Origin of the sequence: uncultured Erythrobacter sp., assembly GCF_947502395.1 — a bacterium.
Taxonomy (GTDB): Bacteria; Pseudomonadota; Alphaproteobacteria; order Sphingomonadales; family Sphingomonadaceae; genus Erythrobacter.
The window spans coordinates 225083-282753 of sequence record NZ_CANMZM010000003.1; the positions used below are offsets into that span (position 1 = coordinate 225083).

General features: G+C 57.1%; 51 protein-coding genes, 1 tRNA gene, 1 pseudogene and 2 riboswitches (1 of these 55 cut by a window edge). Of the genes and pseudogenes, 31 read left to right on the forward strand and 22 right to left on the reverse strand.

The window, feature by feature from the left end:
• Positions 1-322, forward strand: partial view of an alpha/beta fold hydrolase gene (locus Q0778_RS12445; RefSeq protein ID WP_298336475.1) — the final stretch only. 491 nt of this gene lie to the left of the window's left edge; 322 of the gene's 813 nt are visible here — the last part of the coding sequence; its start codon lies beyond the left edge, outside the window; the stop codon is at positions 320-322.
• Positions 323-469: 147 nt separating this feature from the next.
• Here the strand turns inward: Q0778_RS12445 and Q0778_RS12450 are convergent.
• Positions 470-1092 (reverse strand): annotated as a pseudogene (locus Q0778_RS12450) (tyrosine-type recombinase/integrase).
• A gap of 845 nt (positions 1093-1937) precedes the next feature.
• Here Q0778_RS12450 and Q0778_RS12455 point away from each other — a divergent pair.
• Positions 1938-2219, forward strand: coding sequence for an AlpA family transcriptional regulator (locus Q0778_RS12455; RefSeq protein ID WP_298337655.1), 282 nt, complete (start codon positions 1938-1940; stop codon positions 2217-2219).
• A 467-nt stretch (positions 2220-2686) separates the two neighbouring features.
• Here the strand turns inward: Q0778_RS12455 and Q0778_RS12460 are convergent, their stop codons facing one another.
• Positions 2687-5278 (reverse strand): TonB-dependent receptor, encoded by a 2592-nt coding sequence (locus tag Q0778_RS12460; protein WP_298336477.1) that lies wholly within the window; start codon positions 5276-5278, stop codon positions 2687-2689.
• 308 nt (positions 5279-5586) lie between these two features.
• Here Q0778_RS12460 and Q0778_RS12465 point away from each other — a divergent pair, with 308 nt between their 5' ends.
• The 4 genes from Q0778_RS12465 to Q0778_RS12480 all read left to right on the forward strand — a co-directional run bounded on the left by Q0778_RS12465 (position 5587) and on the right by Q0778_RS12480 (position 12515).
• A complete protein-coding gene (locus Q0778_RS12465; protein WP_298336479.1) occupies positions 5587-7170 on the forward strand; it encodes a sodium:solute symporter in 1584 nt (527 codons plus the stop codon).
• Positions 7167-8804, forward strand: a complete 1638-nt coding sequence (locus tag Q0778_RS12470) for an alpha-glucosidase (protein WP_298336481.1) — start codon at positions 7167-7169, stop codon at positions 8802-8804. The genes Q0778_RS12465 and Q0778_RS12470 overlap by 4 nt, the downstream gene beginning before the upstream one ends.
• Positions 8805-8818: 14 nt before the next feature.
• Positions 8819-9841 carry a LacI family DNA-binding transcriptional regulator gene (locus Q0778_RS12475; protein WP_298301034.1) on the forward strand — a complete coding sequence of 341 codons (1023 nt, stop codon included), beginning with the start codon at positions 8819-8821 and terminating at the stop codon, positions 9839-9841.
• A gap of 394 nt (positions 9842-10235) precedes the next feature.
• Entirely contained in the window at positions 10236-12515 is a 2280-nt protein-coding gene (locus tag Q0778_RS12480; RefSeq protein ID WP_298336483.1) for an MMPL family transporter, read from the forward strand.
• A gap of 120 nt (positions 12516-12635) precedes the next feature.
• Here the strand turns inward: Q0778_RS12480 and Q0778_RS12485 are convergent, their stop codons facing one another.
• The gene (locus tag Q0778_RS12485) at positions 12636-12869 is read right to left on the reverse strand and encodes a hypothetical protein (RefSeq protein WP_298336485.1); all 234 of its coding nucleotides are present in this window, start codon (positions 12867-12869) and stop codon (positions 12636-12638) included.
• Between Q0778_RS12485 and Q0778_RS12490 the strand changes: the two genes are divergently transcribed.
• Genes Q0778_RS12490 through Q0778_RS12500 form a run of 3 tightly spaced genes read left to right on the forward strand, consistent with a single transcriptional unit; the run spans position 12861 to position 17688 of the window.
• Entirely contained in the window at positions 12861-15041 is a 2181-nt protein-coding gene (locus tag Q0778_RS12490) for a glycoside hydrolase family 3 C-terminal domain-containing protein (RefSeq protein WP_298336487.1), read from the forward strand. The two genes, Q0778_RS12485 and Q0778_RS12490, sit on opposite strands and share 9 nt — an antisense overlap.
• Positions 15038-15994 (forward strand): NAD(P)H-binding protein, encoded by a 957-nt coding sequence (locus Q0778_RS12495; protein WP_298336489.1) that lies wholly within the window; start codon positions 15038-15040, stop codon positions 15992-15994. Before Q0778_RS12490 ends, Q0778_RS12495 begins: the two co-directional genes overlap by 4 nt.
• Entirely contained in the window at positions 15991-17688 is a 1698-nt protein-coding gene (locus Q0778_RS12500; RefSeq protein WP_298336491.1) for a solute:sodium symporter family transporter, read from the forward strand. Before Q0778_RS12495 ends, Q0778_RS12500 begins: the two co-directional genes overlap by 4 nt.
• Here the strand turns inward: Q0778_RS12500 and Q0778_RS12505 are convergent.
• Genes Q0778_RS12505 through Q0778_RS12520 form a run of 4 tightly spaced genes read right to left on the reverse strand, consistent with a single transcriptional unit; the run spans position 17678 to position 22629 of the window.
• Positions 17678-18601 carry a TauD/TfdA family dioxygenase gene (locus tag Q0778_RS12505; protein WP_298301045.1) on the reverse strand — a complete coding sequence of 308 codons (924 nt, stop codon included), beginning with the start codon at positions 18599-18601 and terminating at the stop codon, positions 17678-17680. The genes Q0778_RS12500 and Q0778_RS12505 overlap by 11 nt on opposite strands.
• Complete coding sequence (locus tag Q0778_RS12510) at positions 18594-19550, reverse strand: aldo/keto reductase (protein ID WP_298336493.1); 957 nt, start codon at positions 19548-19550, stop codon at positions 18594-18596. The genes Q0778_RS12505 and Q0778_RS12510 overlap by 8 nt, the downstream gene beginning before the upstream one ends.
• Positions 19551-19553: 3 nt before the next feature.
• On the reverse strand, positions 19554-20627 hold the full coding sequence (locus Q0778_RS12515) for a Gfo/Idh/MocA family oxidoreductase (RefSeq protein ID WP_298336495.1): 1074 nt from the start codon (positions 20625-20627) through the stop codon (positions 19554-19556).
• Between the two features lie 22 nt (positions 20628-20649).
• Complete coding sequence (locus tag Q0778_RS12520; protein WP_366519547.1) at positions 20650-22629, reverse strand: beta-galactosidase; 1980 nt, start codon at positions 22627-22629, stop codon at positions 20650-20652.
• Between the two features lie 115 nt (positions 22630-22744).
• On the opposite strand from Q0778_RS12520, the gene Q0778_RS12525 reads away from it, so the two are divergent.
• From Q0778_RS12525 to gcvPB, 16 genes are all read left to right on the forward strand, one after another.
• Positions 22745-23752 (forward strand): metalloregulator ArsR/SmtB family transcription factor, encoded by a 1008-nt coding sequence (locus Q0778_RS12525; RefSeq protein ID WP_298336497.1) that lies wholly within the window; start codon positions 22745-22747, stop codon positions 23750-23752.
• Positions 23749-24687, forward strand: coding sequence for a methylenetetrahydrofolate reductase (gene metF, locus Q0778_RS12530; RefSeq protein WP_298336500.1), 939 nt, complete (start codon positions 23749-23751; stop codon positions 24685-24687). Before Q0778_RS12525 ends, metF begins: the two co-directional genes overlap by 4 nt.
• The gene (locus tag Q0778_RS12535) at positions 24684-25787 is read left to right on the forward strand and encodes a homocysteine S-methyltransferase family protein (RefSeq protein WP_298336502.1); all 1104 of its coding nucleotides are present in this window, start codon (positions 24684-24686) and stop codon (positions 25785-25787) included. Before metF ends, Q0778_RS12535 begins: the two co-directional genes overlap by 4 nt.
• A gap of 4 nt (positions 25788-25791) precedes the next feature.
• Positions 25792-26340 carry a GNAT family N-acetyltransferase gene (locus tag Q0778_RS12540; protein WP_298336504.1) on the forward strand — a complete coding sequence of 183 codons (549 nt, stop codon included), beginning with the start codon at positions 25792-25794 and terminating at the stop codon, positions 26338-26340.
• Positions 26337-29003 carry a methionine synthase gene (gene metH / locus Q0778_RS12545; RefSeq protein ID WP_298336506.1) on the forward strand — a complete coding sequence of 889 codons (2667 nt, stop codon included), beginning with the start codon at positions 26337-26339 and terminating at the stop codon, positions 29001-29003. Before Q0778_RS12540 ends, metH begins: the two co-directional genes overlap by 4 nt.
• Before the next feature lie 245 nt (positions 29004-29248).
• Complete coding sequence (locus tag Q0778_RS12550) at positions 29249-29671, forward strand: curli assembly protein CsgF (protein ID WP_298336508.1); 423 nt, start codon at positions 29249-29251, stop codon at positions 29669-29671.
• Positions 29672-29730: 59 nt separating this feature from the next.
• Complete coding sequence (locus Q0778_RS12555) at positions 29731-30639, forward strand: CsgG/HfaB family protein (protein WP_298301063.1); 909 nt, start codon at positions 29731-29733, stop codon at positions 30637-30639.
• A gap of 363 nt (positions 30640-31002) precedes the next feature.
• A complete protein-coding gene (locus Q0778_RS12560) occupies positions 31003-32604 on the forward strand; it encodes a hypothetical protein (RefSeq protein WP_298336510.1) in 1602 nt (533 codons plus the stop codon).
• Positions 32605-32812: 208 nt separating this feature from the next.
• On the forward strand, positions 32813-33433 hold the full coding sequence (locus Q0778_RS12565; RefSeq protein ID WP_298336512.1) for a hypothetical protein: 621 nt from the start codon (positions 32813-32815) through the stop codon (positions 33431-33433).
• Between the two features lie 9 nt (positions 33434-33442).
• Positions 33443-34201, forward strand: coding sequence for a hypothetical protein (locus tag Q0778_RS12570; protein WP_298301069.1), 759 nt, complete (start codon positions 33443-33445; stop codon positions 34199-34201).
• A gap of 12 nt (positions 34202-34213) precedes the next feature.
• Complete coding sequence (locus Q0778_RS12575) at positions 34214-34579, forward strand: hypothetical protein (protein WP_298301072.1); 366 nt, start codon at positions 34214-34216, stop codon at positions 34577-34579.
• A 141-nt stretch (positions 34580-34720) separates the two neighbouring features.
• Positions 34721-34831, forward strand: a riboswitch (glycine riboswitch).
• Positions 34832-34945, forward strand: a riboswitch (glycine riboswitch).
• Between the two features lie 50 nt (positions 34946-34995).
• On the forward strand, positions 34996-36147 hold the full coding sequence (gcvT, locus tag Q0778_RS12580) for a glycine cleavage system aminomethyltransferase GcvT (RefSeq protein ID WP_298336514.1): 1152 nt from the start codon (positions 34996-34998) through the stop codon (positions 36145-36147).
• Between the two features lie 3 nt (positions 36148-36150).
• On the forward strand, positions 36151-36522 hold the full coding sequence (gene gcvH, locus Q0778_RS12585) for a glycine cleavage system protein GcvH (protein ID WP_298336515.1): 372 nt from the start codon (positions 36151-36153) through the stop codon (positions 36520-36522).
• Between the two features lie 65 nt (positions 36523-36587).
• Positions 36588-36977 carry a hypothetical protein gene (locus Q0778_RS12590; RefSeq protein WP_298336516.1) on the forward strand — a complete coding sequence of 130 codons (390 nt, stop codon included), beginning with the start codon at positions 36588-36590 and terminating at the stop codon, positions 36975-36977.
• Between the two features lie 9 nt (positions 36978-36986).
• The gene (gene gcvPA / locus Q0778_RS12595) at positions 36987-38363 is read left to right on the forward strand and encodes an aminomethyl-transferring glycine dehydrogenase subunit GcvPA (protein ID WP_298336517.1); all 1377 of its coding nucleotides are present in this window, start codon (positions 36987-36989) and stop codon (positions 38361-38363) included.
• A complete protein-coding gene (gene gcvPB / locus Q0778_RS12600) occupies positions 38360-39943 on the forward strand; it encodes an aminomethyl-transferring glycine dehydrogenase subunit GcvPB (protein ID WP_298336519.1) in 1584 nt (527 codons plus the stop codon). The genes gcvPA and gcvPB overlap by 4 nt, the downstream gene beginning before the upstream one ends.
• Here gcvPB and Q0778_RS12605 read toward each other — a convergent pair whose 3' ends face one another.
• The gene (locus tag Q0778_RS12605) at positions 39944-41257 is read right to left on the reverse strand and encodes an oligosaccharide flippase family protein (protein ID WP_298301085.1); all 1314 of its coding nucleotides are present in this window, start codon (positions 41255-41257) and stop codon (positions 39944-39946) included.
• A 108-nt stretch (positions 41258-41365) separates the two neighbouring features.
• Here Q0778_RS12605 and Q0778_RS12610 point away from each other — a divergent pair, with 108 nt between their 5' ends.
• Positions 41366-42118, forward strand: coding sequence for a hypothetical protein (locus tag Q0778_RS12610; RefSeq protein WP_298336521.1), 753 nt, complete (start codon positions 41366-41368; stop codon positions 42116-42118).
• Positions 42119-42207: 89 nt separating this feature from the next.
• Here the strand turns inward: Q0778_RS12610 and mmsB are convergent, their stop codons facing one another.
• The 7 genes from mmsB to Q0778_RS12645 all read right to left on the reverse strand — a co-directional run bounded on the left by mmsB (position 42208) and on the right by Q0778_RS12645 (position 47196).
• Positions 42208-43080: a 3-hydroxyisobutyrate dehydrogenase gene (gene mmsB, locus Q0778_RS12615; protein WP_298336522.1), complete on the reverse strand. Its 873-nt coding sequence runs from the start codon at positions 43078-43080 to the stop codon at positions 42208-42210.
• 12 nt (positions 43081-43092) lie between these two features.
• Complete coding sequence (locus tag Q0778_RS12620) at positions 43093-43311, reverse strand: hypothetical protein (protein WP_298301092.1); 219 nt, start codon at positions 43309-43311, stop codon at positions 43093-43095.
• On the reverse strand, positions 43296-44090 hold the full coding sequence (locus Q0778_RS12625; RefSeq protein ID WP_298336523.1) for an enoyl-CoA hydratase-related protein: 795 nt from the start codon (positions 44088-44090) through the stop codon (positions 43296-43298). The genes Q0778_RS12620 and Q0778_RS12625 overlap by 16 nt, the downstream gene beginning before the upstream one ends.
• Positions 44091-44205: 115 nt before the next feature.
• A complete protein-coding gene (locus tag Q0778_RS12630; protein ID WP_298336524.1) occupies positions 44206-45276 on the reverse strand; it encodes an enoyl-CoA hydratase/isomerase family protein in 1071 nt (356 codons plus the stop codon).
• 5 nt (positions 45277-45281) lie between these two features.
• On the reverse strand, positions 45282-45674 hold the full coding sequence (locus tag Q0778_RS12635; protein ID WP_298336526.1) for a VOC family protein: 393 nt from the start codon (positions 45672-45674) through the stop codon (positions 45282-45284).
• A complete protein-coding gene (locus tag Q0778_RS12640) occupies positions 45671-46054 on the reverse strand; it encodes a hypothetical protein (RefSeq protein WP_298336528.1) in 384 nt (127 codons plus the stop codon). Before Q0778_RS12640 ends, Q0778_RS12635 begins: the two co-directional genes overlap by 4 nt.
• Entirely contained in the window at positions 46051-47196 is a 1146-nt protein-coding gene (locus Q0778_RS12645) for an acyl-CoA dehydrogenase family protein (protein WP_298336529.1), read from the reverse strand. Before Q0778_RS12645 ends, Q0778_RS12640 begins: the two co-directional genes overlap by 4 nt.
• Before the next feature lie 128 nt (positions 47197-47324).
• Here Q0778_RS12645 and Q0778_RS12650 point away from each other — a divergent pair, with 128 nt between their 5' ends.
• Positions 47325-47753: a hypothetical protein gene (locus tag Q0778_RS12650; RefSeq protein ID WP_298336532.1), complete on the forward strand. Its 429-nt coding sequence runs from the start codon at positions 47325-47327 to the stop codon at positions 47751-47753.
• A 62-nt stretch (positions 47754-47815) separates the two neighbouring features.
• On the forward strand, positions 47816-48823 hold the full coding sequence (locus Q0778_RS12655) for a kelch repeat-containing protein (protein WP_298336534.1): 1008 nt from the start codon (positions 47816-47818) through the stop codon (positions 48821-48823).
• Here the strand turns inward: Q0778_RS12655 and Q0778_RS12660 are convergent.
• Genes Q0778_RS12660 through Q0778_RS12680 form a run of 5 tightly spaced genes read right to left on the reverse strand, consistent with a single transcriptional unit; the run spans position 48809 to position 52825 of the window.
• Positions 48809-49339, reverse strand: a complete 531-nt coding sequence (locus tag Q0778_RS12660; RefSeq protein ID WP_298301106.1) for a DUF1254 domain-containing protein — start codon at positions 49337-49339, stop codon at positions 48809-48811. The two genes, Q0778_RS12655 and Q0778_RS12660, sit on opposite strands and share 15 nt — an antisense overlap.
• Positions 49336-49947: a DUF1214 domain-containing protein gene (locus Q0778_RS12665; protein WP_298336536.1), complete on the reverse strand. Its 612-nt coding sequence runs from the start codon at positions 49945-49947 to the stop codon at positions 49336-49338. Before Q0778_RS12665 ends, Q0778_RS12660 begins: the two co-directional genes overlap by 4 nt.
• A complete protein-coding gene (locus tag Q0778_RS12670; protein WP_298336538.1) occupies positions 49940-50344 on the reverse strand; it encodes a RidA family protein in 405 nt (134 codons plus the stop codon). The genes Q0778_RS12665 and Q0778_RS12670 overlap by 8 nt, the downstream gene beginning before the upstream one ends.
• A complete protein-coding gene (locus tag Q0778_RS12675) occupies positions 50341-51306 on the reverse strand; it encodes a polysaccharide deacetylase family protein (RefSeq protein ID WP_298336540.1) in 966 nt (321 codons plus the stop codon). The genes Q0778_RS12670 and Q0778_RS12675 overlap by 4 nt, the downstream gene beginning before the upstream one ends.
• 25 nt (positions 51307-51331) lie before the next feature.
• On the reverse strand, positions 51332-52825 hold the full coding sequence (locus Q0778_RS12680) for a CoA-acylating methylmalonate-semialdehyde dehydrogenase (RefSeq protein WP_298336542.1): 1494 nt from the start codon (positions 52823-52825) through the stop codon (positions 51332-51334).
• Between the two features lie 280 nt (positions 52826-53105).
• Between Q0778_RS12680 and Q0778_RS12685 the strand changes: the two genes are divergently transcribed.
• Positions 53106-54350, forward strand: coding sequence for a DsbA family protein (locus tag Q0778_RS12685; protein WP_298337660.1), 1245 nt, complete (start codon positions 53106-53108; stop codon positions 54348-54350).
• A gap of 190 nt (positions 54351-54540) precedes the next feature.
• On the opposite strand, the gene Q0778_RS12690 is transcribed toward Q0778_RS12685, so the two are convergent.
• Both Q0778_RS12690 and Q0778_RS12695 read right to left on the reverse strand, forming a co-directional pair.
• Positions 54541-55695 (reverse strand): YeeE/YedE family protein, encoded by a 1155-nt coding sequence (locus Q0778_RS12690; protein ID WP_298336544.1) that lies wholly within the window; start codon positions 55693-55695, stop codon positions 54541-54543.
• Between the two features lie 12 nt (positions 55696-55707).
• Positions 55708-56163, reverse strand: coding sequence for a rhodanese-like domain-containing protein (locus Q0778_RS12695; protein WP_298336546.1), 456 nt, complete (start codon positions 56161-56163; stop codon positions 55708-55710).
• Positions 56164-56307: 144 nt separating this feature from the next.
• Here Q0778_RS12695 and Q0778_RS12700 point away from each other — a divergent pair.
• Positions 56308-56381 (forward strand) — tRNA-Gly (locus Q0778_RS12700).
• A 22-nt stretch (positions 56382-56403) separates the two neighbouring features.
• The gene (gene argE, locus Q0778_RS12705) at positions 56404-57555 is read left to right on the forward strand and encodes an acetylornithine deacetylase (protein WP_298336548.1); all 1152 of its coding nucleotides are present in this window, start codon (positions 56404-56406) and stop codon (positions 57553-57555) included.
• Positions 57556-57671: the final 116 nt, after the last annotated feature.

Consider the following 57671-nt stretch of genomic DNA (forward strand, 5'->3'; position numbering starts at 1 on the left):
CTACCCCATCAGATCAGCAGCGCGACTGGCGCGCTTTGGACGAACGGCTACGGAACGATTTGTGGCAATGGTTGAACATGAAGTCGGGAAGCCGAGGGATGAGCTCAAGCTGTTGCCCAAAGCGAAAGGCACCAAGCTACGGCTTCATGTGATCCACGATAAGGATGATCCGCAGATCCCCCTTTCGCATGCGCACAGTCTGACTGAGAACTGGCCGGACGCTGCGTTGTTAGAGACGGCTGGTCATGGTCATAACCGCGTCCTTCGCAGTGCCGAGCTTGTAGCAATGATTGATCGTTTAACTGCACTCGGAGTTCGCTAGTAAAGCAACTCTTCGCCGTCGAGGTGATCGGCGTATTCGCGTCCAGAACCGCAGATCGAGATTCCTTGTTATCAATTCAGCTGCGCAACGGCCGCTTTACCCCCACTAGCGGACGCCGGCCGGTTCGTGGCTGGCGCCCAGCAGCGGTCAGATCTCGATCTTCTCTGCAAGCGTGAGAGCGTCTTCTATGTCTACGCCTAGGTATCGAACCGTGTTCTCGATTTTTGAGTGGCCAAGCAAGATTTGGATCGCTCGGATATTTCCTGTGGCTTTGTAGATGATCGAAACCTTGGTCCGACGAAGCGAGTGAATGCCGTATTTCTCAGGTCGCAAGCCAATCGCCTCAACCCACTTATCGACCAACCGTGCATACTAAGATGCCGTGTGTGGTCTACACGGCTTGGAAATACAAAGCCATCGACTGAACCGCCTCGCAATTCAAACCAAGCGAATGGGCTGGCTCGCGCTTCCGCGGCAATTTCAAACTCGACCGGTCTGCCGGTCTTGCGCTGAGTGATTGCAGCGCGTTTTCATATATCAGGCCCGCTGACCAAATCGCCGATCTTCAATTCGACGAGATCGCAACCTCTAAGCTTGCTATCGATCGCCAAGTCGAACAACGCTCGGTCTCTGATGCGCTCTTCGCGATCAAAGAAGAAACGGATCGCCCAAATCTGTTTCTGGTTGAAGGGCCGCTTGGGACCGCCTTTGGCGCCAAAGTTCCAAGGCACTCGGTCTTGAGCAGCAGGGTCAAAGTGTGAGTAAGTCATCGTCAATCTCCTAGGCCGGAATAGCCGCAGAGAGTGTCCGCTTTTAGGAACTAAAATATTGGACCGCTATGTCTTAGACTAGGGCGCATTCCAAACCCTATGTGGGTGCGAGGCTACCCTTACATCACCCCCCCCTTATCTGAGCTATCGGGGCGCGGAACAAGGTCTAAGAAGACGTAGAGTAAGTGCCTTTTACCTGGCAATTCTCTGCGCGGTATGGACAGAACGAAACTCCCTTTTGCCGATTATTTGGTCTCCGGAAAAGCAGCGAACTAAGTTCGGCGAGAAACCACTTGGGGCGAAGCTAAGGGGATAGCGGCGGCGTTTTTCGTAGCCGGTCAAGGGCCGCAATTCTGTTCGCTTTTTTGCAGTATTTGAGTTCTCCAATGCCCCGATTTTCATTGTCGCCTCACGCAAAACCAAGGCCAGTTAGTAGCCCATAGCCGATCTTGCGAAGATTCCCAATATATCCTAAGAATTCCCATAGGCTCCCGCTCCATAAATAGAGCAGAAAATTCAGTGTGTTGAACGATACTCGCAAGTGACTGGAACCTTCCCCGCATATTGAAACTTGACAGCACACCGTACGCAGCGGTGCAGCCTTATAACTTTATGAATTCGCGAAGGAAATTGGTGGTGTCCACTTCTGGACCAGTTGCGGCACAGTCCTCTCTTGAGTGTGCCGAACTGGTCCAGTTCGCTGTAAAGTGCTGAGAAACATTAGAATATTTCCGGTTTCCTACACCCCAACCACTGGCATAGAGTGGCACTTGCCTTTCGAAGGGTGAGCCAGGTTCTTTGAACATCAAGGAGCTTGAATCATGCAACGAGATTACACGTTCACAATGGCCAATCGGGACCAGACGGGGCTTCCCGAAAGGCTTTCAGATCAATGCGAGTTTCCGTTTGAAGCTCAGCAACAACGGCGCGGAGCTGGACCCAATGAGCAGCCTATCCGGCGTTTCATTCGGCTCCGAGAAGTATTGCATCGCACAGGTCTAGGCAGATCCACGGTCTACCGCTGGATGGACGAAGGCAGGTTCCCAAAGTCGGTTCGCCTTGGTGGTCGTTCGGTTGCGTGGATAGAGCATGAGATCGACGAATGGCTTCAGGACCGGTGTCGATGAGGCGAACTCCGGATCGCCTGACAGGGACATAATTTCGTGTTCCCTGTCAGCGAATCCAGTGCATATTGGGGCTCTAAAACACCCTGTTCGAGTCACAATACCGGACTCACATTTCCACAAATTTTGGTGGGGGCATGGCTGGGGGCATGAACAAATGGCACTCGCTGAAGCCACTGATTTATCAGTATTTTAGATGCAAAATGTGAGTCCCGTAAGCGCACCAGCAACCGCAAGTTCTCAGCAGATTGGCCACCTGCCAATCCCCTGATCGGCCTTGGACCGAATTCCCGCCTTGGTGCCCACACAATTGGATCGCCGGGATACTCTCACCGGCCAAAGTCGTCCCATGCTGCTCCGCAGATAGAATCTGGATGGAGCGTGCTGCGCGGTGATCGCGAAAAAATAGGCCCGGTCGCCATGTAATGACGGCCGGGCCCTAGAGGTCCTCAGGGGGAGGAGAGAACTGGTTAGAACGAATAGCCCAGCGAGACTCTGAAATTGCGTCCTACGATGGGGCGTCCAAACGTCGCGGTGGTCACATCTCCGCCTACAGGCGCAAACAGGTCGGTCCTTGGGTTACCCTCGGTCAGGCCGATCGTATTGGTGAGGTTGTCGGCAACTACGGACAGTTCAAAGCCGCTGAAGAATCCAAGCCGTGCACCCGCGCCGAGCGAAGTGTAGCCCGGCAGCAGGATCGAATTGCCGATATCTGAGAAGCGATCACCTACGTTATAGACGCTCAGGAAAATGGAGCCCTCAGAGTCTCCGAGACCGATGTCTTGTCCATCGAATTCAAAACGTGGCCTGACCGAGATGATACGCGCTGGAATGCGCGGCACTCGGTTTCCAGAAATCGCCGAATCATCGACCTCCAATCCGCCGCCTGAAACCGTCAGTCCGGTCAGGTCAGGGTCCTGAAAAGTACCTTTTGCGCTGACTGAAAAGCCGTAAAATGGACCGACTTCGGCTTCGATCTCGATTCCGATCGTCTCACTCGCCTGAATGATCGTGGCGTCGATTACGTTGCCGTTGATATCGTTGACTGGTTCGGTGAAGGGCTGATCGTCAACCTCGCTGAAGAAGCCAGTGATGAAGGCTCGGAACTGCGGAGTGTTGACCTTAAAGCCGCCTTCCACTTGGAAGACAGAGCCGACCAAGACCGATCCCGTGTTTCCGGCACCGGCGGACGCTAGGTCGTCCAGTGTCGGGGTACGGAAACCATCGCTCACACGGCCAAAGGTTGAGAGCCAGTCGGTAACGACGTAGTTGCCTGCAAACGTCCAAGCGAATTCGTCATAGGTTTCACGGAACGATTCAAACTGCCCCGTCCCGCCAACGACCGCATCGTCTGCCGTTGTGGGCAAAGAACCTGTTGGAAGCAGTGTGTTCTGATCGCTCAAGTCGAATGTGCCGGGTATCTCGACCGCACCTTCGAGGGTCTGCGTTTCATAGCGGATGCCGCCGTCTAGACGCAGCCTGTCATTCACTTCCCATTCGTCAGAAAGGTACCAAGCGAAGACCTCGCCATCCCCTGAATAGTTCTGGAAGAAGCCGGTAGAGAAATTGGTGAAGCCGTTCTGCGACAGTGTGCCAAGAGCATTCCCGTCCCCGTCAATCGCCGTCAACTCGATCTGGCGCGGAGAGGTGTCTATCTCATGGACATATCCTGCAAAGGTCTGGAACTGATCGATGCTATAAAAGCTTGAGTAGAAACCGAATGTGACGTTGTGGATGCCAACGCTGGTGTCGAACGAGTTCGAGAGCTGGAAATCATTGATGAAGTTCTCATAGTCGGAATTGACCGGGAAGAATCCGCTCGTCCCGATGAGACCATTGCCATTGTTTCCACCTTGGCCGGCTGCATCTGGTAGTCCAAACGGCGTGCCGTCCAGGAATGAGGCGGTGACTGCAGCGACATCTGTTCCGAAAGCCGCCTGGGCAGCACCCAGCTGGCCAGCGAGGAAGGTGTTGGCGTCTTCAGCACCAAAGGCGATCGCCGAGTTGAATTGGGTTTCGCCATTGACGTAGCGGCTGCGGTTTATGACCGTGAAGCCGCCACCGAGATCGTATTCAATCTCTGCGCCGAAGGTTGTCGCCACGTTGTTGATACCATCGGAAAGATCAAACTCCTGGGGCCCGGTGGGAAACAGGAGCGTCGTGTTGCGAAGATCATCGCTAACCAGAGTGCCAGTGTTGGCATCGATACCGGTTAGGCTTGTCAGGTCGCCATCAGCATCAAGATCAAGCGGGATCGCGAGCAGGAACAGGTTTCGATCATTTATGTGGCTGGCCGAAACGGTGATTTCTCCACGATCGAAAGACTGGGTAAGGCTAGCCCGGATCTGTCCCCCTTCGTCTCCGCGGAAGCCCGGATCGCGCACTCCGTCGGCGACACGGTAAAACCCGCCAACTGCGAAGGTTGTGTCTTCACCGAGCGGTCCGGAATAGTTCGCATCAATGCGAGCATGTCCGAAATCGCCCCATTCGAGTTTGATCCCACCTTCCGGTACATCTGTCCCCTTCTTGGTGATGTAGTTGAAAATCCCACCTGGCGCGTTCGAAGCAAAGACCGATGACGAGCCGCCGCGCACTGCTTCAAGCCGCTCTGTGGAGAGGTCATTTCTGTAAAGCCCATCAGGAGTGAGGAAGCCGATCCCATGCTCCTCGAATACGGGAAGGCCATCAACCTGAATCTTGGAGAATAGGAATTGTCCTGGGGCTGGAATACCGCGAATGAAAACATTCGAAGCAGCCTGTCCACCAGATGACTCGGCCCAGACACCCGGCACCTGCGCGAAAAGGTCAGCCACTGTGAGGGGCGCGAGCTCGGCAATATCGTCGCCATTGAATGTCGATACCGAGACGGTGGCTTCGAATTGAGTCTGCGCAGTGTTGCCCGCGCGGCCAGTGACGATGATCTGATTGAGAGAATTGTCTTCATCCGCATTGGCACCAGCCGCTGCATCACCAGAGCCACCTTCTGCATCCTGCGCCCAAGCAGGGGAAGCCAAAAGTGCGGCCCCTGCCAGAAGAGAAAACTTGATTGCCATACGCTTCATTTGCCTGCTCCCAGTTTTTACGACTCGTCTTGATTCGAGTTCAGCGAGTAGTGTGTTAAAGCCCGGTTTTCAATTTTGCAAGCGCTTGCATTTTTATGCAGCGTTGGTGATCATTGAATCATTACCTAAAGAAAGGAATTCATAATGAGAATATTTTATAACTTAAATTCATAGTTTTATGACGGTATAGCCAAAGTACCTTTGTGCCGAGGGCTTAAAGTGCTAACGCTTGCAAAAATGAACAGGCGTTCGTCGAAAGATTGGCACGCCCTGTCGAGGATGGACCCGCGTCAGCGGTGAGGAGAAAAATGCCGACACTCACAATTTCTGCGCTCGATATCGGAATCGTGCTGGTCTATTTCTTGGGAATGATCGTGCTTGGCCTGGTGTTGGCGCGGCGTAGCAAAGGCGCGGAGGATTATTTCCTTGCGGGCCGGAATATGGTTTGGCCCTTCATCGGCCTTTCTCTGTTCGCTTCGAATATCTCGAGTACCACATTGGTCGGATTGTCGGGTGATGCATACGCAACTGGCATTTCGGTATACAATTACGAGTGGATGGCCGCCGTCATCCTCGTGGTCTTTGCCGTGGTTTTCCTGCCGATCATCTTGCGGCGACAGGTTTTCACAATGCCGGAGTTCCTAGCCGGCCGTTACGATGGGCGCATCCGTACTTACTTTTCACTTCTGACCCTGTTTTTGAGCGTTGTGGTGGAGACCGCCGGGTCTCTTTTCGCAGGTGCAATCGTAATCCAATTGATCCTGCCCGACGTGCCTTTGTGGCAAATCATGACGGTTCTGGCGCTGATTGCGGGATTCTACACCGTCACCGGAGGGCTTGCGGCTGTAATGATCACAGATGCCGTTCAAGCGATCCTGTTATTGCTTGGATCATCGGTCATTACCTGGATCGCGCTTGAGCAGATTGGCGGCTGGAGCGTGCTGATGGAAGAGGTGGGATCGGAAAAGCTTAGCCTGATCAGGCCCATCGGAGATGCAGGTGTCCCCTGGCTTGGCCTGATCACCGGGGTGCCGATTCTAGGCTTCTATTATTGGGCAACCAATCAGGCGATTGTGCAACGCGCCTTGTCAGCCAAATCGGTTGACCATGGGCGTTGGGGAGCGATATTTGCTGGCGCCCTCAAGCTGCCTCCACTCTTTATCATGGTCCTGCCCGGAAGCATGGCGATCTTGCTCTACCCTGAGCTTGAAAGCGCCAATCAGGTCTATCCGACCATGATGTTCGACTTGCTGCCAGCAGGATTGCTCGGCCTCACACTGGCAGGTTTCCTGGCAGCGATCATGTCGCAGATCGACTCTGCACTCAATTCTGCATCGACATTGGTGACGATGGATTTTGTCCGCCGCGCAAAGCCAGAACTTGATAGCCGTCAATTGATGCAGGTTGGCCGGGTCGTCATGGTCGGCTTTCTATTGTTCGCAATCGTCTGGGCACCGATTATCGCCGACTTCCGGTCGATCTTTGCGTATATCCAGACCATGTTCTCCTACGCCGTGCCACCGATCGTGGCTTTGTTTGTATTGGGGGTATTCTGGCGCAGGGCCAATGCCGCGGGTGGTGCTGCCTGCATGATGATCGGTCTCGCTCTCGGCATTGGTGGGTTTGTCGCCATTGAGGTGCTGGGCCTGTTCAGCCTGCACTTCCTCTATATGGCACCGCTCCTCTTCCTGGCCTGCTGCGTGGCTCTTGTGATTGGAAGCCTAACTGCTCCGCCACCAGATCCCGCGAGTGTCGAAGAGTTTATCTGGACTCCGGGCGTGTTCGCGGAGGAAAGTGCTGAACTGGCTGCCAAACCCGCTTGGCAGAACTACCGTTACCAAGCCGTTGCTCTGCTTCTAGTCACAACCGTGATCGTGGTGGCGTTTCGATGATTGAGGCAGGATCAAACGTGATCGGCACTGGCGATGCAGCGAGCTGGTGGAAGGGTGCGGTAATCTACCAAATCTATCCGCGCAGCTTTGCGGACAGCAATGGTGATGGCATTGGAGACCTTCGTGGGGCAATCGAGAAGCTCGACCATGTCGCCGATCTTGGTGTTGACGGCATTTGGCTTTCGCCTTTCTTCACATCGCCAATGGCCGATTATGGATACGACGTTGCCGACTACTGCGACATCGATCCCATTTTCGGAACCTTGGCAGATTTCGACACCCTCATTGATCGAGCCCATTCACTCGGCCTGAAAGTCATCATCGATCAGGTCTATTCCCACACCTCCGATCAGCATGAATGGTTCAAAGAGAGCCGCAGTTCATCCAAGTCCGCCAAAGCCGATTGGTATGTTTGGGCGGATGCGAAAGAAGACGGCACACCGCCAAACAATTGGTTATCCATGTTTGGCGGTTCGGCCTGGTCGTGGGACACGTCGCGGCGGCAGTACTACCTCCACAATTTCCTGCGCGAACAGCCCGACTTGAACTTTCACAATCCTGCGGTTCAAGATGCGATACTGGATGTAACTCGGTTCTGGCTAGACCGGGGAGTTGATGGCTTTCGTCTCGACGTTGCGAACAACTATTTCCACGATATCAAGCTGCGAGATAATCCTACCAGCGGCCGCACCGACTTAAGTCGACCCTATGATTTCCAGCACCATCGGTTCAATCGATCACGACCAGAGAACATCGCGTTCCTCGAACGCCTGCGTGCAGTTCTGGATGAATATCCGAACAAGACCAGCGTGGCAGAGATTGCCAGTGGGTCGAATCTGGTGCGCAGTCTCGAATACACAGAAGGCCAATCGCGCCTGCACACAGCCTATAATTTCCATTTCCTGGAGAACTCTTCTCCAACGCCCGGCTTCATTGAAAGTGCGCTGGAGGCATGGACAGACAAAGACGCTTGGCCTTCATGGTCTCTCTCCAATCACGATGTCCGAAGGGCACTTACGCGATGGTCCGATGCAGATGGATCGCCCGCAAGAGCCAAGATGCTCCTCGCTTTGCTGTTGAGCCTTCGCGGCACAATCTTCCTCTATCAAGGGGAAGAGTTGGGACTGCCGCAGGGAGATGTGCCATTTGACCAGCTGCGCGATCCTGAGGCTATTCGGTTTTGGCCGGACAATCTTGGACGCGATGGTTGTCGAACGCCGATGCCGTGGTCCAGCGAGGCGCTCGCTGCGGGCTTTTCGGAAGGTCAACCTTGGCTTCCGCTAGACGAGCGGCATCGTCAATTGGCTGTCGACAAACAGACCAATGAGAACGGCTCAGTGTTGGAGTTTGCGCGCCAGTTCATAACTACCCGCAGGTCATGCCAGGCGCTGGCATCTGGTGACCACCTCCCGGTTAGGGTGCAGGACCTGGATAGTCTGGTTTTTGAACGCCGGTGCGGTGGTCAGCGCGTCCTATGCGCATTCAATCTGTCTGAAACAGAGACCACCCACTTGCCCCTCGATCAGTACCAGTCATTCTCCCCTTTCGGTGCTCTGTGCCTTGAAGGTGCACTCGAGAGTGGAAAGTTGACCTTAGGTCCCAACGGCATCTTCATTGCTTGCGAAGAGGGCTGAGGGTAGAGGCTTGAATGATGCGCCGCACTACTGAAGTAACTATGGGTGATATCGCCAGAATGGCTGGCGTTTCGGAGTCGACCGTCTCCCGTGCTCTGGCGGGAAGCTCTCTTGTCGCGGCGAAAACGCGTCAACGCATCAGTGAGATCGCACGTAACGCCAACTTCTCAATCAATGAGCAGGCTAGAAACCTGGCTCTTAAACAAACTCGCACAATAGAAGTCATCTTCCCGATTGAGCGGGGGACTTTGCAGCAAGTTTCTGACCCGTTTTTCGTAGATATGCTGGCCGTTCTGACCGATGAGTTGGGCAAGCATGGCTATGATGTCCTGATGTCCCGCTCACCACCTTGGGATGAGGATCGGCCGGGATGTGCGTTTTTGGGTGCACGTGCCGATGGGGTTATCTTTGTTGGCCAAGGCCGGCACCGGTCTGACATTCGCGATTTCGCACGAAAGCACGGGAAGGTTGTAGTTTGGGGCGCCGTTTCTCCGGGAGACGATTACTGTGTTGTCGGGAGCGACAATGTCGGAGGGGCCAGGATGGCCACCACGCACATGCTCCAACTTGGACGGAAGAGGATCGCCTTCCTTGGCGACACCGACTTGCCCGAGATGCGGCAGCGATTTGAGGGCTATTGCGATGCACTGAAGGCGCATGATCTGCCAATTGACGAAAGCCTAGTGATCCACACCCCCTTCGATATCGAAAAGGCACGTGAAGTCAGTCAACCGTTTGTCGAACTCTTCCCGCGCTTCGACGGCATATTCGCATGCAGCGATATGATCGCAATCGCCGCGATTGCCAATTTGCGCCAAGCGGGGATCAAAGTGCCTGAGGATGTATCAGTTGTCGGCTTCGATGATATCCCTTCAAGTGCTCACGTAAGCCCATCGATCACTACGGTTCATCAACGCATCCACCGAGCCGGGATGCTCATGGTCGAAAGGCTAATGGGCATATTAGAAGGAGGAGCACCCGAACCGGTTGTGATCGAAACTGAGCTTATTGTCAGGCAGTCATGTGGCGCGCACTAGGAGGCCTAAGACACCGACGGTCCGCTGATTGGGGGCCTTGGTGCTCGCGGGTTGTCTAATTGGCCAATTGAGATTGCAGATCGACACACTTTGCTGTTTTTGGGCACTTCGATTCGGTCTCGACTGACACGGTTTGTGTTGTCCATTCCGTCCATTCATTTAAGTGTGCGGTTTGAAAGTGGTCGGAACAATTCGCTCTCTTTGCAGTTCGGCTTGAGCAGGTTCAGATCAACTGCTTGACCGTGCAGTACTGGTGGTTCAAGGAACAGGCTGCCGTTTCGGTGGGACGTATAACTTTGACAGCTCGGAAATCGGAAGGTGGGAAAGCCAGTTCGGCGCGCGCCTTCGCTCTCTTTGCGTGGGGCTGTGTTCTTTGCCAGGATGCGTTAGGCTCATGATCGGGATTGAACGTCGATCTTCTCGAATTGAGAGAACCCTGACCAAGGTCGGTGAGTATTGTTGGGATCGCCCTTGGTGGGTGCTCGGAGCATGGCTTATCGCCACTGTAGTGGCAGCTCTCATCACTGCTGCTTACGCAGACCGTTTGGTCAGCGGAGCAGGGAGCATCGAGGGAAGCCAATCTGCGCGTGTCGATGCCGAGTTGACCCGCGTGTTTGGCATCAGGGACAGTCAGACGCTTATCTTTACCTACAGTAATCCCGTGCTGAACCATGATATCGATGCACGGGATGCGTTTGTCGCCGAACTCGAAGACAAACTTTTCGAGAACCCGGTGGTTGAATCTGTCCTCCGGGCAAGTGATCTTGTTGATCAGCCTCGCGACGACAAGGGCCATGCGCTGGTAATCGCCCTGGACACCGAGGATGCACTTGCCGCTGAGCAGCAAGTTCCCGTAGTCAGAGAGGCGATTGCAGAGACTCTTCAGAATCGTCCCGACATAGAATGGGCTGTGAGTGGTCGTGGCGCAGTGAGCTACGACCTTGCGATCTTTAGCAATAATGACAGTATGAAGTCAGAACTTCGGGCTTTGCCGCTTGCTTTGCTGGTACTGCTCTACGCCTTTGGCGCCGTGTTATCAGCATCGCTGCCGATTATTACAGCGGTCGCTGCCCGCACCGTCGCCTTTGCCGGCATTGTGTTTTTTGCCGGATTCTTTGAGATATCGACCTTATCGCAAGCGATCGTAACGATGCTCGCTATCGCTTTGGGGATCGATTATTCGCTGTTCGTATACCACAGGTATCGCCAGGTCTTGAAGGATGCAGGGGCATGTGCACCTGACGAAATCGATCAGCGGCGGCGCGATGCATTCGCCGAAGCAATGGGGCAATCGGGCCTTGTTGTGCTTTACAGCGGGATTGCAGTAGCAATCGGCATGACATCGCTTTTGCTCACGCCAATGATGGAAATGCGTTCGATCGGGGTCGGTGGCTTGGCGGCTGTTGTGGTCAGTGTGGCTGCAGCGTTGACCATGCTTCCATCATTGCTGTCACTGATCGGCGCACGGGCGCTCGATTGGCCCAATCGCGCGAAGCCCGGCCGAGGTTATGAAGCCACTTCAGCGCGTTGGTGCGCGTGGGGGCGAAGCGTCGTTGCCCATCCATGGATAGCGATCGTCACCAGCCTTACCGTGGTGCTGCTGATGGCGGCTCCAGCCTTGTACACCCAAACTGGCTTTCCGGACGACGAGTTTTTCCCACAGGAACTCGAATCCGTGCGCGGGGTTCAAATGCTTGAGGAAATGGAGATCAAGGGCTTCAGCTCTCCGATCTTCATCATCATCTCAAGCAAGGATGGGGGCAAGGTTATCACCCGGCAAAGCACCGCGCAGTTGCGCGCGTTGAAGGACTCAATCGAGGCTGACCCGCGAATTGCCGAAGTGTCGACGCCGCGCCTTTCAGAGCGTCCTTCGTTCATGCCTTTCCCGGCGGGGAGTGCACAGAAATTGGTGAGCGAGACCGAGGACAAAATCCTATTCCGCGTGATCCCGCGCACAGACACCAAGTTGATCGAACTTCGCGCTCTGGTGCGCGAGATACCAAGTTGGATCGAATTGCCGGATGTCGTTGTAGAGGTCGGCGGACAACCGCAGTTTCTGAATGATTTCGACGAGGGTGTAACCGCGAGTTACGCACCGGTGATAATCTCTGTGCTGATAGCAACTGGTCTTGCACTTCTCCTAATGCTTGGAGCTCCGCTTGCGTCCTTCAAAGCACTGATGCTCAACCTTCTTTCAGTGGGTGCTGGATTTGGGATGGTCGTGTTTGTGTTTCAGCTTGGATACGGCGCAGAGGTCTTCGGCGTGGCAGGCCCGACCGAGCTGATCCCGAGTTCAGTACCAGTTGTGATTTTCGCAGTTCTGTTCGGTCTCAGCATGGATTACGAGATCTTTCTGGTAAGCAGGATGAAGGACATTTACCTTGCTTGCGGCGACAATGAGAGAAGCATTATCGAAGCGCTGGGCGACACAGGCTCTGTCATCAGCAGCGCGGCTCTGATCATGGCTCTTGTCTTTGGCGCATTCGCCTTTTCTCAAATCATCATCGTGCAGATGGTCGGAGTGGGCCTCGCGACTGCCATCCTTGTCGATGCCCTCATCATAAGGGCAGTCTTGGGCCCGGCCCTAATGATGGTCGCAGGCAAATGGAACTGGTGGCCACTTTTTCCGGACTCGAGCAACCATAGCGCCGAGCAACCAAAGCCCGCAGCTTAATGCGTGAATGCGATTAGCCGTCGCCTAAACGATCAAACTGCACTGCACGGATTCGATTGTTGTCCACGCTTATCCCGGTGGCATTGCTGGAAGCAGGTTTCGCAAGGGTTGGACCGGGCCCTACTGAAGTAGCTTCTTGGTCGGGGTATTGCTCGGCAAGCAAGGCAAATATTGAGTTGCCGCAAAGACAAACTCATCCGGACGCTTCACGTATGTGGTCTGGCGATGCGCTTTAGTGCGGTTGACGGCATCCCCAATTCTTTGCAGCCCCGCGTCTAAAGCCTTGCTTTCGTTCGGCTGATCGCGAAACCTGCGAGCCACCTCAAATCCGATCGGGAAATAGGCTTGGCTCACAATACTCCGGACGTATCGCAACTGATCGCACAGCTTTCTCTCACTGAGAAAGTGCGGATGCTTTCGGGCGATCTCGAATTCTGGGACGGCATGCAACAGCTGACTCGTGAGGACTATTACCACAAGCACGCATTTCCTGTTGCTGCGAATGAGCGTTTGAGGATTCCAGGTCTGAATTTCATCGACGGCCCGCGTGGCGTTGTGGTGTTTGGTGGGGCAACGATGTTCCCAGTCACCATGGCGCGCGGCGCAACTTGGAATCCAGAACTTGAGGCCGAGATAGGCGATGCTCTTGGCAGGGAACTGCGCCTCCTGGGTGGCAATTTGACAGGCGCCGTTTGTATCAATCTGTTGCGCCATCCGGCATGGGGCCGAGCGCAGGAGACCTATGGCGAAGACACCCACCATCTTGGCGTGATGGGAGCCGCGCTCACCCGCGGCATTCAACGCCATGCTATTGCCTGTGTGAAGCATTATGCTCTGAATTCCATGGAGAACGCCCGTTTTCAGGTCGATGTGACCATCGATGATCGTTCGCTTCATGAAGTTTACCTGCCGCATTTCAAAGCCTGCGTGGATGCGGGGGCACAGTGCTTCATGAGTGCATACAACTCGGTCAATGGTGAGTGGGCGGGGCAAAACAAAGTCCTGCTTGATGACATTTTGCGCGAGCGTTGGGGGTTTGACGGTTTTGTCATCACCGATTTCATATTCGGCGTTCGCGATGGAGAGAAAGCGATTGAGGCGGGGCTCGATCTGGAAATGCCGTTTCCCATGGTTTGGGGGAAGTACCTTGAGGCAATGGTCACGGATGGCCGCGTGGACGAGGCGCTGCTCGATCGGGCCCTGGAACGCGCTATCGCCCCGCAATTCGAGTTGCCACCGATTGATGAGTATGATCCGGACGATCTGGGCTGTGAAAAGCACAAGGCTCTGGCGCGTGAGGCTGCGGTGCAGTCGATCACTTTGCTCAAGAACGACGATGCCATCCTTCCCCTTCGCCCTCACACTCGTGTCGTGATGCTTGGAGACTTGGCGGCCAGGTCTACTCTCGGGGATCGCGGATCCTCCGATGGTCGCCCAGACCACGCGGTGCACCCGCATGAGGGCATGCAGGCCGCGGCCAAAAGTGACGTAACGCAATATGACACGCTTGATAGCGCAGAAGCTGATCAGGCGGTGCGCGATGCAGAGGCAGTGTTGGTGGTGGTCGGCAACACTTACCGAGAGGAGGGTGAGTATATCGCGCCGCTTTCCAACCTTGCCAAGCTGTCGGAGAACTTCCCACCACCTCCAAAGCTGCATTGGTTGTTCGGCAAGCGCTTTATGCGCCCTGTCTGGACACGGATTGTTAAGGCCGTGCTTGGCTTCGCGTCGCGCTCCCAGCGCAAGCAGCTCGACACAGAACAGGGCTCCTTCGGTCGCGGCGGGGACCGGGTTAGTCTCAGGCTGAAGCCCGAACACGCGGAGTTGATCAAACAGGCAGCGAAGCTCAACCCTAATGTTATCGTTGCACTTGTTGGGGGCAGCGCGATTGTCATGGAGGAGTGGAAAGCGCACGCCAAAGGCATCATGATGCTGTGGTATCCGGGGCAGGAAGGCGGCCATGCGCTGGCAGACATTGTCTATGGCGTATGTAATCCTTCGGGCCGCCTGCCATTTTCGATCCCCGCCGATGAAGCGCATTTGCCATTCTTCGACAAGGATGCGACCGCTATCACCTATGATTTGTGGCATGGCTATCGCAAGCTCCAGCGCGACAAAGAGACGCCTGCTTTTCCTTTTGGCTTTGGCCTGTCCTACACCGAGTTCTTCATCGAGAATCTGGTATCCGATAAGACGACTTATGATCTTGAGGGCACAGCGAAGCTGACCGTCGAGGTCGCTAACGTCGGTGAGCGGGACGGAGAATGCGTAGTCCAGATCTACACGTCGGCGATCGGGTCATCAGTCGTACGCGCACCTCGCGAATTGAGTGCCTTTGCGCGAGTGCCGCTCAAGGCAGGCGAGAAGCGTCATGTTGAAATCGCGTTTCCTATCAAGAAGCTTGCCTTCTTTGACACCGCAATCGATGATTTCCGGGTGGAACCGGGGATGTACATTCTTACAGCTGCTCAGCATGTGGACGATGACGGCCAAGAACTGATCCTAGAAGTTGGCGCAACCCAGTGAACGAAACCGGCGGCACTCGAGCGGGCAAGACAATCGCCGTAGCGGGCGCGAGCGGAACAATAGGCCGGGCTGTTGTGCGCGAATGCGTGTCGCAAGGATACGACGTTGCAGCCCTCGTACGGAGCGATGCCTCCGCGCGCTTGCCAGAGCTTGACGGCGCAAAGACCTACATGGTTGATCTTTCTGATCCAACCGAAGTCGTGACGGCAATGACCGCCTTTCAGCCAGACATCATAATCTCCTGCATTGCGTCTCGCAGTGGCTCACCCAAGGACGCGCGAAAGGTCGAACTCGACGCGAATATTCACTTGTTGCTGGGAGCGAGCGGCCGAGGCGCATCCCATTTCATCTTGCTTTCAGCCATTTGTGTCCAGAAGCAAAAACTCGCCTTCCAGCGCGCCAAATTGGATTTCGAGGCGGCGCTTATCAAATCCCCAATTGAACATACAATTGTGCGGCCTACCGCGTTTTTCAAATCGCTTTCAGGGCAGGTGGGTAGGGTGCTTAAGGGCAAACCCTTCTTCCTCTTCGACGACGGCGAACTCACAGCATGCAAGCCGATAAGCGATGCTGACCTTGCTCGCTTTATTGTGAACCAAGTGGATAATCCTGCAGCGCGCGGTGCGGTTCTGCCCATCGGTGGCCCAGGCCCCGCGATCACTTTGAAAGAGCAGGGCGAATTGCTTTTTGAAGCTGCGGGTCGCGAGCCGAAATTTCGCTCAGTACCCGTCTTAATGTTCAGCTTGGCCGTTGGGTTCTTTACGCTGGGAGCATGGTTTTCTGACTGGTTTGCGGAAAAAGCCGAATACGCCCGGATCGCCCGCTTTTATGCGACTGAGAGCATGCTAGTGCTCGACCCGCTCACAGGCGAATACAGCGCCGAGGCAACGCCTGAATTTGGGGTAGACCAATTGTTTGATCATTACAGATCGCTGATCGAGGCCGCGAGATGACCGGCGGTGATCTTCTTTTTGCCGGCTTAAGTTGCGCTTTCTTTATGGCGCTTGTCGGCTGGATAAGTTGGCTAAAAACCCGCGGGACCGCAGATACGAAGGACGGGTACTTTCTCGCAGGGCGCGGGCTTGGCGCGACCTTTATCGCAGGTTCGCTTTTGCTGACGAACCTGTCTGCAGAACAGCTTATAGGGCTGAATGGCTCTGCCTATGGCTTTAACATGTCCAGCATGGGATGGGAGGTGACAGCGGCTGTGGCGACCATTGCGATGGCGCTCATATTCCTTCCCAGATATCTCGCGGGCGCCTTCACCACTTTGCCGCAATTCTTGAATGATCGGTTCGACCCCACGGTCCGTCGAATGTCGGTGCTTCTCTTTATGCTTGGCTACGGTCTCGTGACGATCCCCAGCGTGCTGTATTCGGGTAGCCTTGCGGTGATCGCATTCTTTGATGTGCCTTCGATGACGGGTCTGGGGGACTTCTCTTCTCTGGTGATGATGGTGATCGTCATCGGAGCGATTGGCTCGGTCTACGCCGTGTTCGGCGGACTTCGTGCGGTTGCGGTGTCCGATACGCTCAACGGTGTGGGGCTCTTGATCATTGGCATCCTTGTGCCGGTCTTCGGGCTTATCGCATTGGGTGAGGGCAGCTTTGGCGCGGGGCTCACGACCCTGGGCAGCGAGCATACCGAGAAACTCAACGCGATTGGCGGTGCCAATGACCCCACGCCCTTTGGCACGATCTTCACCGGCATGGTATTTGCGAACCTGTTCTACTGGTGCACCAACCAATATGTGATCCAGCGAACGCTCGGGGCCAAGTCACTCGCTGAGGGCCAAAAGGGCGTTCTGCTCTCTGGCTTCTTCAAGATCATGGTCCCGTTCATGATGATGATCCCGGGCGTGATCGCTTTCCATATGTATGGGCCGGGCCTCGGCGGCATTGATGAGGCATACCCGCGCCTCATCCGCGATGTTCTGCCGCTCTGGATGAGCGGGTTCTTCTTGGCCGTTCTGCTTGGCGCTGTGCTGAGTTCGTTCAACTCGCTTCTCAATTCCGCCGCGACTTTGTTCGCGCTTGATGTCTATGCGCCTGCGAAGGGCGGCGAAGTTTCCGATGCGCAGCTGGTGCGAGTGGCGAAGATTGCGAGCGTTGTGATCGCGCTGTTCTCCTTCGCGGTTGCGCCCTATTTGTCGCAAGCTCCCGAGGGTCTGTTCCAGCTGATCCGCAAGTTTACTGGCTTCTACAACATTCCGACGATTGTGATCGTGATGGTGGGCCTGTTCACCACACGCGTCCCGGCCTTGGGGGCGAAGATCGTGATCATTTTCCACATCACCGTCTATGCGCTGCTGACCTTTGTGCTGAACGAACAGGTCACGCTCCACTTCATCCACCAATACGCTGTGCTGTTTGTGATTGAAGTGGGCATTATGCTCGCTTGCGGAGTTCTGGCCCCGAGCAAGGAAGCTTGGGCGTTCACCCGCAATGAGAAAGTGGACATGACGCCGTGGGTCTATGCAAGGCCGCTGGCGGTGACGCTGTTTAGCTGCGTTGTGGCGACGTATCTGCTGTTCTCACCCGTGGGCGTTGCGAACGCGAGCGGACCGGGCGCGCTGTTCGGCACACTGATCGCGGCGCTGGTGATTGGCAATGCGGCCTATTGGTCGCGGGCGGCGGTTAAGCGATAAGGCTGGCAAGTACCCTACGTTGGCCTTCAAACGGACGGCGACCGTGCATCACTGCGAAATTGTCGATCAGCGCTACATCTCCCGCTTGCCACGCCAGATCATGGGTAAACTCATCGGCGAGCGCGATGGCGGGTGCCATATCCTCTGGAGTGATTGGTTCGCCCCCACCAAAGGTAATCGCCTTGTTCGGATCGTTGCGGCTATCGGCCCAACCACGGAAGGCGGCGATAAGCTGGTTGAAGAACGTCTTGCGCCCATCTGCCAGGGTGCGCATTGCAGGAAGGGCAGCGGTGGTGACGCGCAAAGAGCCATCTTCCAGCCACTCCCATGAATAGCCGAGTTCTTGGAGACGCGCTTCGGCCGCAGCCTCATTCCCGACGCTCAGAGTCGAGCGCCAGCTGCGCCCTTGACCAGAGCCCGCATCATCTGAGCCGGGCATCACGTTGGTGTAGCGAACCCCTTCAGCTTCGAGCCTTGCGACAAATGCGGGTGATTGCTCGGTAAGCTTCTCCAGCACCCAGTCAGAACGGCATAGTGGGGTCGCACCGCCAGAGCCCGGAGCAATCTCGCAATAAAAGAACAGCTTTGCAGGATAGAGCGGAGTCTGCGCCATCTCATGATGGAGGAAAATCTCGGTCGTGGGCGGGGCTTCATTGGCAGTGAAGACGCGCTCGGTGACGTTGGTGCGCACTGCGTTTGAGAGCGAGTCCTCATAGGTGAAACCCGCCTCGCCATACCCTTCAATTGCGGCATCGAAGGCGAGCGGATCAGGTACATCGAAACCGCGAAACAGCAGTGCACCAGCGTCAGCCAACGCCGCGTCAACCGCGCCCTTATTGGCAGAAAGAAACGCGGCAAGATCGCCACCGCCTGGAATTACACCGGGAAATTCTGACATCTCAGCCTCAGTCATAAATCGGGTGGAACCTCCCAAACGCGGCCTCTGCAAAGACACCGGGATCGTTGAAGCGGCGGTCTTGATTAAGCGCGGTGATCGCGGCCATTTCAACCGCGGAAAGCTCAAAATCGTCGATATCGAGGTTTTCACGCATCCGCTCGGGCTTGGTGGTCTTGGGAATGATCGACGTGCCCCGCTGAACACCCCATTTGAGGAGCACTTGTGCGGGCGTCTTCGCATGGGCCTGCGCTGCAACCATCACCGGTGCTGCGCCCAGCAGGCTTTCGCCTTGTTCGGCCATATTGAGCTCAAAATAGCTCTGCGCGCCAAGAGGTGAGAAGGCCGTTACGTCCATGCCATAGTCTTTGGCGCAGCGGATCAGCTTCTCTTGCGTCAAATATGGGTGGCTTTCGATCTGGAGGTGGCTGGGTTTGACGCTCGCGTAGGTCATCAAATCGTGGATCAGCGCGGAGTTGTAGTTGCAAACCCCAATCCGATTGACGAGGCCTTTCTCGACCAGCGTCTCCATCGCGTGCCACGTCTGATAGAGCGGAACAGGTGCGGGCCGCATCTCTGGCTCCGCAGCGTCCGGATTGAACAGCCATTCGGGCGGATAACGTTCTTCAATCGGCACATATTCAAGCGCGATGGGAAAGTGGATGAGGTAAAGGTCGAGGCAGTCCACTTGCAGGTCGGTCAGGGTCTTGCGGCAGGCTTCCTCAACATGCCCTGGCGCGTGGAAGGTGTTCCAAAGTTTGGAGGTGATCCAGAGCTCATCGCGCGTCACAAGCCCTTCAGCAATCGCGCGGGCAAAGCCTTCGCCGCTTTCAGCCTCATTGGCGTAGTCGGCGGCGCTATCAAAATGGCGATAGCCTGCGCGGATCGCTTCGACGACGGCGTTGGCGGTGTCCTCGCGCGGGATCTTCCAGAGGCCGAAGCCAACGGGGGGCATGATGCTGAGCAAGACTTAGTCCTCGAATTTGATATCTATAGGAAGGCCGGTGGCGATGCTCTCTTGGGCTGCTGCGCCGATCACGACCGAGCGATAGCCGTCGCGAGCATTAATCAATGGCTGCGTGTCACTCACCAGCGCATCGTGAAAGTGGCGCTGTTGGTAGTAGGTCGCGCCGTGGTGGTCGCCTGCGGCCAAGGCCTCAGGGGGCACGCCGATGTGCTCTTTGAATGGGCCAGATTTATCGCGCGGGGACCAAGTGACAAAGCCGCCGGGAAGCTTAACCTCAAGCTTGCCCTCGGGCCCAACTGCGCTGATCTCTTCCTGCTCTTCGGAGCCCTCTGCGAACATGCAAAGATCGAGCACCGCTCGCGCGCCGCCTGCAAAATCCAGCATCACAAAGGCGTTATCGATAATGTCCGGTGTCTCGCCATTATGGCGCTCATCCAGATGGTTCACATCCGCCGCGCCGCTTGCAAAAACCCGCACCGGTTCGTCGCGAAGGATATGGCGCATGAGATCGAAGAAGTGGCAGCATTTCTCCACCAAAGTGCCACCGGTGTTGCGGTTGAAGCGGTTCCAATCGCCGACCTTCACAAGGAAGGGAAAACGGTGCTCACGGATGGCGAGCATTTTGATGTCGCCAGCTTCGCCAGAATGCACCCGCTCGATGAACTTGGTGACGGGCGGCATATAGCGATATTCAAGGCCCACCCAGAAGAGATTGTCATATTCCTGCGCCGCTTTAGCGAGCGCCAAAGCATCGGCAGGATCGGTGCACATGGGCTTTTCCAGCAGCACAGCGCAGCCCGCCTCCATCACCGGCTTTACCACGTCGTAATGGGTGAAATTGGGCGAGGCGATAATCACCGCATCGGGCTTTGCGTTGGACAGCAACTCGCCCGTGTCTGCATACATTTCAGGGCTTTGACCCAGCTCAGCAGCTTTGGACATTGCAGCCATCCGCGAGCCGCTATCAGGATCAGCAATCGCCACGAGCTCAGCGCCCGGAACCAGCGCCAAGTTCGCCATATGCTCACGGCCCATCATGCCGCATCCGATGATCGCGTATCTGCGTGTTTCGCTCATGAAAGGAGCCTCTGGGCGGCGGTCATGCAATTGTCCAGATTGACGTTGCGGCAGGTGCCATCTGAGCAGAGCCTACCACGGGTTCACCCAGCCCAAACCCGCTTACGTCCACCGCGTGAGCCGAATAGTTGAAGGCGAAGAGATGAGAGGCGCTGCGGCGGATGCGGATTCCTTCGGGAAGGGTCAGGAGATCGAGCCCGACCTTTCCCGCAATACGCTCGACAAGCAAATCCAGAAGTGAGCGATCTGGCCATACTGCGCAGTAGCGTAGATTGCCATTGACAAAGACGACGCCACGCCCGTCATTAATGGCAAACTCAGGAGCTTGTTCAGTCAATACTTCCTCAAGCCAGCGACTTACGGAAAATCCGTTTCCAATGTAGGAAATATTGTTGCGAAGGCTCTCCACACGGGTCACTTTCAGATCGAGCAGGTCCTCAAGCGCGCCCGGAGCCAGATTATCGGGGATAGTCAGGCTCGCGCTTTTGCTCCCTGAACGCGGGCCGATCAGTACGGGGCAGGTGAGCGCTCCCAGTTTCTCAGCAAAGCCATCAGGCACAATCGGCAAAGTCGGAATGAACACCGCGCTGTAGCCATCCAGCGCTACACCTGCCGATACAATATCAACGTCCAGCCCGCGCCGCCTGAGCGCTGAATACCACTCGTACACCAGCTCCAAATAGCGGAAAGATTGCCCCTGTGGCTGAATGCCGCACACCCATGCCGCCTCGTAAGAGAACACCAGTGCGACTTTCGCCTGCGTGTGGGTCTGCTCTCCGATCTGCCCGATCACATCGCGCACAAGCCGTGCTTCATCGGCGGCGGGGGCATCTGCGCTATCGGGGCGAAGGAGCCCTGCGTGCATTTGCTCTTGTGCAAACGGGGCCTGCCGCCAGCGGAAGTAGCTCACAAACTCCGCACCGTGAGCCATCGCCTCCAACGTCCACAGCGCAACCATGCCATCCAATGGTGCCGGGTTAAACCGCGCCCAGTTTACCGGACCCGGCTGCTGTTCAATAATGCCCCAGCGTCCATCAGAGCATCCGCGATAAAGGTCATGGTGGAAGGCCGCGATATCGGGGTGACCTTGGCGAAAATACGCGCGCTTCTCCTCATCCGAGAACCAAAACTGCTCAAGGAAGCCCAGCGGGTAGCTATCCCATGTCGCCACATCGAGGTCCGCACCCACATCGTAGTGATCGAACTCGGTGAAAAAGCCCATGAAATTGTGGGTGACGTCGCGTCCCGGCGAGTGCTCGCGCAAGATCGCAACTTGCTCTGCATTAAAGCTCACCACTTCATCGGAGGCAAAGCGGCGATAGTCGAGCCAATGCGAAGGATTCGCCTCGGTTACGGTCAGATGCGGCGGATCAATCTCGTCGAAAGAGCGATACTCCATCGACCAAAAGACATTGCCCCACGCCGTGTTCAGCGCCTCAATCGTGCCGTAGCGAGTCTTGCACCACTCCCGAAAAGCCACAGCCGCAGCTTCGGAAAAGCTCAGCACCGTGTCATGGCAACCGTATTCATTATCGGTCTGCCAAGCCACGATCGCAGGGTGCTCACCATATCTCTCAGCCACAGCGCAGGTGATGCGCCGCGATTGCGCCCGGTACCCTTGATGCGAGAAACAATAATGTCGCCGCGAACCAAAACTGCGCGGGCGACCTTTTTCGTCAATCGCGACCATATCGGGCATTTGGTCGACCAGACATTTGGGCGGAGTTGCAGTCGGTGTGCACAGCATGACGTCCATGCCTGCATCCGCCAAGGTGTCTATCGCCCGGTCGAGCCAGCCCCAATCAAACTGCCCGGGATTGGGCTCAATCCGGCTCCACGCAAATTCACCAATGCGCACCAGGCTAAGGCCCATTTCACGCATTCGGCGCGCGTCATTGGCCCACATTTCTTCGGGCCAATGTTCAGGAAAATAACAGCAGCCGAGTTTCAAGAGAGCGTCTCCACCGTGAGTTGTCCAACGCCGCCAAAGCGTGAGCGCCAAACTCGTTATCGCCTTTGTTGAGTTCTGCAAACCATTTGCTCAGTGGGGCGAAACTGCGGTCACTTCCTAGAGCGCATTTACACATATAAAAATATCTTTATATGATGGCTTGACGATGGTTATCGATGCACTCTTTAAAGCTTTGGCAGACCCGACTAGGCTTCGCATAGCGCGTTTGCTTTCGGCGATGGAGCTTGCGGTCGGTGAGCTTGCACAGGTGCTGGGCCAGAGCCAGCCGCGCGTCTCGCGCCATGTGGGGATTTTGTGCGATGCAGGTCTTGCCGAGCGCAGGCGGGAAGGGAGCTGGGTCTTCTTGCGTGCGGTGAGCGGCGAGGATGCGGGCCCTGTTCTTGCCGCGCTTGATCGGTTGCTGGCCACTGCTGAGGCAGAGAATGGCGAGTTTGCAAAAGTATGCGTCGACGATCGCCGCAAGCTCGCTGCGATCCGCCATGCGCGAGAGGCCAATGCAGAACAGTATTTTGCACAGCATGCCAGCGAATGGGATGAGCTACGCGCGCTTCATACACCTGAGGTCCAAGTCGAAGAGCAATTGATCAAGGCCCTTAATGAAGACTCGCTTGGCTGCATGCTCGATATCGGCACCGGAACCGGTCGGATGGCGGAGCTGTTTGCGGATCACGCGGATCACATCAATGCGCTGGATAAGAATGTCGAGATGTTGCGGGTCGCGCGGGCGAAATTGCAACACTTGCCGGCCAGCAAAGTCGATCTGGTGCAAGGCGATTTTGCCGATCTTCCCTTCGCTGCCGCGAGCTTCGACACTGTATTGCTGCACCAAGTGCTCCACTTCGCGCCAGACCCCGCGATCCCGCTCACCGAAGCAGCGCGGGTCACAAAGGCGGGTGGACGGATCGCGATTGTCGACTTTGCCGCTCACGAGCATGAAGAGCTGCGTGACCGCCACCAGCACGCACGGCTCGGCTTTACCGACGATCAGATGCGTGCACTTTTGAGAGCCGCCGGTTTCACTCCGGAAAAACCCCATGCGTTGGATGGCGGCGAGCTTGTTGTGAAGATCTGGATTGGTAAGAGACCCAATGATCCTCTGGGCGCAGTACCTGACTCCGCGCTCGACACCCCCGCAAAGAAGCTTGAACTATGACCCCGACCCTGAACCAAATGCACGAAGCGCGGACCGCGCTTGATAGCCCGCTTTTCTCCGATCTTCCCGGCGATATTGACATCAGCTTCGAGTTCTTCCCGCCCAAGACGGAAAAGATGACGCAGACTCTGCAGGACAGCGTTGCAACCTTGCAGCCGCTGGGCCCGCGCTTTGTATCCGTGACATACGGCGCAGGGGGTTCCACGCGCGAACGCACGCACTCCGAAGTTGTGCGGGTGCAGAACGAAACCAACATTCCCGCTGCTGCCCACCTCACTTGCGTGAACGCGACCAAGGAAGAAGTGGACGCGGTGGCCCGGCATTATTGGGAAAGCGGCATTCGCCACATCGTGGCTCTGCGCGGGGACTCTCCTGATGGCGGTGCTTATAAGCCGCATCCGGGCGGCTATGCCAATGCCGTGGAACTGATCGCGGGATTGAAAGAGGTTGCCGATTTCGAAATCTCTGTCGCGGCTTATCCAGAGGTTCACCCCGACAGCCCAGATGCGCAAACCGATATCGACAATCTGAAGGCGAAATTTGACGCAGGTGCGGACCGTGCGATCACGCAGTTCTTCTTCGATCCAGAATGCTTCTTCCGCTTCCGCGATGAGGCGTCGGCGGCCGGGATTGATGCGGAAATTGTGCCGGGAGTGATGCCAGTGATGAGCTTTGCTGCGGTTCAAAGGATGTCGGGGCTTTGCGGGACTTCAATCCCTTCATGGATGGAAGGGCTTTTCGATGGCCTCGACGAACGCCCAGCGGCGCGCCAATTGGTGAGCGCCACGATCGCGGCTGAATTGTGTCGCAAGCTTTATGCAGGCGGTGTGCGTCAGTTTCACTTCTACACGCTGAACCGCGCAGAACTCAGCTATGCGATCTGCCATATGCTCGGCAAACGGCCCCCAGAATGGAAAGCAGGAGACGCCGCATGAATTATGCTGCAACCGCACGCGAGCGCCTGAACGAGGCGGCCAAGACCCGCATTCTGGTTAAGGATGGGCCATATGGGACCGCGATCCAGAACGAGAAACTCTCGGAAGAGCAATACACTGGCGACACTGGCCTAACGATGGATCAGAAGGGCAATAATGACCTGGTGAACCTGACCCAACCGCAGGTGATACGCAAAATCTGCGACAGCTATATCGCTTCGGGGGCGACGCTGCTTGCGACCAACACTTTCAACGCAAACCAGATCAGTCAGGCCGATTATGGCGCGGAGAATTTGGTGCGTGAGATCAATATTTCCGCCGCCAAAGTGATCCGCGAAGCGTGCGAAGAAGCAACCGCCAAAGATAGTCTGCCTCGGTTTGTGTGCGGCGCGATGGGGCCGACCAATAAGACGCTGTCCTTGTCGCCCGATGTCGAAGACCCCGGCTTTCGTGAGGTTGATTTTGACGAGGTCAAAGCGATCTACCGCGAACAGGCCGATGCTCTGATCGAAGGGGGATGTGATTTCATCTTGATTGAAACCGTGTTCGACACGCTCAATTGCAAAGCCGCAATTATGGCGGTGAAGGAGATTGAGATGGAGCGCGGCCATGATGTACCGCTTCTGATCTCTCTGACGCTAACCGATATGTCGGGCCGCAATCTCTCGGGCCACACGGTCGAGGCGTTCTGGCACACGGTGCGCCACGCAAAGCCAGCGGCGATTGGCCTCAACTGCAGCTTTGGCGCAGAGCAACTTCGCCCGCATGTGCAACTGCTTTCTGGCATCGCGGATACGCTTTTGCTCGCTTACCCGAATGCGGGGCTTCCCAATGAGCTTGGCGAATATGACGAGCTTCCAGCGACCACGGCGGAGCTTGTCGGGCGCTGGGCAGAGGCAGGACAGGTCAATATTCTGGGCGGTTGTTGCGGGATTACGCCTGAGCATATCGGTGCGATTGCCGATGCGGTGCGCGATGCCGACCCGCGCACATGGGAGAAGGCCGATCCGGTGATGCGCCTCGCCGGATTGGAGCCGTTCTCGTTCACCGGCACCAAGCCGAAGAGCTGCTGTGCAGCTGGTTCGTGTTCGGCTGCCTAATACAATGACAGCGCCCGCGGACCTTATTGCTATTCGCCCTGCGTTTGCGGAAGACGCCGCGCATCTTTCGCTAGTGTCCGATGCGACGTTTCTGGAGACCTTCGCGCAAGAGATTCCGGGTGATGCAATGCTGGCCCATTGCCGGGAAAAGCATGCGCCCGAATTTCTGGCGGCACTTATCCAAGGCGGCGCAAAGGCGTGGCTTGCTGACATCAATGGATCGCCCATCGGCTATGCCATTTTGATCCCTCAGCCCGAACTTGATGCCGCTCAAGAAGGCGATGTGGAGCTTAAAAAGATTTACGTGCTCTCCCGTTTTCAAGGAACCGGCGCGGCGCAGCGTTTGTTCGCCGAAGTGCTCGGCGCTGCGGTAGGCAGCAAACGCCTGCTCCTAGGGGTGAAAGACGACAACCACCGCGCCATCGCATTCTACAAGCGCCAGGGCTTTCAAATCATCGGCACCCGCCAGTTTAACGTAGGCGGGAAACTCTACGACGATTACGTCTTCGCCCGCGACCTCGCTTGCGACCATTCTCTGGAAACCCCTCAATGACCGCTCAATCTGCCTCTAACTTCATCAACATCGGTGAGCGCACCAATGTGACCGGCTCTGCGCGGTTCAAAAAGCTCATCATGGCCGATGACTATGCAACCGCCGTCGAGGTTGCTCGCAGCCAAGTTGAGAACGGTGCGCAAGTGATCGACGTCAACATGGATGAAGGCCTGCTCGACGCGAAGCACGCCATGACGACCTTCCTCAAATTGATCGCAGCAGAGCCCGATATCGCTCGCGTTCCGGTGATGATCGACAGTTCCAAATGGGATGTGATCGAGGCCGGGCTCAAATGCGTGTCCGGCAAACCCATCGTCAATTCGATCAGCATGAAAGAGGGCGAGGAAGAGTTCCTCAAACATGCGCGTCTGTGCATGAACTATGGCGCGGCGGCAGTCGTCATGGCGTTCGATGAGGTTGGGCAGGCCGACACAAAAGAGCGCAAGGTCGAGATTTGCAAACGCGCCTATGACCTTCTCACTGGCATCGGTTTTCCGCCCGAAGACATCATCTTTGACCCCAACGTCTTTGCTGTCGCGACTGGGATTGAAGAGCACGATCGCTATGGTCTCGACTTCATCGAAGCATGCCAAGAGATCAAAGAACAATGCCCCCACGCCAAAACGTCTGGCGGGCTTTCTAATCTCTCCTTCTCTTTCCGCGGGAATGAGACGGTGCGCCGGGCGATGCACTCGGTCTTTCTCTATCACGCCATCCCTGCCGGGCTCGATATGGCGATCGTCAACGCAGGGCAGCTTGACGTTTACGACACCATCGACCCCGTGCTGCGCGAGGCATGCGAAGAAGTAATCTTGATGCGCAAGCCCAAGGCATTGGGTGCCAAGGATGATGGTGACGCGGACAGCGCCACAGAAAAGCTCATCAACCTAGCCGAAAGCTTCAAGGGCAAGAGCAAGGAAGACGACAAACAAGCGGCCGAATGGCGCGGCTGGGAAGTCTCCAAACGTCTCGAACATGCGCTGGTCAAAGGGATTGATGCGCATATTGTCGATGACACGGAAATCATGCGTCAAGAGATTTTTGAGGCCGGCGGTCGCCCGATTGAGGTGATCGAAGGCCCGCTGATGGACGGCATGAACGTTGTTGGCGACCTGTTCGGCTCGGGCAAAATGTTCCTGCCTCAAGTGGTCAAATCCGCGCGCGTGATGAAGAAGGCGGTCGCCCACCTCATCCCCTATATCGAGGAGGAAAAGCTGCTCCTGCCGGAGGTCGAACGCTCCTCCAAAGGCACCATCATCATGGCCACCGTCAAAGGCGATGTGCACGATATCGGCAAGAATATCGTGGGCGTCGTTTTGCAATGCAACGGCTATGAAGTGGTCGACCTTGGCGTGATGGTGCCGTGGCAGGACATCCTCAAGGCGGCGAACGATCACAGTGCCGATATGATCGGGCTCTCAGGCCTTATCACGCCCAGCTTGGATGAGATGGTGACGGTCGCCGAAGAGATGCAAGGTGCAGGCATGACGATGCCGCTGCTCATCGGCGGGGCCACCACCAGCCGCGTGCACACCGCTCTAAAAATCGATCCGGTCTATGACGGTCCCGTGATCCATGTGCTTGATGCAAGTCGCGCCGTAGGTGTCGCCTCCAAGCTGCTGTCAGACACTTTGCGCGACCCCTTCGTTGAGGAAACCGCGGAGGAATACGAGAAGGTCCGCGTTGCTCGCGCTGGTAAGAGCGAAAAGGCGCTGCTGCCTTTGAAAGAAGCGCGCGGCAATTTCTATGATGCTTTCCTCAGCGACAAGCCCGCGCCGCCGTTGCAGCCGGGTGATCATCTGTTCGAGGAATGGCCGCTTGAGGATCTGGTGGAGACCTTCGATTGGACCCCGTTCTTTCGCGCGTGGGAGCTCCACGGCGTTTACCCGCGCATCCTTGATGATGAGGTGGTGGGCGAGGCCGCGCGCAATCTCAAAGCCGATGCCGATGCGATGCTGGAGCAGATCGTGTCGGAGAAATGGCTCACCGCAAAGGCAGTCGTGGGTCTGTGGCCCTGCGCCCGTGCACATGATTGCCGCGACGATGTGATGATCCATCTGGAGGAAGAACAGCACATCCGCATGCCGTTCCTTCGTCAACAAGTGATCAAGAGCCGCGACCGGGCGAATATGTGCCTTGCCGATTTCATTGATCCAGCAGGCGATTGGATGGGCGGTTTTGTTGTCGGCATCCACGGGATAGAACCCCACATCGAACGTTTCCGTGCGGATAAGGACGACTATTCCGACATTCTCCTGAAAGCGCTCGCCGACCGGTTTGCCGAAGCTATGGCCGAGCGGCTGCACCAGCATGTGCGCACTGACCTGTGGGGCTATGCACCGGGTGAGCAGCTCACCAATCAGGCGCTGATCAAAGAGCAATATCGCGGTATCCGTCCAGCACCTGGTTATCCCGCTGTGCCGGACCATTCGCTCAAGCCGATTCTCTTTGACATGTTGGATGCTGAGGCAAAAATAGGTGTCTCCCTGACAGAAAGCTTCGCCATGTACCCAACTGCGGCCGTAAGCGGGCTCTATTTTGGACACCCTGAATCGCAGTATTTTGGGGTGGCAAAAATCGGCCGTGACCAGCTTGAGGACTATGCGATGAGGCGCGGGGTTGACGTGGCCATCGCGGAACGTTGGCTTCGGCCAAACCTCTAAGGCGCTCTCAGCGGGTGGAAAATACAACTCTGCGAGGGCAGTGCGGGATAAATATGCCCGTGCTTCCCCCCCAAATTATGGTTTGTCTGTCGCTTTGCCCCAATTAGGCACAGCTCGGCTTTTTGCCCGCCGACCAAGCCTGCGTGGCACAAAACGGCTCGACAGTTTTGCAAAGATGAGCAATAAACGAACAAATAAAGTTACCGATGCGTTAGGGCTATCCGTTGGATAGAGGGGGTTAAAAGATGATTCGCAGTCTCGCTGTGGCGTTGGGATTGGTATGCGCGCTTGGCGCGTCACCTGCCATGGCTCAGGATTTGGTCCACACTCCAATAAGCCCCACTTTCGGTGGTAATCCATTCAATTCGAATCATATCTTGGGCATTGCAAATGCTCAGAATGACACAACGGATCCCGATGCGGTTGATCGCAGTGACCAATCGAGCATCTTTGCGCGTCAGCTCGAATCGCGGCTTCTTTCTGCACTGTCGTCGCAAATCGTCGACGCAATCTTCGGGGATAACCCGCAAGAGCAGGGCACCATCACATTCGGCGGGCAGACAATCGAATTTTTCCGCAGTCTGGATGAAGTCACTTTGATTATCCGTGACGACAACTCGGGTGAAGAAACCCGAATTGTTATTCCTCTGTTCATTGAGGTCAATTGATGCGGCGTGCTTTTAGATTAGGGCTTGCGAGCCTTTGTGCGCTTTCATTGAGCGGGTGTATGAGCCTTGGTGAGGACGGGCGCGACTTTCTTCCTGAGACGACCAGCCTCGCTTACTTCCCGAAGAAAACGCAAACTCAAAACCTTTTACACCAATTGCCAGCGCCTCAGCGCCAGGTGGCGATCGCGGTTTATGGGTTCAGCGATCAGACTGGGCAATTCCGACCAACCAACACCGGGCAAACGCTATCACGTGCGGTCACGCAAGGCGCTGGCTCCATTTTGGTCAAGGCGCTGCAGGATGCCGGCAATCGCCAGTGGTTCACCGTTGTCGAGCGCGAGCGGCTCGATAACCTCCTCCGGGAACGCCAGATTATTGGCGAGATGCGCAAACGCTATTTGGGAGAGCAACAGGTTGATCCAAACGCGCTTCCCGCGCTTTTGTTTGCCGGGGTGCTGCTCGAAGGCGGGATCATTGGCTATGACACAAACACCGTAACTGGTGGCGCTGGCGCGGCGTTTCTCGGCATTGGTGCTCGCACCGAATACCGGCAGGACACCGTGACGGTTTATTTACGCGCAGTGTCTGTGCGCACCGGCGAAGTTCTTGCCAATATCCAGACTTCGAAGACAATCGCGAGCCAAGCGTTGGGGGCGAATGCTTTCCGTTTCGTTGCTTTCCGCGAACTGCTTGAGGCTGAGGCTGGGATTACCTCGAATGAGCCTGATCAGGTTGCTTTGCAGCAGGCGATTGAGAAGGCGGTTTATGGCCTTGTGCTTGAAGGTGTCGATCTGGGGTTGTGGCGGTTTGCCAATTCCGAGGCGGCCGAGGCGCTGATGAGCACCTATCGGGCCGAGCGCGATGGAATTTATGACGCAGACGATGTGCAAGATGCGGTGGAGCGGGCTGGATCGCTCACATCGTTGACTGTCGTTGATGGCGGCGACGGCGAAGAAGAAGGTTCCTGATCTTGGACCAGGGGGTGCCGCGCGGAGTAAGTGCCTGCGCGGCGGCTGGTATTTGGAAGCTGTGGGTTAGAGAAGCGGTTGGTGTAGTTGGAGAAGAGATTTAAGGGGGAATTTGGGGTGCAAACCTGCGCGCACAATGTGTTGCTGCATATCTAGGTATTTGACGGGCGTGCTCTCGCAGTACAGTCAAGGCGCGTCTCTCTAGACAATTCGATTTGAACATTTTGTCTGCCGTGTGTCCCATCGTGGAGCGCCCTGCGGACAAACAAGACGGAAAAGTACCCGTCAACTATGAGCAGAGCACAGAACTCTGATTGTGTAATGATAGGTCGCGAACGTTGAAACTTCCTAAAGGGGGGAAATATGATGAGAAATTCAATCTTTACCGGTGCATCTATTTTGGCGCTTGCCATGGCTGCTCCAGCAGCGGCTAACCAAGCCACTGTAAACCAGGATGGTACCGCAAACGTTGGTACAGTCGAACAGACTGAAAGCGTAGAAGGCGTCGCAACAATCAATCAGGGCACGGCAGAGGCTGGTTTCCTTGCGGAGGATAGCGATGCGCTTATCACGCAGCGTGATGGGGCGCCGACTTCGACAACCTTCTCTGTGCCAACCAATGAAGCGACGATCAACCAAACCGGTCTCGATATGAACGCCGAGATTGATCAGACAAATGGTGATGGCCTAAGCGCGACGAACACCGCGACCATCAACCAAGCGTCGGATGGGGCTAACCTGTCAGCTACAGGTCGCTCGCAGGATGCACTTATCGTGCAGAACGGTGAAGGCAATGATGCAACCATCAGCCAGGGTGTGACCAACGGTTTCCCACCTCCTACCCGCAGCGGGCAGGAAGCGGTCGTCGATCAGCTTGGCAATGGCAATACGGCCGATGTTGATCAGATTGGCAACTTGGGCCTCGCTACAGTGTTCCAAACCGGCGACGACAACACTTCTGATGTTGAGCAACGCGGTGCAGCTAATACTGCAGACGTTATTCAGAATGGGATTGGTAACCGCGCCGATTCAACGCAGGGTGGCAATTTCAACCTGCTTGATGTCGCCCAGAACGGTACAGATAACGAAAGCGATATCGACCAGGATAGCACCACTAACGGCTCATTCGCTTTTGTGAGGCAAACTGGTGCCGAAAACACTTCGGACATTTCGCAAGGTGATAGCCTGACGCCGCCACGCGGATCGAACGATGCTGAAGTTATCCAAAATGGCATCGACAACGACAGCACCATCTTGCAAACTGGCGACGATGCCGACAACATCGCCTTTGTCCGCCAGGTTGGTACCGGAAACTCCAGCTTTATCGATCAGACCGGTAGCTCGAACGAAGCGGTTGTCCGGGTTATTGACGGCGACTTTAACGACAGTTCGATTGTCCAGTCTGGCGATGAGAACTTCGCTCGGGTTCGCAGCATTGGCGGTATCGGAAACGAGAGTGAGATCCTCCAAGAGGGCTTCTCAGATGAGGCTATCGTGCGCCAAGATGGTGTCGACAATGACAGTTTCATCCAACAAGAGGTGGGCGGCCAAGACAACCTTGCAGTTGTTGATCAGAGTGGTGAGGGTAACGACTCGTCCGTTTTCCAAGGACCATTCGCCCTTGGTGGTGAGGCCGGTCCGAGCGATAACAACCGGGCCTTCGTCGATCAGATCGGTGACGGTAACTCCAGCTTGGTCGACCAAGGTGCCGCCTCAGGCAGCAATAACAACCTTGCAAGGGTTACTCAAACCGGGAACGGGAACACCAGCAATGTCATTCAAGGCTTTGGCGCTCTCGCCCTCGACAACATTGCTCGTGTGACCCAAGAGTCCAACGGTAACCTCAGCACGGTCATTCAGACCGGCGAAGGCAACCTTGCCACGGTCACTCAGGCTTTCTCTGATAACAACATCTCGACTGTTACTCAGGCTGGCCTGAATAACACCGCGACTGTGAACCAGTAGTCGAAAATAGGTCGGAAGAGGGGCCTTCGGGTCCCTCTTTCTTACCGTTGCGATCGCCTTCAATTGAGGCGTTCTGCGACGATCAAAGTCCGTTTGGGCCGCGCCATCACGCTTTTGGCGACTGGGTATAGACCAGATCTAGCGTTGAGTTTCGATGGCTCCGCTCCGATGCCTCGCTATCGGCGACACAATAGGTTAAGGTGTGATTATGAACGGTAGACTTCTTAGTTTCGCCGCTTTGTTGGCAAGCGTGGCCTCGTTTCCCGCGATGGCCCAAACACAGGTCAATGCGCCTGATACCGGGCCTGATACTGGGCCTGTTGGCGGTGTCTTTGTCGAGCAAGTTGGCAGCGGCAATGACGCAAGCCTGACGCAATCCGGCAGCGCGCAGAATATCGATGTGAAGCAGGACGGTGACGATAACACCGTCGATGTGACCCAAACTGGCGATGGCGACCATTTTGCTGGGATCGACCAGACCGGTTCAGCGAACATCGCAACTGTTTCTCAAGCAGGCGATGCGCAAAGTGTTGCGATCATTTCCCAGACGGGAAGCGCCAACACTGCGCTTCTGTCGCAGAATGACAATGGTCTCATCGGCTCCAGCGCTGGGATTGCTCAGAATGGCAATGGCAATCTTGCGACGCTTCTTCAGGACGGCTCTGACAATCAGGCAATTCTTGCACAGAATGGCGATAACAACACCATGACAGCAACGCAGCTCGGTGATGGCAATTCGCTTGAGTGGACCCAGACTGGCAATGGCTTGCCGGACATGGCTATCGTCCAATCCGGCGGTGCGACTGCGATTGTGACTCAGGGCAATTAAGGGACGCGAATGACAACGGCACGCACAATCGCAAAAGGGCTGACCTTCGCAGGTCTTGCCTTTGCGTGGGGTGCGTCGAGCGTTGGATTTGCGCAGCAGTCAGAACCAGAGGTGCCGCGCGACGAAGCTGCCTTTGTCAATCAAGCACCCGAAGACTCCACTTCCAAAGTCTATTTCCCAGATACGATCACGCCTGAGAGCGTGGCAGCCGCGCGAGCAAGAGCCGATGAGCGGCAACGCCAGATTGAGGCTGCAAAGGCCCAGCGTAGTACGCCTGTGACGCAGGTTTCGGCGCAAGGCGGCAGCAATGAAGTTGCACAGCTGTCGGACGGCTCCTCGACCGCAGTATTGGCTCAACTGAGCGCAGCCGAGCGCCGTGTGTTGCTTGATGCTGTGGAAGGCACCGACATTTGTGAGCGTGGAAGCGATATTCCTGCGCTTCAGGCTTTGTGCGAAACACGGCTAGAAACCCGCTCAGAAGAATTTGCTCAAGAACGTTCGGACGGCTCAGCCGAAGACAATCTGTTGGGTGGCGGGCTTGATGCTGGTCGCGCAGCAACGCTTCAGGCAGCGATCAGGCGGCTTGCAAATGTCGATGCGAATCCCGGCGATTTCGATAATCAGGTTCTGGCCTCCGTCACACTTAACCGCCAATCTGCGAGCGACGCCCAGTCTGCGGAAGCCGACCGCGATCCCGCAGCAGACCTTAGCCAGGAAACACAGACTCTCGTTGGAGCGATTGTGCAGCAATTGGGTGGTGGAAATTAAGGAGCGCCTTTCATGCGCCATGTCCTTGCCAAATTGGCTCTGTTCGGGCCTGTCCTTGCAATTTCTGCGGGAGCGAGCGCTGTGAACGCGTCGAGTGACCAACGTGCTTTGTCGCTTGAAGTGATTGAAACCAGCGATAGTGTTGAGGTTCATGTGGTCGCCAATTCTCCCGTCACGCAGCAGGTTGAGTTTACCGCGGAGCTGACCGGAGCATCCAACGCTCGGCACAAAGGCAGCACCAGTGTTGCCTCGGGCAATCGGCAAGTGCTCTCGCGCATGAAAACCAACACTGGTGAAAGCTGGTGTGCCAAAGTGATGGTGAAAGAGGCAGGCGGCGCTAACTACACCTTGACCGCAGGGGATTGCGATCTGATCTGATGCTGCGTGAACGCGCCGAAGTACCATTGATGCGCAGCCCAGCCCCATTTTCGCACAATTAATTCGTTTGAGTGGCTTCGCCTCGATTGACGCGGCTCTTCGCATCCGCAACATGGGGCTTGCCCGCCAGGAGTGATTCTGGCGTCTTTCGCGGGAGAGACTTGGCCCTATCACCTTGCAAGAGGGGGTGGGCTTGGCGCCGAAGGAGCAACCGCCCCGGAAACTCTCAGGCAAATGGACCGCGCTGGAATGGGCACTCTGGAAAGCGTGAGGGCAGCGTTGGCTGTTTGCCTCACCACCGAAGGGGAAGGCTGGACCTGGTAAGGACCGGCTAAGCTCTCAGGTTTTCCCGACAGAGGGGGCAGGAACAACACCTTGTTTTGGGTGTTTTTGAACCTGTCTTGAGGGACCTGATTTTGAGCGACCAACCAATCGAAGAAGACGAGCCTCTGGAGGCAATAGAGCTCGGAAAGTTACCACTGGATGCGTGGCACCGCGACCATGGAGCGCGGATGGTGCCCTTTGCGGGCTATGAAATGCCGATCCAATATGAGGGTATCGTAGCTGAGCACGAATGGACTCGTTCTTCGGCGAGCCTTTTTGATGTGTCGCATATGGGGCAGCTGGCTTTGCGCTCGCCTGAGAATGATCCTGAACTTGCCGCGCGCGAGCTTGAAAGGCTGCTCCCCGGCCTGATCACAAGCCTGAAGCCAAACAAGATGCGCTATTCCATGCTGCTCACTGAAGAGGGCGGGGTGATCGACGATTTGATGGTCACCAATGTTGGCCCGCATCTCGCGCTCGTGGTCAATGGTGCGTGTAAATGGGACGATATCGCGCACCTTCGCGAGCATTTGGCCGATGAGGTGACGCTCACCCATTACGATGACTTCGCATTGCTTGCTTTGCAGGGACCGGAGGCTGGCGATATCTTGGAGGAGCTGATCCCGGGCACGGGCGCGCTCACCTTTATGACCGCCGATTTGTTTGAATATGATGACGGACATATCTGGGTGAGCCGGGCTGGCTATACCGGCGAAGACGGGTTTGAGATTTCGGTTCACGAAGGCTCAGTGGCCAAGCTAGCAGATGTGCTGACCAGCGATGACCGGGTCAAGCCCGCAGGGCTTGGTGCGCGCGACAGTCTTCGACTTGAGGCTGGGCTCCCGCTTTATGGCCACGATCTAACGCTTGAGACCGATCCGGTAAGCGCTGACCTCACCTTCGCACTTTCGAAGAAGCGCCGCGAAGGTGGTGGTTATCTTGGCCACGGACCGGTGATGGAAGCTTTCAATAACGGCCCAGCGGCCAAGCGTGTTGGCCTAAAGATTGAAGGCCGCATGCCCGCACGCGAAGGCGCGGACGTCTTTGCAGGCGACACTAAAGTTGGCGTTGTCACCAGTGGCGGCTTCTCCCCCACATTGGGTCAGCCAATTGCCATGGCCTACGTCGATGCCGCTTACGCCGAAGAAGGCACCGAACTGATCTGTCAGGTTCGCAAAAAGAGCCTGCCCGCAACCGTTACTTCCATGCCTTTTGTGGCTCACAAATACTTCAGAGGGAACTGATCAATGCCGCGTTACTTCACCGATGAACACGAATGGATCGATGTCGAAGGCGAAAGCGCCACAGTTGGCATCACCGACTATGCGCAAGAGCAATTGGGCGACATCGTTTTTGTTGAACTCCCAAGCGTTGGTACCATGCTCGACAAAGGCGGCGATGCGGCCGTGGTCGAAAGCGTGAAAGCGGCAAGCGACGTCTACGCCCCGATCAGCGGCGAAGTGACCGAGGGCAATGAAGCGCTCGAAGAGGAGCCCGCCCTGGTCAATTCCTCTCCCGAGGAAGACGGCTGGTTCTTTCGCATGACCATTGGCGACAAAGCTGAGCTTGAAGGCCTGATGGATGACAAAGGCTACAAGGCGTTTGTCGAGGCGCTTTGATGCTTCGCGTCGCCATATTGCTTTGCTTGCCCATAGCCTTTTGGGGGTGTGCCGTAGATGTGCCGGTGGACGCATATAGCGTTGGAGAAGTCACGCAAGACATTACGTCGGCGGATAGCAAGCTTCACGGCAAGGAAATAGCGGTTAAAGGTTGGCTGGGACAGTGCGGCGGTCTTGATTGCGCGATCTATCCGTCACTAGTCGATGCCAAGCTTGTGGCAGAAGGCGAGGCAGAATCAGAAGCGTGGTCTGCTGCAATGGATCGGCGGCTATCAATTGGTGGCGCTGATGACTTCGACCGTGCCGCCATGCTGATGCAATTCAGTGAAGTTGTGCTCTACGGTCAAGTGAATGCGACCCACAAAAAGCCACCAACTGAGAGCGGCAATGATTTCGGATGCTGGGACCGCTGCGATGACATCAAACCCACTTCAATTGAGCTTCTAGCGTTTTAGGAAAAGCCCATGCGTTACCTCCCCCTAACCGATACTGATCGCGGCGATATGCTGGCCAAAATCGGCGCGGATAATATCGATGACCTGTTCGTTGATGTGCCCGAAGTTGCCCGGCTCGATGGACCGATCCGCGGCTTGCCGATGCATGCAAGCGAAATGGCGGTTGAGCGTCATATGAAACGCCTTGCTGGCAAGAACACCGTTGCGGGCGATGTGCCGTTTTTCCTGGGGGCCGGAGCCTATCGTCACCATGTGCCTGCGTCGGTCGACACGGTTATTCAGCGCGGCGAATTCCTAACCGCCTATACGCCCTATCAGCCTGAAATTGCGCAAGGCACGCTTCAAATGCTGTTTGAATTCCAGACGCAAGTGGCAAACCTATACGGCTGCGCTGTGGCCAATGCCTCGCTTTACGATGGATCGACCGCGTGTTGGGAAGCGGTGGCGATGGCCACCCGGGTCACCAAGAAGAACCGCGCAGTGCTCTCCGGCGCGCTCCACCCGCATTACTCCGAAGTCGTCAAGACGATGGCGCAGTTCACAGGTGATGTAATCGCAGACGCACAGCCCGCCATTCAAGCCGAGCCTGACATGGCCGGCCTGACCGCGCGCATCGATGAGGAAACCGCCTGTGTCGTGGTGCAATACCCCGACATTCTGGGCCGTATATCCGACCTTTCCGAGCTTGCCGATGCAGCGCATGAAAAGGGCGCTCTGCTGGTCGCAGTGAACACGGAGCCGGTGGCTTTGGGTGCAATCAAATCCCCCGGGGAAATGGGTGCGGACATCGTTGTGGGTGAGGGACAATCGATCGGCGTTGGTCTCCAGTTCGGTGGTCCGTACTTGGGGCTATTCGCCGTGCGCAATCCCAAGCACGTGCGGCAGATGCCCGGACGGCTCTGTGGTGAGACCGTTGATGCAGAGGGCAAGCGCGGCTTTGTGCTGACGCTTTCGACGCGCGAACAGCATATTAGACGCGAGAAGGCGACCTCGAACATCTGCACAAACTCGGGGCTGTGTGCTCTTGCCTTCAGCGTTCATATGACCCTGTTAGGCGAAAAGGGCCTGCGCGAGCTTGCCGCAGAAAACCACCGCCTTGCCTGCCTTGTCGCGGATCGCCTCGCGCAGGTTCCCGGCGTGAGCCTCCTCAACAATGCCTTCTTCAACGAATTCACCATCATGCTTGACGGCAAGCCCGCACGCGACGTTGTGCGCGACCTTGCGGATCGCGGCGTTCTCGGGGGAGTTTCGCTCGGACGGCTCTATCCTGGTGACGAGCGTTTGCAGCAGGCGCTCCTTGTCGCTGTCACCGAGACGACAACCGAAGACGACATCGAGACCCTCGCCACGCAGCTTGAGGCTATCATCAAGGAGGACGCACAATGAACGCTCCCAACAAATCCGGATGGAAGCCGCATATGGAGGTCGCCGACAGTAACGGCGAAAGCGTGACCACAACCGGCAACCGCGCGCTTATGCTCGAAGAGTCGCTGCTGTTCGAAATCGGGCACGCAGAGACAACCGGCGTTGACCTGCCAGAGGTCGATCCAAAGGCCTCGACCCGCCTCGGCGGGTTGGAGCGTGACGGTGCCATTGGTTTGGTTGGGCTAACCGAACCAGAGACTGTGCGCCACTACACGCGCCTTAGTCGCCAGAATTATGGCATCGATTTGGGTTTCTTCCCGCTTGGCTCATGTACGATGAAGCACAACCCGCGTCTCAATGAAAAGATGGCGCGGCTTCCTGGCTTTGCCGATGTGCACCCTTTGCAGCCCGTTTCGACGATCCAAGGCGCGCTCGAAGTTGTGAACGAGCTGGCCCATTGGCTGATCGACCTCACCGGTATGAACTCGGTCGCGATGAGCCCCAAGGCGGGCGCGCATGGCGAGCTTTGCGGTATCTTGTGCATTCGCGCAGCATTGGAAGCGCGCGGCGATGCCCGCGAAGTTGTGCTGGTGCCCGAGAGTGCTCACGGTACCAATCCAGCCACGGCGGCGTTTGCGAACTACCGTGTCGAGAACATCCCCGCGACACCAGCGGGCCGCGTGGATCTTGAGGCGTTGAAGGCGCGTCTTGGTCCGGATGTGGCGGCGGTGATGATCACCAACCCAAACACCTGCGGCCTGTTTGAGCCAGACTTTCGGGAGATCAGCGACGCGGTTCACGCGGCGGGCGGCTTTGTTTATTGCGACGGGGCCAATTTCAACGCCATCGTTGGCAAAGTGCGCCCCGGCGATCTTGGCGTTGATGCCATGCACATTAACCTCCACAAGACCTTCTCCACCCCGCATGGCGGCGGTGGTCCGGGCTCTGGCCCAGTGGTCCTCTCCGAGGCGCTTGCTCCCTTCATGCCTCTGCCTTACACAGCGCGCACGGCGGATGGCGTCGTACATCTGATCGAGGAAGAGCAGGCGGACGATTTCGCACGCGAGCATTTTGGCGGTGAGCTTTCCAGCTTCGGCCGGATGACCGCCTTCCATGGACAGATGGGCATGTTCACCCGCGCTCTCACCTACATGCTGAGCCACGGTGCCGATGGCCTCAAACAAGTGGCTGAAGACGCTGTACTCAATGCCAATTACATCTTGCGCAGTCTCGAAGATGTGCTTCATGCACCCTTCGCGGACAGCGGGCCATGCATGCACGAGGCGCTGTTTGGCGATAAGGATTTTGGCAATGGTTTATCGACGCTGGACCTCGCTAAAGGCATGATCGACGAGGGTTTCCACCCGATGACAGTGTACTTCCCGCTTGTTGTGCACGGTGCCATGCTGGTTGAGCCAACAGAGACCGAGAGCAAGTCAAGCATTGACCAATTCATAACCGCCTTCCGCTCGCTCGCCGAGCGCGCGATTGCAGGTGACGAGAGCCTCAAGCACGCGCCGTACTACGCGCCTCGCAGACGCCTTGATGAAACAGCAGCAGCGCGTAAGCCAAAGCTTACCTGGGTGCCGTCTGAGGAATGATTAGGTTGTGCGCGGGGGCTCTGGTCGAGTTTCCGCACCCTCCTCGTCGGGCTCCACAACGATACGGATTTCGTGCAGGTTGAGGATCGCCACGTAAAAGCCGATCACTGCAAGGGCGCTTGCCCCCAGTACGGTGAAAGCTGCGCCCAGTGCGCCGTTCCATCCGATCGCCAAATCAAGCAAGCCAAAGGCGAGCAATGTTGGTGCCGCGCGCACTACAAAGGCAGTGCCGGCGCGCCCGGCGGAAACCAGTAGAGATTCAAGGCTCGCCCCGACGAGTTCGACCGCGCCCGCGATAGATAGAATGACCAAGGCCCAGTAGAACCCCCGACCGCGGAATTCCGCGCCAGCGATAAGATCAAGACCGAGCCGCCCGAATACGACAGCGACGAGTACCGCAAGAACCCCACCGATAAGCGCGACATTGGCCATGCGGCGAGCGATCACCAGCGCGTCCTGCTTTGCATGGACCAGTTCTGGCAAGATGGCTTTGGAGATGGCCTGCGCCAAGGCGACCAAGGCCTGCCCCAATTGACTTGCCACGCGGAAACCACCGAGCAGAGCAGCCCCGCCAAATGCGCCGACCAAAAGGAGCGTGATCTGTTTGCCAGCAATCGTGAGGCTGCCCGACATATTGGTTGACCAGACAAAGCGCCATGCGTCCTTGTGCCGGGCAGGTATGCGGGTGAGGCTGAGCGCTGATAGGTCGATCCGTTCGTTGCGCGCGGCGGCAAACCAGAGAGCAGCGGCAACGATCAGCTCCGAGGCCGCATAGGCAAGGATAAACCCGGTGACCGTCGGCATATAGAGCCATGCGATCACCGCTCCCGTGGTGCGCACAATCGGCTGCACCGCTTCGGCAGCGGTTGCGGTGGCGTATTTGAAGCGAAGGCGCAGCAGCCCCAAAGGCGTGGTCCGGATCGACAAAAGCGAGATGACGCAATAGCCGAAAGTGAGCGGCAAAAGCTCCTCTGGCAATGGCAGCCACAAAGGTGCGCTCCAAACCAAAAGCGCTGCGAGAACAAGGCCCATGGCGACTGAGAGGAGATCGAGCGCGATAGCAAAGCCGGTCGCTTCACTCGCAGCGGTTCCGTCGCCGTTTGTCCCGTTCGCTCCCCAGCGCACAATAAATTGCCAAGTCTGGAAGTTGGCGATGCCGGTCACTACCAGGCCGCTCGCAACAATCGCTGCGAAATGGCCGAACATCTCGAGACCCAGCGTACGCGTCGCCAAAGCGAGATACACAAGGCTGAGCACGGCATTGATGCCGCGCCCACCAAGCAGCCAGCCAATATTGGTAAAAAGACGCTGCATTTGCGTTTCTGCGCCTCAATCCTTCCCTTGGTCGAGCCGAAAGCCCGCGTACCCATGATGCGCATAGCAAGGAAACCGCCACTTGCGACAACAATTTGTCGCGTGGCTGTGGATGGCACGCTAAATGCGTTGGCCATGCGCATCATATTTTCACGCAAAGGATTTGACTCAAGCGCTGGGGGAGGGCCTTCGCCGATTGTGGATGGCGTGCCGATAAGCCTGCCGATACCAGCGGGAGCGGCGAGCCAAACGACCTATGGCGATCTGGCACTGGGCGATCACGCGGCGCGGGCAAGCCGGGGGAAGCTTGGCCCGGGCGACTTGTGCCATCATGATCCGATGTTCCTGAGGGACGGTACCTGCGCGTTTGGTCAATGCGGGGCAGCGCAAACCCATTTGGAACGGCAGGGCGTTGGCCTTGGCGATGTGTTTGTCTTCTTCGGCCTGTTCGCGGAGGAATCGACGGGCGAGCCGCATCACCGGATCTTCGGATACCTCAAGGTTGAGGAAATGGTGCCATTGGTTCGCGGCACTCCGGAAAAACTGCTCAGCATCGCGCACCCTCATGCGCTGGCAATGCACCATTCCAATGACGTGGTTTGGCGCGGGGAAGGACGGACGGCTCGCAATGCAAGCAAGGCTTTGCGGCTCACCGTGCCCGAAGGACCGCCAAGCCTGTGGGAGCGGCCGGAATGGCTGAAACGCGGCGGACTATCCTACCACGGTAAGCCAGAGCGCTGGCTAAGGGGCGGCCGCTTAAAGAGCGTTGCGCGAGGTCAGGAGTTTGTTGCCGACATCGGACGGCGCTCAGCGCCTCGAGAATGGCTCGAGGGTTTGATCGCCGAAATCAACCGTCGCTAACTGTCGTTGCGAGCCGCGGAGTGGCGCGGCAATCCAGAATTGTCGTTAATGCCGCCATAGATTGCTTCGCTACACTCGCAATGACGAAGCTATTCGTATGTCTTGATAATCGCCGAGAAGTCGAGGTCTTCGTTTCCGGCTCCCAAGAAATCCTCATAAAGCGCAGCAGCCCGCGCGCCCAGTGGCACCGCCGCATCGGACGTTTCGGCTGCCTCCATCGCAAGGCGCAGGTCTTTAACCATCAAAGGTGTTGCAAAGCCGCCTGCGTAACCATTGTCCGCAGGGCTCTCGACCCCAACTCCGGGCAGCGGTGTGTAGGCGTTCAAGGACCAGTTGTAGCCGGAGCTTTGCGAGCTGATCTCATAGAATTTCTGCGGATCAAGCCCCAGCTTTTCTGCCATTTTCATCGCTTCAGCGGTGCCGATCATGGTGATGGCGAGCAGCATGTTGTTGCAGATCTTGGCCGTCTGACCTGCGCCTGCATCGCCAGCGTGGATCACAGCTTTGCCCATCGCCGAAAGGATCGGTTCAGCCGCATCGAAGGCATGGATTTCCCCACCGACCATAAAGGTAAGCGTGCCGCCATTTGCTGCGGCTATCCCGCCGGAAACGGGCGCGTCGACCATCTTATAGCCTTCGCCGTGGGCTGCATCGGCAACTTCGCGCGCGGTTGCGACATCGATGGTAGAGCAGTCGATCAAGGTGGCAGCGTGCGGCGCGTGTCCGATCACATCGGTGGTGTAGACGCTTTTCACAATTGCGCCGTTGGGCAGCATGGAGACGACGGCCTCAACCCCTTCCACCGCTTCTCGCGCGCTGGTGAAAGTCTGGCACCCGGCTTCCTCAGCCGCTGCGAGAGCCTCTTCGCTAAGGTCAAAAGCGCGCACACTGTGCCCCGCCTTCACAAGGTTAGCGGCCATCCCGCCGCCCATATTGCCAAGTCCGATAAAGGCGATTTTCATGTGTACTCTCCCTTAAGCGAGCAGAATGTACAGACCGAGGGCAATGGCCGCAAAACCCATGATCAGTAAGATACCGATGACGGTGATGTAGAGGTCCGGGTGATCCGCTTCAAAGAAATCATCCGGCTCATCGCGCGCCTCACTAAGGTCCCGAATGCCCGAGATGCCGAGATAGAACAGCCATCCTCCCATCCCGATCATAAACAGGCTGAGACCTACTTCCCTTTCCACTTGCCCTCACGCTTCTCGATAAACGCGGCCATGCCTTCGGCTTTATCCTCGCTCGCGGTGAGGATTTGGAAGATGCGGCGCTCCATCACGACGCCTTGCTCAAGCGTCATTTCAAACGCGGCGTTGACCATTTCCTTGTTCGCAATCGCGGCCATGGGCGGTTTGCTGGCGATAGTCGCCGCGGTCTTGAGCGCTTCGTCGAGTAGGTCAGCTTGAGGCACAACGCGCACCACGAGGTTGGCGCGTTCGGCCTCTTCTGCGCCCATCATGCGGCCGGTTAGGCACATTTCCATGGCCTTCGATTTGCCAATCGCGCGGGTGAGCCGCTGTGAGCCGCCCATGCCGGGTGCCACGCCCAGATTGATCTCAGGCTGGCCGAATTTGGCGTTGTCAGAGGCAATGATAAAGTCCGCCATCATCGCAAGCTCACACCCGCCGCCAAGCGCAAAGCCATTGACCGCTGCGATCCATGGCTTGCGTGTGGTCTTCACCAGATGCGAGGTCCATTTGGAGAAGAAATCGTCGAGATAGAAGTCTGCTGCTGCCTTCTCCGACATCTCTTTGATGTCCGCGCCTGCTGCAAAAGCCTTTTCGCCTGCGCCCGTTAGAACCGCGCAAAGCTGGGTATCGTCCGCTTGAAATGCGGCGAAAGCTGCAATCAGCTCTTCGAGTACAGCCGAGGATAGTGCGTTCAAGGCCTTTGGCCGGTTGAGAGTGATCAGCGTAACGCCTTGGTTGCCTTGGGCGTTGGTTTCACTGGCGATAGTTTCAAAGCTCATTTCGTTCTCCAAATTCGTCATTGCGAGGAGCCGCAGGCGACGCGGCAATCCAGAGAGTGCGGGGCTGGATTGCTTCGCTGCGCTCGCAATGACGCAGGAAACTGCCCGCGTGAATTCAAGTCAACGGCTTCCACTCCTCACCCTCGGGCAGCGGCGCAAAGATGCTATTAATCAGCTCTTCGCTGACGCTTTCTGGTGTCCGGGGATCCCATTTGGGATCGTGTGTCTTATCAACGATGACTGCGCGTACGCCCTCGGCAAAATCGGGGCGGGTAAGGACGCGGGCACCGATGCGATATTCCATGCGCATATTGTCGGCAAAGTCGGTGAGTTTGGCGCTTTCCGCGAGTTGGCGCAGGGCGACTTTGAGTGTCTGGGGGCTTTTTGTGCCCAGTGTATCGCGCTCTTTCTGCGCCCACTCATCACCGTCCGCTGCTGCTTCAAGGCTCGCAAGAATGTCTTCCAGCGTGTCGGACGCAAAGTGCTTTGCGATTTTGAGCGCATTCTCCTCAAGCCGTGCTGGCGGAGGGGTGCCCACTGGTTCGGATAGGATACCAGCGATCCGATCGGGTTTTTCCGCGATGCGCGCCTTAAGGTCTTCGATCATCTCGGACGGCACATAGTGCGTCGCAAGGCCTGCCCACAGGCACTCTTCGCCTTTCAGCCGCGCGCCGGTGAGGGCGAGGAATTGACCCAGCCGCCCACCGAGGCGCGACAAGAACCAGCCACCGCCCACATCTGGGAACAGGCCAATGCCGGTTTCGGGCATGGCAAAACGCGTGTTTTCGGTCGCCACGCGGAACTTTGCCGGCTGCGAAATGCCGACCCCGCCGCCCATGGTGATGCCGTCCATGAAAGCCACAATCGGTTTTTCATAAGCGAACATCTGGTGGTTCAATTGATACTCATCGTGAAAGAATTTGCGGCCCGAAACCCCGCCATCATTCAGCGCGGAATTGCGCAAGAAGGCGATATCGCCGCCTGCACAAAAGCCGCGTGACCCTTCGGCGTGGTCGATGATCACCGCTTTGACTTGCGGCTCGCTCACCCATTCGCTCAATGCCGCGCTCATCGCATGGCACATCTCCAGCGTCAGCGCGTGGAGCGCCTTGGGACGGTTCAGCGTAATGTGGCCGATGGGGCCGTTCACGCGGGTGAGAACGTCGCTCGTTCCTGGCTCAGTCATCTCTCTCAAACTTCTTTTGGTTCTATCAAGTCCCACTTGTTGCCGAAGGGGTCGGCGAACACGGCGACTGTTGCATAAGGCTCGTGCCGGGGTTCTTCCAAGAATTCCACCCCTGCCGCAACAAATCGTGCGTGGGTATCGGTAAAATTGGTAGTGTTGAGGAAAAAGGACACCCGCCCGCCGGTTTGGTTGCCGATTGCCGCGGTTTGAGTGTCGTTTGCGGCTTTTGCGAGGAGTATGCGGCCACCACCGGGCGCTTCGACCACAACCCAGCGTTTTCCGCCGCCGAGGTCAGTGTCTTCAACAAGCGTGAAGCCAAGTTGGCCGGCGTAGAATGCGATGCCAGCGTCGTAGTCGGGAACCACAAGGGTGGTCATGGCGAAGGTTTCGGTGGTCATCTCGGAGTGACTGCTGCTCTGGGCGGAAAGCGGTGCCATGCGATCAGCCAATAGGTCATCGTAGACAAGGGTGCTGCTATCAGGATCAGGGCGCCAACGCTGAGCTCAAGATCAAGAAAGCGCCAGGCGATGAAACTAGCTGCGATTAAGAGCCCCGATGCTGTGAAAATCCACCAACTGCCTCTCTTTTTCATCTCGGTCAGAAACACGATAGGTACAGCAATCGGCGCCGCGACTGCTCCAAACACAAGCGATGTCAGCGCGAATTCGGGCAGCATCGCTGGGTGAAAGCCAATTCGGGCAGCCCAATAGATGGTAAAGGTTGCCCCGCACACCAAGCACGCGGCCAAATAAGCTCCAAAGATGACAAACGGCCTCACTGCCGCAGCAAATCCCTACCCACGACCATACGCATAATCTGGTTCGTGCCCTCAAGGATCGAGTGCACGCGCAAATCGCGCCAGAAACGTTCGATTGGGTAATCCTGCAAATAGCCATAGCCGCCGTGCAGTTGCAGCGCGCGGTCTACGATGGAGCTGCCGTTGTCGGTCGCCAAACGCTTGGCCATAGCCGAGAAGCGAGACTTATCAGGCGCGTTCTCGGTCACTTTGCACGCGGCGAGATAGAGCAGCGCGCGGGCGGCCTCTAGGTCTGTCGCCATGTCGGCGAGGGTGAACTGTGTGTTCTGGAACTCGCTCACCGCTTTGCCAAATTGCGTGCGCTCTTTCGTGTAATTGATCGCTTCGTCCAAGCACCGCTGAGCGCCGCCAAGCGAGCACGCGCCAATGTTCAAACGTCCGCCATCAAGGCCCATCATCGCGATGCGGAAACCTTCGCCCTCACCGCCAACCACATTCTCAACTGGCACGCGGACGTCCTCGAGGATCAATTGCGCGGTGGGCTGCGAGTGCCAGCCGAGCTTCTTCTCATTCGCGCCGAACGATACGCCGGGCATGTCCTTCTCAATCACCATGCAGGTGATGCCCTTGGGCCCATCTTCGCCGGTGCGCACCATGGCGACATAGATTTCGTTAGAGCCAGCGCCTGAAATAAACTGCTTACTGCCGTTCAGGACGTAGTGATCACCGTCGAGCTTCGCCGTGGTCTTAAGCGCCGCCGCATCCGAGCCCGAGGAAGGTTCGGTCAAACAGTAGGACGCGATTTTGTCCATGCCGATGAGGTCCGGCAGATACTTGTCCTTGACCGTTTGCGAACCGAACCGGTCGATCATCCAAGCGGCCATATTGTGGATCGAGATGAAAGCGCTGGTGGACGGACAGCCATAAGCCATCGCCTCCATAATCAGCGCAGCTTCCAACCGCCCAAGCCCGATGCCGCCGCTTTCTTCCGACACATAAATCGCGCCAAAGCCCAGCTCGGCGGTCTTCTTGATCGTGTCGATCGGGAAGATGTGTTTCTCATCCCATTCGGCCGCGTTGGGCGTGATGTTGTCTGCAGTGAAACGCTGCGCCATCTCCTGGATCGCGAGCTGGTCGTCGGTGAGTGAAAATTGTCCTTGCATGGCCATCGGATTAGACGTTCGCGCGGGGTTAGAAAAGGGATAGTGTGCGTTTGATAAAATGCCTCTTTTCAGGCGGCGGTCCGCGAAATATTGCGTAACCCAGACGCGTCCTTCCGCGTATATTTAGTATGAACCAGTTCCCAGCCTCAGATCGTCCACGCCTGATTTGCGTTTACAACGCCGATACGGGCCTCATTCGGGCGCTGATCCATGCGGTGCATAAGCAGTTCCACCCCGAGACCTATCCATGCTCGCTGTGTGCGCTGACCTATGGCGCAGTGTCGATGCGGGGCGAGTGGAAGCGGTTCTGGCAGGCGCTTGATCATCAGGTTGATTTCTACCACCGCGATGACTTCACCGAAGATTTTCCGGAGCTGGGCACTGGAGGTGCAAGCGGGGTGGTGCTGCCCGCGATCCTCTTGAGTGTAGCGGGAGAAGAGCCACGCGTTGTGATCTCAAAGGGAGAGCTTGATGCGATGGCGGATGTGAATGAGCTGATCGCGCGCGTGATAAAAGCGCTGAGATATGAATCGGTTGCGCTTCGAGCGGCTGCATGAGGCGATTGTTCAACCCATTGTGGTGACTTGACCCACGCTCATGGGTGGCGTTCAATGGGGTCATGCGCAAACTCCGTTATCTTTTGGGTTTCCTTGCCCTCATCATCGTGGTGCCAGCCGGAGCCTGGCTGGTCGGTCCATCTCTTATGACCGGGGCTGGCGACATGTCAGAGCCACGATCCGAGATACACGCGGCCGAACTTGATGGCGTGATCTACGTTGCTGGTGGGATTGGCTTTCATCGGACACTCAAAAGCTGTGTTGCGTTCGAGGTGAGCTCCGAGACCTTTTCCGAATGCCCTGATCTACCGCGCACGCTGCACCATGTCGGGATGGCAGCAGGAGAGGAGCAAGTCTTTGCAAGCGGCGGATACAGCAGCCTGCCCTTTAACCAGGACCCTAATGGCGCTCTGTTCGCATTCTCGCCAGGCGATGCCGAGCCGGAGTGGCGCGAGATTTCGCGCTTGCCAGAACCGCTTGGCCAGCATGCGATGTTCTACCGCGAGGGAAAGCTGTGGCTGATTGGGGGGCAGTCGGGTGACAGGACAGTGGGGACGATACGCACCTATGATCTGGCGAGCGGTGAATGGGGTACGGTCGCGGCCATGCCTACACCGCGCCACTCACATGCCTACGCGCTAAGTGAAGACAAACTCTACGTCACCGGCGGGCGCAGCGACAAGCTGGGGCCCCATGCCACTGTGATCGAGGTCTACGACTTTGCCTCTGACAGCTGGGAAAGCCTGCCCGATGCACCGTTTCCTTTGGCTGGGCACGGAGCGGCGATTTTCGAAGGGCGCTTGCACGTCTTCGGCGGTGAGGATGTGACGACTTCGGAAGTGTTCACGCGGCATGTCTCGATGGACTTGGCTGACCCCTCAAGCGGCTGGCGCGAAGAGGCGGAGATGAGCGCAGGCCGTCATGGCTTTGCGACATGGCGTGTCGGCGACACGGCGTGGATTTTGGGCGGCGGTGAGCTTGCCGGGTGGAAGACGCTGGGCTCGGTGACGGGGACTGCGTTTCCGCTTAAGCTTGGCCACCAATCCAAATCCCAATCAGGCAGTAAGTAGCCTGCATTCATCTGCCTCAGCGGCCTGCAAAGCTTGATCGAACAGTTCCTGTGTTGGCGCTAGACGGCGGATTAGAACGACGCCGCGTGTCGTTGGGCTTCGCGGGTTTCCGTACTCACCTTCGCCGAGAATTGGCGTGTCCTTTGTTGCCAGTACCACCCACACGTCTTCTTCTTCCTCACCTCTGATTGTAACGAAGTTGTTAGTCTCAGCATCGAAGAACGAGAGCGATTGGTACTCCGGCCACCTTCCAATTTTGACGTAGAGCCGACTTTCCGGCTCGCTTAGATCATAGCGGCACAGCGCGTAGAAGAGATCGGGCGAAGTGCGCACAACCGCTTGTGTTTCTGGCGTAATTCGCTGGGGTGTGGTGAAGGCATGGAGCGCTACGTCGCGATTTTTGAGCGCGAGAAGCGTGCGATCCATAATGACACCCGGCGCGAAGCTAAGCGTTGCCCAGTGGGCTGCAATGCCCGTCACTGCGGCGAATGCGATGGGTCCGATCCAGCCCTTCATGCTGCTTCTCCTTCGCACGAAAGTCGCTCAACTGTTGGAGGCGTGATTGTGTCTTCTGGAGCCTCAAGCAGAGCCTCCTTCGGCACATAGAGCCGCAAGGTGAGGTCGAAATTGCCAGCCGCCTTGCTCGAAATCCACGCCATACCTGCTTCAGGCCGTTGCGCGGCAACCATCGCCTCCCATGGACCGTCGACTGCGTTCAATTGGGTCGCATCAATGCTCAGCGCGCCATCGGTATTGTCGGGCAGGAAACTCTCGCCATTGTAGAGCGTGATCGACCACCAACTGGCCGGCATTGCGCCGCCGGAAATCCTGTAATTGCAAGCCTCGCTGAATGCGCGGCCCTCATTGTCCACCGTCCGCGTGAAATAGACCGCCTCGCTTTTGGCGAGACCCAAGAGGCCGTGTCGTGCGACCCGAGCGCGGGTGTAGGGATCGGCGGCCTCTGATCCGATGGCAAAGTCGCTGCGCCAGCCATCGATCTCAATATTGCCAAAGTCGAGCGGGTCGGCACCTGGCCAAAGCCCTGCCATGTAAAGCGCGCTTGCTGGGCCAGCGATCAGCCCGATGATGAGGGCGAGCGCATAGGCTCCAACACGTTTAATCATCGCTCAGCCCATCATCAGTTACTAGCGCCTCTGCTTCGATTTCGACTTTCCACTCGCGCCGACATAGCCAAGCCACACCTGCCATGGTTGCCGCAGGCCGGGCATCGCCGAAATAGCGAGCGTGCACTTCGCCAACGGCCTCTTGATCGTCAAAGTCGGTAAGGAGCATTCGCGTGCGCACCACATCCTTGGCGCTGCCACCAAGCTCCTCAATCGCAGCAACGATAATCGCAAGGCATCGGTCCGCCTGTTCTGCAACCCCGCCCGGCGTCGTCGAGCCATCGGGTTCTACCGGGCCAGTTCCAGCGACAATGATGCGATTGCCCATCCGGACCGCACGGCAAAAGCCAAACTGGTCCTCAAAAGGCGAGCCCGATGCGGCGCGCTGGCGGGTCATTTATCGGTGTCCTTCGTGTCTCGCAGAACGCGGGTTCTGAACCATTCGCTGGCTATTCGGGTGTTGTTACCTTCATACCAGCGCGGGGCGGACACGCCCATTTGCCATGCGACTTGCTCTGTCAAGGTGCCCTGCGCTGATGGTGTGTCATAGGTCGCGGCATAGCGGGCGAAGGGGTCGTCGTAAGCCTCATCATTGGTAATGATGGTCCAGCCTTTAGTCTCCAACGCTCTCACCAAATCACCGATGAAGAGCGCAGCAAGATCCGTTTCATGGAGCAGCATTACGTGTGCGGGAGACCGGCCAATCGCCTCGCGCGCAATCGCGTCATAGGCCTCTGCCGCATCCACATGCACCTCGATGTAAAGCTCGCGCAGGGCCGCCAGGTTTATCTGCGCATTTGCACGTTCCGCCTCAGCAACCGCGTTCTCGTAAAACCAATCGGAGGCATCGACCGTGGCGTAGGCGTTGATGAGCCCCCGCTCAGCCAATGCGACCCTCAAAGCATCGCGTTTTTGAGCGTCACGGCGTCCTTCGTCGAGGAAGGGAAATCGGAACCATGGGCGTAGCCCGTCGCGGCCCTCAAGCCACTCAGCAGCGGCATCAAGATCGGCGAGAAAGTCCTCAACAGAAGTGTTAGAAAGGCCCGGGTGGGTGTTGGTATGATTGGCGATCACGTGCCCTGCCGCAACATAGGCAGCGATGCGTTTTTCGGCTCCGGGACGTTTTGCAATAAGACCCGGATTAAGGAAGAATGCGGCTTGCTCTACGCGGGCTTTGCGCAGACCCTCGATGATAAGCAGCGTGCGCTCGTCTGAGGTGAAGTAAGCGCCTTCTCGGCGCGGCACATCATCGAAACTTAAGGCGATTCGCTTAATCGGTTGGGCAGTATCCTCAGGTTTTGCTGAGACGCTCAGCGATGCAAAAGCGAGAGAGAGGGCAATAACTAAAAGCCTGATCATCGCCTTACTCTCCCACCACACTTGTTCACCCCATCGTCGGAATTACAAACGCGTTCCCCTGATCGGCGCTCCCATCGGGCCAGCGTTGGGTGATCTTCTTCTTCTTGGTCCAGAAGGCAAGACCCTCAGTGCCGTATTGGTCAATGTCGCCAAAGCCGGAACGCTTCCAACCGCCAAACGAGTGATACGCGACTGGTACTGGGATAGGTACATTTACGCCGACCATGCCGACTTGAACACGAGAGGCAAATTCGCGCGCGGCGTGGCCGTTGCGGGTGAAGATCGCGACGCCGTTTCCGTATTGGTGCTCGGATGGCAGGCGCACGGCTTCTTCAAAATCCTTGGCGCGCACAATCTGGAGTACGGGGCCGAAGATCTCCTCCTTGTAGGAGGTCATCTCAGAGGTCACACGGTCAATCAACGTGGGGCCTACGAAGAAGCCTTTTTCATGGCCCTGAAGCTCAAAGCCGCGTCCGTCGATAACGATCTCGCCGCCTTCTTCCTCGGCCGTGGTAATCCACTGCTCAATGCGTGCCTTGTGTTCGGGTGTTACCACCGGGCCGTAATGCGCATCGGGATCGGTTGAGACACCAACGCGAAGGGCGTGGATCGCTGGGATGAGCTTTTCTTTGAGGCGTTCAGCCGTGTCATCGCCCACTGGGACAACCACCGGGAGCGCCATACAGCGCTCGCCTGCCGAACCAAAAGCTGCACCGGCCAAATCGTTCACAACCTGATCAAGGTCTGCATCGGGCATCACCACACCATGGTTCTTGGCACCACCAAAGGCCTGAACACGCTTTCCGTTTTCGGCCCCGCGGTGATAGATGTAGTGCGCAATATCGGAAGAGCCGACAAAGCTGATCGCAGGAATGTCCGGGTGATCGAGTATCGCATCGACCATTTCCTTGTCGCCGTGGACCACTTGAAGGAGGCCTTCAGGTGCGCCCGCCTCAACAAACAGTTCTGCAAGACGCACTGGCACCGATGGATCGCGCTCAGACGGCTTCAGGATGAAAGCATTGCCCGCCGCGCACGCCATGCCGAACATCCACATCGGGATCATCGCAGGGAAGTTAAACGGGGTGATGCCCGCGCCAATGCCCAGCGGCTGACGCATGGAGATCACATCAATGCCGGGACCCGCGCTTGGAGTGTATTCACCTTTGAGTACCTGCGGGATGCCGCAGGCATATTCGATCACCTCAAGCCCGCGCTGAACATCGCCCATAGCATCGGGCACCGTCTTGCCGTGTTCACTCGAAAGAAGCTCAGCGAGGGATTGCATGTTCGCCTCGATCAGTTCTTTGAACTTGAACATCACGCGGGCACGTTTTTGCGGGTTGGTTGCAGCCCATTCGGGTTGCACGCGCTTGGCGGTCTCAACCGCCGTATCGAGCAAGTCACGGCCAGCAAGCGCGACTTCGGCCTGCACTTCGCCGGTCGAAGGGTTCCAAATTTGGTGCTTGCGAGTAGCGGCTGGACTGTTGCCGACAATAAAATGGTCAACCTGACGCATGGGAATCTCTCCTGTCCTTTGATCATTGCAATGACGAGACGGACGGCAATGTGCAAGGCGGACAGTGCGTTCTTTGTTTCGGTGTTCCGGTTGGTCATTCTTGTGAAAAGATATTGCTCTCAATCGGCTTGCAAAGTTCGGTTTGGAACTTTCGCAAATTGGCTTGGGCGTGCTTGACGGGTTCAATCGGATAATTGATTGCTACTTTGATGGCTTGCCAATCCTGGCAGAGGCTGCGGAGTAATGCCTTATCCACCCGCTCCAATCCGATGCGCCGCTGATCGTCTACACTGACATCAAGAGCCCCTATGGCTTTGTCGCGATTGAGCCGACATTGGCCTTGGAACGCGAGCTGGGCGTTCAATTTGATTGGCGGCCGCTCACACTTAACATCCCGAGCTATCTTGGTTCTGCGCGCAAGTCCCAAGGTGAGATTGTCGCCTCGAAGGGCCGCAGCGAGCGTACATGGAAGGCGATCAAATATTCATACATGGACGCGCGCCGCTATGCCGAGCGCCAGGGACATATCTTGCGCGGGACAGAGAAGATCTGGGATTCGGTGCTCCTCAATGTGGCGATGATGTGGGTGTGCGCAACGGCTCGCGAGCGACTGCCAGAGTTTCTTACCTATGTGTTCCCGCTCTTCTGGAACCGCGATTTGGATATTGAGGATTTGGCCGTGGTTGAGGCGTGCCTAGAGGCTTGCGGCGTTTCGTCTGCTGGGTTCGCGAATTATGCGAGTGGCGACGGTGAGTGCCGTGCCCAGCACGATGCCCTGCAGCCGCAACTTCATGAACACGGCATCTATGGCGTTCCCACCTATGTGCTGGGTGGCGAGCCCCTGCATGGGCGCGAGCATCTCCCCCTGATCCGCTGGGCGCTGTCCGGGCGAGAGGGCCCCGCGCCCGATATTGCCTATGAGACCGCTCCATCCAATACAGAACGCGAGCACACTAGGGTCAAGCTCGATGTCTACGTCGATTTCAAATGCGCTGGGTCCTTCCTTGCGCTTGAGCCGACCCTTGCATTGGTGGCGCGAACGGGGACGGAGATCGCATGGCATCCGTTCTCGACGGCAGAGCGGGATATGCCAGTCGAAGGCGCGGACTTAGAGGTGATTGCAAGCCACCACGCGACGCGAGAAGTCTCCAAGCGAGCGATTCACCGGAAGTATGCAGCTTCGCGGGATGTCGACCTTCACTTTCCAGTCAGGACTGGTTCTGCCGACTTGGCGCTGGGCGCTTTGACAGAGATCAACGGCAACCCGCTCCTCTTCATCCGCGCCTGCTTCGCCGCCTATTGGGAGAGGCATGAAGACCTCGACGACCCGGAAGTGGTGCGAGAGCTGCTTGCGGCAAGCGGGGTGGGGCGCTCAGGTGACCTCGGCACGGCCCGCGAACGCTTCGAGGAAGCGCAGAGCAGAGCGGAGGAGGCGGGCATTGTCGATGCACCGGGCTATCGGATCGCAGACCAGATTTTCATCGGGCGCCAACATCTGCCTTGGATTGAAGAGCTCATGCGCTAGAGTTTGACCGCCTGTTGAGGCGGTTTTCCTACTCGAACGGTGGTTGCTAGGTCTGGAAAATGACCAATCTTTCCTCTTCTACCTCTAATCGCTTCTTTCGATCAAAGCGCGCACTACTAATCGAAGAGATTTAAAACCTTGGACAGTGTCTCAAGTGTCTCAACCGCAGATCGGAGTGGTTCGACTCAATTCATTTTTCTACCATAACAAAGCCGCGCCCGGTTCTTATTTTCAACGCCAATGCGCTCCCTGCCAAAGCCGCCAACATCCATACCAACCCATGGAGACTGCCCGAAATCATCCCTCCCAGAAATCCGCCGATATTGCAGCCATAGGCAATCCTTGCGCCATATCCCATCAGGAGCCCGCCAAGGACAGCCGTGCCCACATCGCTCCATGACAGGCGCAAAGTCGGGGCAAACCGCCCGGCTAGATTGGCCGCCAGCATTGCCCCGCCGATAACTCCGAAGTTCATCACTGAGGTGGGATCGCTAAGCACATTGCGCTCAAGCCAGCCTTGGCGGGTCTGCCAGAAAGGCCAGTTGGCAATGTCGAGCCCTGCTGCGGTGCCGATCTTTGCGCCCCACAGAGTGAAGGCGCTGGTGATTCCCCAAGGCCTGCCGAGCAGCGCCAGGGTGGCAATGCTAACCATGCCAAGTGCCAAGGCTCCGGCCAATAGCGACCAGGGTCCGGTTAACAGCGAGCCGGTCTCGCGTGTGGGCTCAATCTTGCCAAACAAAGCCTTCTCGCGCTTGATCGAAAGGACAGCAATTACGCCAAGGATAGCAAACAGGATGAACAGCCCGCCCAGCGCGCCGGCCTCCTCAATCAAACCCACGCGAGGCCCGGATGGAAGCGCACGCCACCAAGGGACATGCAGGGTTGCAAAGATAGAGCCAGCGACAAAGGCGCTCAATGTGACCACCATCCGTGTGCTCCCGCCGCCAACGGTGAATAGCGTGCCTGAGCCACAGCCGCCTGCGAACATCATCCCGAAGCCAAAAGTGAAGGCTCCCGCGAACACGCCAATGCTCACCGGTGCCACCGATCCTCTTGCGCTCACACCGAAGCCCTCCCCGTATGCGATGAGGGGAAAGCTGATGAGGCTGACAAGACCGATCAGCACCAGCTGCATGCGAAGCCCGCCACCGCGTCCCGCAGACAGGAAGTTGCGCCAATGGGCGGTGAAGCCGAAGGCTGCGTGGTACAAAGCAAATCCTGCGAAAAGCCCAATGCAGGTGGCGAGGGTGAGGGTCAGTCCCGAGGCGCTCCAAACCGAGATAAGCAGGCCTACAAGCCCGGCAAGGACCAGCGTGAGAGGCACAATCTTTGGGATCTGCGGCACAGCGTCTGGCCTCTACTTGGCCTCGCCTGCCGCGGTCCATGCATCAAAACCCTCATTCATATGGGCGATGCTCTCAAAGCCTTGTTCCTTCATGATTTCCAGTGCTTTGGCACTGCGCGCGCCCGATTTGCAGTGGAGCACATATGTCGTGTCTTTGCCGAGTTCAGCGAGGTTCGCGGCGAAGTCTTCGCTCAGGAAGTCGAGATTGACGGCGTCTTCGATATGACCCGCTGCAAACTCCTCTGGCGTACGGACATCGAGCACCACAATCCCCGCCTCACCGGACAGAAGAGCGCTCGCTTCCGCGATACTCACATCACGGGTGCCACTGGTCACGGACGCGATACTTTGGGGAGCAGGCTCTGCGACACTTTGCTCCGTCTCGGCTTTGGGTCCTTCGCCGCAGGCGGCAAGTGTGAGGCTCAATCCAAGCCCCAAGGAGAGTGCAGTGCGCGTTAGTGGCTTCATCTCTGGCATCCTTCAAGGTAAAGAAAGCGCAAGGCCTAGAGGAATTTGCAGGATCACCCAAGCACAAGCGGAGTTGACCAATGCGACCCTTTGGTAGAAACCGCGCCTCCAAACTCAGCGCGGTTTGAACGGCCGCAAAGATGCGCGGGTGTAGCTCAATGGTAGAGCAGCAGCTTCCCAAGCTGACGACGAGGGTTCGATTCCCTTCACCCGCTCCAAGCTATGCGTTAGGTGAGCATGATGACTGATATGACTCGCGCTCGCGCTATCCTCGATCAACTGATCGCTTTCGATACCACCTCGCGTAACAGCAATCTGGCGCTGATCGAGTGGGTGGAAAGCTACCTCGCCGAATATGGCGTTGCAGCGCGCCGGGTGAGCAATGAGGAGGGCAATAAGTCCAATCTCTTTGCGACTGTTGGGCCCGAGGTTGAAGGCGGTGTGATCCTGTCAGGTCACACTGATGTCGTGCCGGTCGATAATCAGGATTGGTCGAGCGATCCTTGGGTAACGCGCGAAGAGGCAGGCAAGCTCTATGGCCGGGGCACTTCGGATATGAAGAGCTTTATTGCGCTGGCTCTCGCTTGGGTGCCCGAGTTTGTGAAGGGTTCCAAGCCGGTCCACTTGGCAATCAGCTATGATGAAGAAGTCGGGTGCCTGGGGGCGCCAGCAATGATCGAGCAAATGCGCACAGCTGTACCCAGACCGCGCCTTGCGCTGGTGGGCGAGCCGACGTCGATGCGGCTTGTCACTGGTCACAAAGGGATCAGCGTGTACCGCGTCGAGGTGGACGGGGCAGAGGCGCACTCGAGCCTCGTCAATCACGGCATCTCGGCCAATGAGCATGCTGTCGATCTGATGCATTCGCTGGTTGAGCTGTCACGCGAGCTCAAGGCCAAGGCCGATCCCGACAATGGCTTTGACCCGCCTTACCCCACGCTCACCATTGGCGTGATGCAAGGCGGCGAGGCTGCCAATATCCTCGCGGGCCATGCTGAGTTCCAATTTGACCTTCGTTGTCCGCCTGGCTTTGTCGCGGACGAATTGCTTGCACCTTTCAAGGCCCATTGCGAGGCGTTGGACAAAGAAATGCAAGCGCGCTTTCCTCAAGCGGGAGTGCGCTTTCACAAGGTCGCCGATGCGCCGCCTTTGGGCGACGAGGGGAGCGAAGACGCAATGGCCTTTGTGCGGAAGCTAACCGGTGAAAACTCTCCTGCTGCCAAAGTCGCCTATGCCGCCGAGGCCGGGCAGTTCCAGCAAGGCGGCTTTCCCACGGTCATCTGCGGGCCCGGCTCGATCGAGCAAGCGCATCAGCCCGATGAGTGGATCGCCATCGACCAGTTGGAGCAAGGATGCCGCTTTATGGAGCGGCTTGTCGAGGAGCTCGCCTAGCAGAAATCGCAAGTCGTCTATCGCATGCAATAGGTCGTTCATCGAAACCCGGCTCTTGCAATTGCGGCGGATTGGTGATCCCTGTAACCGCCTTCGCCATTGCCTGACTTCAATCA

Excerpts from the sequence above, each read along its gene's own strand:
- Q0778_RS12455 (WP_298337655.1), top strand. The coding sequence starts at position 1,938 with ATGGCCAATCGGGACCAGACGGGGCTTCCCGAAAGGCTTTCAGATCAA.
- Q0778_RS12460 (WP_298336477.1), bottom strand. The coding sequence starts at position 5,278 with ATGAAGCGTATGGCAATCAAGTTTTCTCTTCTGGCAGGGGCCGCACTT.
- Q0778_RS12465 (WP_298336479.1), top strand. The coding sequence starts at position 5,587 with ATGCCGACACTCACAATTTCTGCGCTCGATATCGGAATCGTGCTGGTC.
- Q0778_RS12470 (WP_298336481.1), top strand. The coding sequence starts at position 7,167 with ATGATTGAGGCAGGATCAAACGTGATCGGCACTGGCGATGCAGCGAGC.
- Q0778_RS12475 (WP_298301034.1), top strand. The coding sequence starts at position 8,819 with ATGATGCGCCGCACTACTGAAGTAACTATGGGTGATATCGCCAGAATG.
- Q0778_RS12480 (WP_298336483.1), top strand. The coding sequence starts at position 10,236 with ATGATCGGGATTGAACGTCGATCTTCTCGAATTGAGAGAACCCTGACC.
- Q0778_RS12500 (WP_298336491.1), top strand. The coding sequence starts at position 15,991 with ATGACCGGCGGTGATCTTCTTTTTGCCGGCTTAAGTTGCGCTTTCTTT.
- Q0778_RS12505 (WP_298301045.1), bottom strand. The coding sequence starts at position 18,601 with ATGACTGAGGCTGAGATGTCAGAATTTCCCGGTGTAATTCCAGGCGGT.
- Q0778_RS12515 (WP_298336495.1), bottom strand. The coding sequence starts at position 20,627 with ATGAGCGAAACACGCAGATACGCGATCATCGGATGCGGCATGATGGGC.
- Q0778_RS12525 (WP_298336497.1), top strand. The coding sequence starts at position 22,745 with ATGGTTATCGATGCACTCTTTAAAGCTTTGGCAGACCCGACTAGGCTT.
- metF (WP_298336500.1), top strand. The coding sequence starts at position 23,749 with ATGACCCCGACCCTGAACCAAATGCACGAAGCGCGGACCGCGCTTGAT.
- Q0778_RS12535 (WP_298336502.1), top strand. The coding sequence starts at position 24,684 with ATGAATTATGCTGCAACCGCACGCGAGCGCCTGAACGAGGCGGCCAAG.
- Q0778_RS12540 (WP_298336504.1), top strand. The coding sequence starts at position 25,792 with ATGACAGCGCCCGCGGACCTTATTGCTATTCGCCCTGCGTTTGCGGAA.
- metH (WP_298336506.1), top strand. The coding sequence starts at position 26,337 with ATGACCGCTCAATCTGCCTCTAACTTCATCAACATCGGTGAGCGCACC.
- Q0778_RS12550 (WP_298336508.1), top strand. The coding sequence starts at position 29,249 with ATGATTCGCAGTCTCGCTGTGGCGTTGGGATTGGTATGCGCGCTTGGC.
- Q0778_RS12555 (WP_298301063.1), top strand. The coding sequence starts at position 29,731 with ATGAGCCTTGGTGAGGACGGGCGCGACTTTCTTCCTGAGACGACCAGC.
- Q0778_RS12560 (WP_298336510.1), top strand. The coding sequence starts at position 31,003 with ATGATGAGAAATTCAATCTTTACCGGTGCATCTATTTTGGCGCTTGCC.
- Q0778_RS12565 (WP_298336512.1), top strand. The coding sequence starts at position 32,813 with ATGAACGGTAGACTTCTTAGTTTCGCCGCTTTGTTGGCAAGCGTGGCC.
- Q0778_RS12570 (WP_298301069.1), top strand. The coding sequence starts at position 33,443 with ATGACAACGGCACGCACAATCGCAAAAGGGCTGACCTTCGCAGGTCTT.
- Q0778_RS12575 (WP_298301072.1), top strand. The coding sequence starts at position 34,214 with ATGCGCCATGTCCTTGCCAAATTGGCTCTGTTCGGGCCTGTCCTTGCA.
- gcvH (WP_298336515.1), top strand. The coding sequence starts at position 36,151 with ATGCCGCGTTACTTCACCGATGAACACGAATGGATCGATGTCGAAGGC.
- gcvPA (WP_298336517.1), top strand. The coding sequence starts at position 36,987 with ATGCGTTACCTCCCCCTAACCGATACTGATCGCGGCGATATGCTGGCC.
- gcvPB (WP_298336519.1), top strand. The coding sequence starts at position 38,360 with ATGAACGCTCCCAACAAATCCGGATGGAAGCCGCATATGGAGGTCGCC.
- Q0778_RS12605 (WP_298301085.1), bottom strand. The coding sequence starts at position 41,257 with ATGCAGCGTCTTTTTACCAATATTGGCTGGCTGCTTGGTGGGCGCGGC.
- mmsB (WP_298336522.1), bottom strand. The coding sequence starts at position 43,080 with ATGAAAATCGCCTTTATCGGACTTGGCAATATGGGCGGCGGGATGGCC.
- Q0778_RS12625 (WP_298336523.1), bottom strand. The coding sequence starts at position 44,090 with ATGAGCTTTGAAACTATCGCCAGTGAAACCAACGCCCAAGGCAACCAA.
- Q0778_RS12630 (WP_298336524.1), bottom strand. The coding sequence starts at position 45,276 with ATGACTGAGCCAGGAACGAGCGACGTTCTCACCCGCGTGAACGGCCCC.
- Q0778_RS12635 (WP_298336526.1), bottom strand. The coding sequence starts at position 45,674 with ATGACCACCGAAACCTTCGCCATGACCACCCTTGTGGTTCCCGACTAC.
- Q0778_RS12645 (WP_298336529.1), bottom strand. The coding sequence starts at position 47,196 with ATGCAAGGACAATTTTCACTCACCGACGACCAGCTCGCGATCCAGGAG.
- Q0778_RS12650 (WP_298336532.1), top strand. The coding sequence starts at position 47,325 with ATGAACCAGTTCCCAGCCTCAGATCGTCCACGCCTGATTTGCGTTTAC.
- Q0778_RS12655 (WP_298336534.1), top strand. The coding sequence starts at position 47,816 with ATGCGCAAACTCCGTTATCTTTTGGGTTTCCTTGCCCTCATCATCGTG.
- Q0778_RS12660 (WP_298301106.1), bottom strand. The coding sequence starts at position 49,339 with ATGAAGGGCTGGATCGGACCCATCGCATTCGCCGCAGTGACGGGCATT.
- Q0778_RS12665 (WP_298336536.1), bottom strand. The coding sequence starts at position 49,947 with ATGATTAAACGTGTTGGAGCCTATGCGCTCGCCCTCATCATCGGGCTG.
- Q0778_RS12670 (WP_298336538.1), bottom strand. The coding sequence starts at position 50,344 with ATGACCCGCCAGCGCGCCGCATCGGGCTCGCCTTTTGAGGACCAGTTT.
- Q0778_RS12675 (WP_298336540.1), bottom strand. The coding sequence starts at position 51,306 with ATGATCAGGCTTTTAGTTATTGCCCTCTCTCTCGCTTTTGCATCGCTG.
- Q0778_RS12680 (WP_298336542.1), bottom strand. The coding sequence starts at position 52,825 with ATGCGTCAGGTTGACCATTTTATTGTCGGCAACAGTCCAGCCGCTACT.
- Q0778_RS12695 (WP_298336546.1), bottom strand. The coding sequence starts at position 56,163 with ATGAAGCCACTAACGCGCACTGCACTCTCCTTGGGGCTTGGATTGAGC.
- argE (WP_298336548.1), top strand. The coding sequence starts at position 56,404 with ATGACTGATATGACTCGCGCTCGCGCTATCCTCGATCAACTGATCGCT.